The following is a 57,199-nucleotide window of genomic DNA, read 5'->3' on the forward strand; positions in this document are numbered from 1 at the left end:
GGTCGGCAATGACAAGCTGAAGGCCGAGTTCCTGCCCAAGATCCTGGACGCCTCGGTTGAATTCGCGGTGGGTTACTCCGAGCCCAGCGCCGGCTCGGACGCCGCTGCGATGCGCCTCAAGGCCGAACGCAAGGATGACGGCTGGCTGCTCAATGGGCAGAAAGTGTTCACCACCTCGGCGCACTTCGCCGACTGGTACTGGGTGGGCGCCCGCACCGACCCCAACGCACGCAAGCACAACGCCATTTCGCTCTTCCTGGTGCGCATGGACGACCCCGGCCTCACCATCCATCCGATGTACACGATGGGCAACGAGCGCACCAACGCAGTGTTTTTCGACAACGTCTTCGTGCATGACGACTATCGCGTCGGCGAGCTCAACAAGGGCTTTCAGTACATCGCCGAGGCGCTCGACATCGAACGCTTCACCATGTTCACCCTGTCGCCGATTCGTGGCCGCATGGAGCTGCTGTGCGATTACGTACGTGACACGGTGCGCGACGGCAAGCCGCTGCGCGAAGATCCCATCATCCGCCAGCGCATCGCCCAGCTCGCCACCGAATGCGAAGTGGCGCGCGTGCTCAGCATCAAGTTTGTGGACGCGGCGCTCAACAGCGACAAGACCCCAACCAACGAAGCCTCGCAGTACAAGCTCTATGCCACCGAGCTGTCGCGGCGCATCGCCGACGCCACCATGGACATCGTCGGACCGGGCGGGCAACTGGCGCTGGGCACCGAGGACGCACCGCTGCGCGGCCGTGGCGAGAGCTGCTACACCTACACCGTGATCGACACCATCGGCGGTGGCTCGTCCGAAGTGCAGAAGAACATCATCGCCAAGCGCAAGCTTGATCTGCCGAAGAACTTCTGAGCCAGGACGACGGACATGGCCGCCATGAAGGATCTCATCGTTCTCGACCTCGCCAGCGTCGGCCCGGCAGCGCGCGCCTCGCGCCTGCTGGCCGATTTCGGCATGCAGGTGATCAAGGTCGCCCCGGTTCGCGCCAAGGGCGCAAAGCAGGTCGATCCCGTCTTTCATGCCTACGGAGCGGGACGCGGCATGCGCCGCATGCGTGTCGATCTGAAGGCGCCGAACGGGCGCACGCTGATTCGTCACCTCGCCTCCTGCGCCGACGTCCTCATCGAAAGCTACCGCCCGGGCGTCGCCGCCCGGCTGGGAATCGGTCATGAGGAGCTGTGCGCGCTCAACCCACGCCTGGTGTATTGCTCGACCAGCGGCTACGGCCAGGACGGTCCCTACGCCGGCTGGGTGGGGCATGACATCAACTACCAGGCCGTCAGCGGCTACCTCGCCTGCACCGCACTCGATGCAGACGGGATTCCCGCACTGCCGGGGGCGACCATCGCCGACGGCGCCGGCGGCGGCATGCATGCGGCGCTGTCCATCCTCGCCGCGCTGCTCGAGCGCACGCACAGCGGGCAGGGCAAGTATCTCGACGTCTCGGTCACCGACGGCATGCTCAACCTCATGTCGCTCTACGTCGACCAGTTCCTCGCCACCGGAGAAGAAACTCATCCGGGCTCGGGCGTACTGACCGGCAAGTACGCCTGGTATGGCGTGTATGCGGCACGCGACGGCAAGTTCGTCTCGGTCGGTGCGATCGAAGGCCACTTCTTTCGCAACCTGTGCAAGCTGCTCGAGCTCGAGCAGTTCGCCGATCGGCAGTATGACGACAGCGCCCAGGGCGAGATGCGTGAGGCCTTCCGTACGCGCTTCCTCAGCCGTGATCGCGACCAATGGGTGGCGCTGCTGGCCGCGGCCGACACCTGCATCGCACCGGTGCTGTCGGTGGCCGAAGTGTGCAGCGACCCACACCTGCGTGCGCGGCAGAACTTCACCTCCGCGCTCCATCCGCAACGGGGTGAATTCGAGCAACTCGCCGCGCTCCTCGCCGGCAGCGCACGCGACACCCCCCAGCACGTCGTCGCTGCGCCCGAGCACACCGACACCAACGAGATCCTGCGCGCGGCAGCACTGAGCGAGGCCGAGATCACCCGCCTGCGCGACGAGGGCTGCATCGAATGAGCGCCGCCGTCCTTACTGCCAATCCACTCTGGAGCGAAGCCTGATGAGCGCAGCAGACACGCTGCCGGACGCCGTCCGGAACATGATCGACACGCCGCTGTACGAGGAGCGCACCGAGTTCCCGATCGAGATCGGCTACGTCTACAACACCTGCGCGGCGGTCGAAAACGGCAACCCGCTGTACTGGGACGAAGAGCTGGCGCGCACCCTCGTCGGCAAGCGCATCGCCCCACCCACCATGCTCTCGGTGTGGTTCAGACCGCACTACTGGGCGCCCGGCGCAAGCGGCGAGCGCAAGGCCTTGCAGGCGCACTTCGACCTCAAGGACTTGCTCGGCCTGCCCGAAGCAGTGGTCGCCAGCAACGAGGCCAGCTTCGGCGAACCGGTCGCCATGGGCGACGTGCTCACCACCTGCCAGATCGTGCGTTCGGTCGGCCCATTCAAGAAGACCCGGCTTGGCACCGGCCGCTTCTGGACGGTGGATGTGCGCACCACGAACCAGAACGGTGACTGGGTGGGCACCGAGAGCTACACCTTCCTCGGCTACGGGAGACCCGAACAATGAGCACCACCTGTACTCCGCAGCTGCTCTTCGGCGAACTGAAGGTCGGCGACCGCCTGCCCGCACTGCGCCATCAGGTGACGGCCACGACCGTGGTGCTGGGCGCGCTCGCCAGCCGCGACTGGCGGCCCATGCACCACGACAAGGAGTTCGCCGTCAATCGCAACGGCACGCCCGACATCTTCATCAACACGCCCAACAACGCTGCCTGGTTCGAACGCTACATCACCGACTGGACAGGCCCGCTCGGTCGTCTCGGGCGCCTCAGCTTCCAGATGAAGACGCCGGTTTTCCCCGGTGACGAGATGCTCTTCGGCGCCGAAATCAAGGCCCTCAGCACCGACGACGCCGGCTGCCACTGGGCCGACCTTGAACTCAGCATCAGTGTCGACGGCCAGCCCCGCACCGTCGGCAAGGCACGCGTCGCCATCCCCGGCGAACCCTCGGATAACCCCTGGAGCCGCAAGGGCGCACGCTGGAAACCCTGAACCGGCAACCCTGAACTGGCAATCCTGACTCGTCGGCCACCGCCAGACGAACCCATCACGAACATAGATAGAGGCCACCCATGGATCTGAAGTTTACCGACGAGCAAAACATGCTCCGCGACATGACCCGCGACCTGTGCAGCGACTACAGCGACGTCGCCGTGGTGCGCAAGATGGAAAACGACCCCATCGGCATCCCCACCGAGCTGTGGGCGCAGATGCAGGGCACCGGCTTGCTCGGCATGCGCATCCCCGAAGCACACGGCGGCATGGGTCTGAGCCTGCTCGACTGCGCCGTCATCTATGAGCAGCTGGGCCGCTTCCTGGCCCCCGGCCCTTACTTCGACAGCACCGCCATGAGCGCCGGTGCGCTGGTGCACTCGGGTGACGCAAACTGGCAGGCCAAGCTGCTGCCGGCCATCGCCACCGGCGACAGCATCGTCGTGCCGGCCTGGCTCGAGCCCGACAACGGCTTCGGCGCGATCGGTGTGCAGCTGCGTGCACGCCGCGACGGTGACGACTACGTGCTCGACGGCGTCAAGCGCCATGTGTTCTATGCCCGCGCCGCGCACAAGCTGCTGGTGCTGGCGCGCACCGGCGATGAGGACGAGTCCATCTCGCTCTTCATCGTCGATGCCGACAGCGCCGGGCTGAGCTACGAGCAGCAGCGCACGATGGCCTCCGACACCCAGTACAAGCTCACTTTCAAGCAGGTGCGCGTGCCGCAGTCGGCCCTCGTCGGCGCCGAGAACTCGGGCTGGAAGACCTGGACCACTGCGCTGCAGGAAAACTTGGTGCTGCTTGCGGCCTGGGCCGTCGGCGGCGCCGACCGTGCGCTCGAGATCACGGTCCAGTACTCGAAGGATCGCGAACAGTTCGACAAGCCGATCGGCGCCTTCCAGGCCCTGGCCCACTACATGGCCGATGCCAGCACGGTCGTCGAAGGCGCCAAGGTGCTGGTGCTCGAGGCGGCCTGGGCACACACCGAAGGCAAGTCCATCGCCCGCCTCGCGCCGATGGCCAAGCTGTTCGGCTGCAAGGCCTTCCGCGATGTCACCGCGATGGCCCAACAAGTCCATGGCGGCATCGGCTTCACCCTCGACTACGACATCCAGCTCTTCTACCGCCGCGCCAAGCAGCTGCAGATGAACTGGTGGGACTCGCGCTACCTCGAGGAGCTCATCGCCAGCGAGATTCTCGACGGCAGCGGTCGCAGCATCGACGACCCCTTCACGGTCTAAGCCGCTACGCGGACGCAGAACGGAGCGAACATCAACATGGCCAATCCCAACCCGCTTTACGGCACGGGCATCTTCCGCCGGCGCATCCACCTGCGTGCCGACGACAATGCCGTCGCCGTCGAACTCGAGGACGGCAACCATGGCTTTCGCATCGTGCTGCGCCACGACGGTGAGCAGGTAAGCGGCATCGACGTCGATGCCGTGCGCCACCCCTTCAACACCTGCCCCGAGGCCGCCGTCCCGCTGCAGCGCATCGTCGGCCAGCGCCTCGACATCAGCGCCCAGACCCTGCGCGACCGCCTCGTTCCGGGTGAGAACTGCACCCACATGTTCGACATGGCAGCCCTCGCCCTCAGTCACGCCCGGGGCAACGGCAGCGCGCTCGAATACGACATGGCGGTGGAGGATGAGGTGGACGGACGCGCATCCCGCGTGGAGATTTCGCGCGACGGCCGCAGCGTGCACGCCTGGCAAGTGCAGGCGCACCACATCGTGGCGCCGGCGGCGCTGGCCGGCCTGCCCATGATGCGCGGCTTTCACGCCTGGGCCTCACGCCAGTTCGAGGGTGCCGAGCTCGAAGCCGCGATTGCCCTGCAGCGTGCCTATTTCGTGGCGCAGAGCCGTCGCTTCAGCTTCGACCCTCCCGAAGCCAACCCTGGCATCGGCGATGGCATGCCGCAAGGCAGCTGCTACTCGTACAACCACGGCGCAGTGGAGCGCGCCCTGCGCAGCACCAACACCGTGCGCGACTTCACCCACACCCCCGAGAAACTGCTGCGTTTCGAACCCTGAGCAAGGAACACCGACATGACCAGCGGCACCGATTCAAGGAGCCCAGGCGCGCTCGCCGGCCTGCGCGTGATCGACTTTGGCCAGGGCGTCTCCGCCCCCCATTGCGCCCGTCTGTTCGCGGACTACGGCGCCGACGTGATCAAGGTCGAACCCCGCACGGGCGATGCCGCACGCCACAGCGGCCCCTACCCGGGCGACCTGCCCGACCAGGAACGCAGCGGTCTGTTCTTCTTCCACAACACCAACAAGCGCGGCGTCACCTGCCAGGTCGAGCACCCGGAGGGCCGCCGCCTGTTCCTCGATCTGGTGAGCAAGGCCGACGTGCTGATCGAGAACAACCTGCCCGCGCAGATGCGCGCCTGGAAACTGGACTACGCCACCCTGGCCGCGCACAACCCGCGCCTGGTGATGATCTCGATCACGCCTTTCGGCCAGACCGGTCCCTACAGCGAGTGGAACGGCTCCGACCTCAACGCCTACCACCTCTCCGGCGCCAGTGCGCGCTATTGCGGGCGCCCGCATGAGATGCCGCTCGAACACGGCACCTTCTCCGCCGACTACTTCGGCTCGGTCACCGGCGCGGCCTGGGGGCTTGGCGCCGTATTCGGACGCGATCTGGTGGGCGGCGGGCAGCACGTCGACGTCTCCAGCGCAGAAGCCATCGCCGCCGCCTTCGTCGGTGGGCAGAACATCGGCGGTCTTGCCCAGGATGGGCGCTCGGACTCGCGCACCGGCGTGGGCATGCCGCTGGGCGCACCCGCCACCATCCTGCCGTGCAAGGACGGCCACGTCTGGATGCTCGCCCTCGAGCCCGGCCAATGGAAGGGCTTGCGCAAGGTGATGGGCGACCCCGAGTGGGCCAACCTCGAGATGTTCAACGACATGTACACCCGGGCGCAGAACGCAGACCTGATCTACGAGCTCATGGCCGACTGGCTGATGGCCCACGGCAAGATGGAACTCATGGAGATGTGTCAGGCCGCGGGCTGCCCGGTGACCGCGGTGTTCACCATCGAAGAGGCCGCGCGCCACCCCCACCTGCAGGCACGCGACTACTTCGTCGACATCGAGCACCCCGCCCTGGGCCGCGTGCACAGTCTGGGCGCGCCCTTCAAGCTGCCCGCCAGCCCGGGCGGGCCGCACTCGCCCGCGCCCCTGCTGGGGCAGCACAACCAGGAAGTCTACGGCGGCCTGCTGGGCCTGTCGGCAGCCGAGATCGAACGCCTGCAGGCGCTCGGCGCCCTCTGAAAATGGAAACAGGATCACGGCCATGACCAATACGCTCCCCCTGAAAGGCATTCGCGTCATCAACTTCGGCTGGGTCTGGGCCGGGCCGGTGGTCGGTCAGACCCTCGGCTTTCTGGGCGCCGAAGTGCTCAAGATCGAGTCACGTGCGCGCATCGACATGACGCGCAACCTGCCGCCCTTCGCCGAAGGCATCCCCGGCCCTGACCGCAGCCTGTCCAACCATGCGTGCTGGGCCGGTAACGGTTCGGTGACGCTGGACCTCAAGCACGCCGAAGGCCTCGAGCTGGCGCTGCGGCTGATTGCCGAGTCCGACGTCGTGATCGAGAACTTCGGCCCCGGCGTGATGGAACGTCTGGGCATCGGCTACGAGTCGCTGCGCGCGGTCAAGCCCGACATCATCCTGTTTTCGATGCCGGCCGCCGGCCTCTACGGTCCACTCGAGCATGTACGCACCTACGGCCTCAGCCTGACCTCGCTCACCGGCCTGGATAGCCTGGTGGGCTACAAGGGTGAAACCCCGATCCCGGTCGAGAACGCCTATTCCGACCCCTTTGCCGGCATCTTCGGCAGCTTCGCCATCCTCACCGCGCTCACGCATCGGCGCAACAGCGGCGAAGGCCAGCACATCGACTTCTCGCAGCAGGAAGCGGTGATGCAGATGGTGGGGCCAGCCTATATGGACTACGCCCTCAACGGTCGCTCCGGCAAACCCAAGGGCAACGAGCATCCGACTGCGGCGGCCGCACCGCACGGCGTGTTTCCGTGCAGCGGCGACGACCGCTGGGTCGCCATCGCCATCGGCAGCGACGCCGAGTGGGCGGCGCTGGTGGCGGAGATGGGCGCACCGGCCTGGGCCACCGAGCCCGCCCTGGCCACCCTTGCCGGCCGCGTGCAGGCCATCGACCAGCTCCATGCGGAGATTGCGAAATGGACACGCAGCCACCATGACCGTGCCCTCACCGACCGCCTGCAGGCGGTGGGCATCGCCGCCACGCCGGTGCTGAAGGTGGCCGACCTGCTCGACGACCCCCACTACCGTGCGCGCGACACCTTCATCGAGGTGCGCCACCCGCTGGGCTTCGACGAAACCATCTACGGCGGCTACGTGAAGATGAGCCGCACGCCTGCGGTGGTGAAGCCCGGTCCGGTCATGGGCCAGGACAACGATCACGCCTTCCTCAACATCCTCGGCCTGGGCGAGGAGGAATATCAAAGGCTGAAGGAATCCCGGGTGATCTACTGAGCACCCAGCCGTAGCGGCGCAGACAGCCGCTGCCCCCTGTCGGACCGAGATCCATACGGAGACACCTGACCATGAAGTTCGCACTCGCAACACCCGCCCTCAACACCTACCCGGCCGCGATGGCGCCTTGGGAGCCGAAAGCCGGCGGGCCGGAAATCCTGCGCTATGCGCGCAAGGCAGACTCGCTGAGCTGGGACTGGCTCACCCTTCCCGAGCATCTGGTCATGCCCACCGAGATGGCCGAGCACATGGGTTCACGCTGGGCCGAGAGCATCACGGCCGCGGCGACGCTGATGGGCGCCACCGAGCGCATCCACATGCTCACCTACATCCTGCCACTGCCCTACCGCCACCCGCTGTTGCTGGCCAAGCAGATCGCGACCATGGAGTTTCTTGCCGGCGGGCGCTTCACCCTTGGCACCGCGGTCGGCCATCTCGAGAAAGAGTTCGAGGTGCTGGGCGTACCCTTCAACAAGCGCGGCGCGATGACCGACGAATACCTTGCGGCGATCAAGGTCGCATGGACATCGGACAAGCCCGAGTTCGAGGGTGAGTTCGTGCGCTTCAAGGACATCACCATCGAGCCCAAGCCGATCCAGAAGCCGCACCCGCCCATCTTCATCGGCGGCAACTCCAAGGCTGCCATGAAGCGCGCCGCCGAGCACGGCGACGGCTGGATTCCATGGCTGGTCACGAGTGAAGAGCTGCCTGACTGCATCGCCTACATGAAGAGCCTGCCCGCCTACGCCGCCAAGGCCGACCGCTTCGAGATCCTCGTCACCACCACCGCCTATCAGGTCGAGGACTACTCGCACGCTGAAAGCGGCGCCACCCAGATCGCCGGCGACCGCGACAGCGTGCTGCGTGAGATCGAGTCGCTGCGCAAGGCCGGTGCAACTTCGGTGCAAGTCATGCCGCCGCGTGTCGAGACGCTCGAGGAGAGCCTGGACTGGATCGAGTGGTACGACCAGGAAATCATCCCCCAATTCCGCTGAAAACAGCCTGGGCGCTGCGTCCGAACGCGGTGCCCGACCCCATGTGCACGAGGACTTTCGCATGACCGAAGAACTGCGTTACATCCAATTCCGCATCGAAGACAACGTCGGCATCATCACCCTGAACCGCCCCGAGAAACTCAACGCCCTGAGCTGGGAGCTGGTCGAGGAGCTCGCCGCGCTCTTGCGCCGTCTGCGCTATGTGGACGAGGTCCGCGCCATCCTGCTGCATGGCGCCGGGCGCTCGTTCTGTGCCGGCGGCGACGTGGACTGGATCGCGGGCGAGAGCGATCGCCCGATGCCCGGTACCTCGGACGCCTCGATTCCGATCCCGCGCTCGCAGCGCATGACCCCGGGCGGCCCCTTCATGGACGTAACCCGCCAGATGGTGGCGGTGGACAAGCCCATCATCGCCGCCCTTCACGGCCATGCGGTCGGTGCCGGCCTGGCCTACGCCATCGTCTGTGACCGCCGCTTCGGTGACAGCACGACCAAGATGTCGGCCATCTTCACCAGCGTCGGCGTGGCGCCGGACTGCGGCCTGTCCTGGTATCTGCCGCGCGTGGTCGGCCTGCCCACTGCACTGATGATGGTGGAGACCGGCAAGATGTTCAAAGCCGAAGAATGCAAGGCGCTGGGCCTCATCGACGAGCTCGTGCCCGAGGGCAAGAGTTTCGAGGCCGCCTTCGACTACGCCCGCAACCTGGCCAGCCGTGCCAGCGTCGCAGTGTCGATGGCACGGCGCATGGTGCTGATGGGACAGACCGCGACCCTCGAGCAGATCCTGGATTACGAGGGCATCGCCGGCGTCATCGTGGCCTCGACCTTCGACGCCCGCGAAGGCACGCAGTCCTTCCTCGAGAATCGCAAACCGACCTACCGCGGCATCTAAGCAAGGAAGCCCACCATGAAATCCCTCTCGCTACGCGCCGGAGCCGTGCTCGCCAGTTGCTGCGCCCTCCTGTTCACCGCGCCGCCGGCCCTTGCCGACAGCGACGCTGCCACCCTCGCCGAGCTGCAGCAGCAGGTGCGCGAGCTGCGCGACATCGAAGCGATCAAGCGCGTCAAGCACGCCTATTTCCGCGCCATCGACAGCGCAGACCTGAAGCTGCTGGCCAGTCTGGTCACCGACGACGTGGAGGTGCGTTTCATCGGTGGCGGTTACGACTGGAAACTGAAAGGGCGCGACGAATACGTCGAGGCCGTGGCCCGCAACTTCAACTCCTCGAGCATCGCCGAACACAACGGCAACCATCCCGAGATCAACATCCTCAGCGCGACCGAGGCCGAAGGCATCTGGTACCTGCACGACAACTTCTACAGCTTGAGCAAGAAGATCTTCACCACCGGCAGCGCCTTCTATCACGACCGTTATCGCAAGGTGGACGGCCAGTGGCGCATCGCCAGAACCGAGTACAAACGCCACTACGAGATCGTCACACCCTTCGACAAGATGCCCAACGTCACCGTACACTACCTCGGCACCCACGGTCGCGTGGTCGACCGCGACTGCAGTACCGACGCGTTGTGCCGTGACTCCGAGTAAGACTGCGCTGCGGCCGCAAGCACTGCGCCGCTGACCGAGGGTTCACACGTACGGGTGATGCGCGCTCAGCACATCACCCGTATCGTCGACCAACGATGTCGAACCGCCTGCTAGCCCAAGGATGAAGCGATGAAACCGGCCCCCTTCGATTACCACGCACCCGCGACGCTCGACGAGGCAGTCGCCCTTCTGACCCGGCTTGAGGACGAAGGCTGCGACATGAAGATCATCGCCGGCGGCCAGAGCCTGATGCCCATGCTCGCGCTGCGCGTTGCCCGCCCCGAGGCGCTTGTCGACCTGCGTCGCCTCGACACCCTCAACTACATCCGTGACGACGCCGGCACCCTGGCCATCGGCGCCATGACGAGCAAGCAGGCCGCGGCCGACTCCGCCCTGGTGAAGCGCGCCCAGCCCTTGTTCCACGCCGCCACCGAACTCGTCGGCCACCGCCAGATCCGTAACCGTGGCAGCGTCGGCGGCTCCTTCGCCCACGCGGACCCGGCATCCGAATACCCGGCGGTCGCCCTCGTGCTCGACACCGAGTTCGAGGCTGTCGGCCCGGACGGCGCACGCACGATCCCGGCAGACGAGTTCTTCGTCACCTACATGACCACCAGTCTGGAAACGACCGAGGTCCTCACCGCGGTGCGCTTCGCCCCCTTCGCGCCGCAGCGGCGCTGGGCAATTCAGGAATTCGCCCGCCGCAATGGTGATCTCGCCCTCGCCGGTGTCGCCCTGACGCTCAACGTCGACGGCGGACTGTGCCGCGACGTGCGCATCGCCGCCTTCGGCGTCGAGGCCACCGCCGTGCGCCTGACTGCAGCCGAGCAGCTGCTCGAAGGCCAGCCCGCGCAGGCCGCCCAGTTCGAGCAGGCCGGCAAGGCCGGGGCCGCGCAACTTGACGATCCGATGAGCTGCATCCACGCCTCGTCCGCCTACCGCCGTCACCTGATCGGCGTCCTCACCACGCGCGCGCTCGGTGAAGCCGCTGCGCGCACGCACTGACCAACCACCCGAGGAAGCATTCATGTCGAGCAAACAGCGCATTGAAGTCCGGGTCAATGGCACCCGCTACGTCCGCGAGGTGGAAGCCCGCCTCACCCTGGCCGATTTCCTGCGCCACGAGCTGAGCCTGGGCGGCACCCACGTCGGCTGCGAACACGGCATCTGCGGCGCGTGCACCGTGCTCATCAACGATCAAAGCGCGCGCTCCTGCCTGACCCTGGCGGTACAGGCCGACGACTGTGACATCACCACCGTCGAGAACCTGCGCAACCCCGAAACCGGCGCGCTGCACCCGATCCAGCAGTCCTTCGTGGACGCGCACGGCCTGCAGTGCGGCTTCTGCACCCCGGGCTTCATGATGACCACGCTTGAGCTCCTGCGTGAGAACCCCGACCCCAGCGACGAGCAGATCAAGGAAGCACTGGGCGGCAACCTGTGCCGTTGCACCGGCTACCAGTCGATCATGGATTCGGTGCGGCTGGCCGCGCAACGAATGAAATCCAGCACCTTGGGCTAAAGCTCAGATTCGGTCTGAAGCTCTGATTCAGCCTGAAACTCAGCTCCTGCACGACCGCGAACACCAGCGAGGCAACACCACCATGGCGATCGAGATCCACACCCTGCCCGAGCACATGCCCAACGACGCCCTGCGCTACGTCGGCAAGCCGGTCAACCGCGTCGAAGACCCGGCCCTCGTGTCGGGCACCGTCCAGTTCATCGACAACCTGTCCCTGCCCGGCATGTTGCACTGCGCCATCCTGCGCAGCCCGCACCCGCACGCCCGCATCGTGTCGGTGGACGTCAGCGCCGCGCTGGCCGCCGAAGGCGTGGTAGCGGTGATCAGCGGCGAAGACGTCAAGCGCTGGTGCGTGCCCGGCTTCACCGCACCCGAAGGCTGGGGCAATTACTGCATGGCGGTGGACAAGGTACGCTTCGTCGGCGAACCGGTCGCCGCCGTCGCCGCCACCAGCCGCTACCTGGCCGAGGACGCGCTCGAGCTGCTGCACATCGAGTACGAAACCCTGACCCCAGTGTGCAACCCGGAACAGGCCATGGCACCCGACGCCCCGGTGGTGTTCGAGGAGCGCGGCACCAACGTCATGCTCCACCGCGACTACACCTGGGGCGAGGTCGATCGCGTGTTCGCCGAGGCCGACCACATCATCAGCCGCCGCTTTCGCTGGAACCGCGTCGGCGCCAACCCGACCGAAACCTTCGGCTGCATCTGCCAGTGGGACCTCGCCGACAACAGCCTGACCTGTCACGGCGCCTATCAGACGCCGCGCTTCATGGCCATCGGCCGCGCCGCCTCGCTCCAACTGCCGGCCAACCGCGTGCGCATCGTCACCCATCCGCAAGGCGGTGGCTTCGGTGGCAAGGGCGGTCCGCGTGGCACGGACATCGCCGCCTTGCTCTCGCGCAAGTCGAACGGGCGGCCGGTGAAGTACATCGAAGACCGCATGGAATACCTCCTCGCCGGAGGTGGGCAGTCCTGGGACCGCTATTACGATGCCGCGCTGGCGGTGAAGGCGGACGGCACCGTGACCGGCTTTCGTGTCCATCTGGTCGATGACCAGGGCGCGGGCGCCGAGGGCTACGGCACCATCTCCGCGGCCAAGCCGCTGGCTGCCTTCACTGGCAACTACCGCATCGAGGCGGCGTCCTACGACCTCACTCTGGTCGCCACCAACCGTGCGCCCACCTATCCCTACCGTGGCTATGGCCCCCCACCGCACAACTTGGTGCTCGAGTCGCTGATGGACTGCACCGCGCGCGAGCTGGGTATGGACCCGGCCGAGTTGCGCCGCCAAAACTTCATCCGCCCCGAGCAGTTCCCCTACACCGTGCCCAGCGGCAATGAATACGACAGCGGCAACTACGAAGCCGTGCTCGACCGCGTGCTCGAGATTGCCGACTACCCCGCCCTGCGCGCACGCCAGGCCGCGGCGCGCGCCGAAGGCCGGCTGGTCGGCATCGGCGTGGTCGGCACGGTGGAGCCGGGTGTGTTCGACTGGAACGCCTACGCCACCGTCGGCGTGCCCGGCGTCGGTGTGCCCGAAGGTGTCAAGGTCGGGCTCGACGTGTTCGGCAATGTCAGCGTGGCGGTGGGCTTCAGCCTGCAAGGCCAGGGCCAGTTCACCGTCGCCGCACAGGTGGTGGCCGACTACCTCGGCGTCGACATGGCCCAGGTCAAGATCAGCACCGCCTCATCCGACGTCGCCCTGCCGCACTTCGGCCAGGGCGGCAGCCGCCTCGGGGTAGCCGTCACCGGCGCCATCCTGGGTGCCTGCGAGAAGCTCAACGCCATGTTCTGCAAGGTGGTCGCGCACGTCATGCAGGCACCGGAAGAGAGCATCGTGCTGCGCAACGGCCGCTTGTACCGCGTCGACGCCCCCGAGCACGGCATGTCGCTGGCCGAGATCGCCGGTCTCATGCTGTCGCGCAGCGATCTGCTGCCCCCGGGCGTGGAGCCCTGCCCCGAAGCCACCTATGTGTGGACCTCCCCCAACCGCAACGCACCCGACGATCAGGGGCGCTGCCGCAGCTACCTGACCGCGGCCAATGCCACCCACGTGGCTCTGGTGGAGATCGACCGCGACACCGGGCGCACCCACATCCTCGACTACTGCATCGTCGATGACTGCGGCACACGCCTGAATCCGGCCAACGTCGAAGGCCAGTTGCAAGGCGGCGTGGCCCAGGGCGTGGGCGCCGCGCTGTACGAGGAATACGTCTACAACGACGAGTGTCAGCCCCTGGTGAGCACCTTCGTCGATTACCTCATGCCCACCATCCACGAGGTGCCGATGACGCGCAAGGACCACATCGTCACGCCCTCTCCGGTGTCGCCGCTGGGTGCCAAGGGTTGCGGTGAAGGCGCCATGCACACCACACCGGCAACCATCCTGTGTGCGATCAACGATGCGCTCGCGCCCCTGGGCAAGGAAATGCTGGAGACGCCCGCGTCGCCGCATCGCTTGTGGAAGCTGCTGCACGAGGACCAGGCCACGAGCGCCTGAGCCGCCCTGCGCCACGCCCCACCCACTGACTGAAAGCAGCGGGCGAACGCGGCCGCCGCGCATCCTGAATGCGAGGCCCTTGCAGTTCGCCCGTCAATGAGGAGCACGAACTTGAATCCGACCGACCTGTCTGCCGGCCCGCTTGCCGGCCTGCGCGTACTTGACCTGTCCACCATGCTGGCAGGCCCCTACGGCGCCACCATTCTGGGCGACATGGGCGCCGATGTGATCAAGGTGGAGTCGCCCTACGGCGACGAAAGCCGCCACCTCGGCCCCAAGCGCGGCGAGGAGCGCGGCCCCTACCTGAGCCTGAACCGCAGCAAGCGCGACATGGTGCTCGACCTGCAGCAGCCCGACGCGCAGGCCGTGTTCCAACGCCTGGCCGAAACCACCGACATCCTCATCACCAACATCCGCGAGCCGGCGCTGAGCAAGCTCGGTCTGGATTACGAGCAGGTGCGCAAGCACAAGCCCGACATCATCTGGATCCGCGTCACCGCCTTCGGCGCCGACGGCCCCTACGCCGGCCGCCCCGGCATCGACTTTCTCGCCCAGGGCTACACCGGGGTGCTGATGCTCAATGGCACGCCCGATGGCGAACCGGTACGCACCGGCTTTCCCGCGGTCGACGTCATGACCTCGCTGCTGGTGAGCAACGCCGCACTCGCCGCCCTGCGCGCCCGCGAACTCACCGGTGAAGGTCAGCGCATCGAAGTGTCGCTGCTCGATGCCCTCATGCATGCACAGGCCAGCTCGATCGGCACCTATCTGGCCACCGGCGACCGCCCGCAGCGCACCGGCAATCGCAGCCTGTACTTCGCCCCTTCGGGCGTGTATCCGACGCGCGACGGCAAGCATGTGGTCATCACCACGCCGGGCGAAAAATTCTTCGCCAAGGTCTGCCGCGCACTCGACAGCGACTGGGACACCGACCCGCGCTTCCACGACATCAATGCCCGCCTCACCAACCAGGACGAGCTCGATCGTGTGATGAGCGAGGCCACGCGCCGCTTCGACCGCGAGGAGCTGGTGGCCAAGCTGGTCGCCGCTGATGTGCTCACCGCGCCGATCAATGACGTCGAAGAAGTGGTGAAAGACCCGCAGATCCTGCACAACCGCATGATCGTCCCGGTCGAACACCCCGAGCTGGGCCGTATCGACGTCACCGGCATCCCGATCCGCTTCTACGGTACCCCGGTCGAAGTGCGCAAGCACCCGCCCATGCAGGGCGAGCACACGCGCGAAGTGCTGGCCGAACTGGGCTACGGCGCTGCCGAGATCGAGACCCTGATTGGCGCAGGACTGGTCGCCGACCATATCGAACTCAGGCGCCAGCGCGCCGAGCGCCGCGCCAAGCGCGCGGCGGCAGCCGACCCCAGCTGAGTACAAGCTCCCTGGAATACGCGGGGCCGGGCGCACATGCGCCGCCGGCCCCGCTTTCACGTTCACGCCGGGCGCAGCCATCTCCGCGTACGGGGACAGCTGCGCCCACGCGCGGGTCACAAGGTGAGGGCGGAATGCAGGCGAAACCGGAAAGGATGCGGCTGAGGTCTCTCAACGCGCCTGGCTCTTGCAGAATTCAGCGCGGTGCGCGCCGCGCCATGCGCCGCGCCAGCAGCCACGCGATCACCATCGCCAGCACGGTGACGACGATCGCCATGTCACCCACACGCTCGAAGCCACTCACCCGCCCGGACTCATCGAACGCGATCATCGCCCCCGCAGCGAGTGCGCCCACGCCCATGCTGAGCTGGGTGACGACGCCGTTGACCATCATGAAGCCGCCGCGCTGGCTGGCTGAAGGCCATTCGGAGAGCAGCGCGAGCGCCGGAATCCAGCGTCCATAGACGATGACGAAGAAGCCTGCGCCCAGCACCACTGCGAGCCACAGCGGCAAGGGTCCACTGCGGCTCATGAAGGCGATGATGGGCAAGGACAGCAGCGCCGCGCCGGTAAACACCTGCAGCCGGCCCCAACGGTCGGCGAGGCGGCCGATACGGGGTGAGGTGAACAGACTGAGCGCACCGGAGGCGAGAAAGACGAAGGGCAGTTCGGCCTCGCTGACGCCGACGTTGCCCACCCAGTAGGGGGCGAAATAGGAACCCAGGGCGTAGGCCGATGCGCTCACCGCGAAGGTGAGCGCGAACGCGGGCGACAAGGCCGCGAGCCCGCGCAATCTCGTGCTCAGGCCGCTGGCTGCGCCGGCTGCCTCGGGCGCGTGCGCCGCCGGCGCCACCCCCGGCACATGGCGGGCGATGGCGATCATCAGCGGCACCACCAGCACCAGCACGAGCGCGAACGAGGCCCGCCAGCTGGACGCCGAAGCCACTGCCAGCCCAAGGGGCACGCCGATCACCGAGGCCAGGGCGTGGCCGGTCATCACCGTACCGAGCGCGGCGGCGCGACGCTCGAGCGGCACGTAGTCGGCCACCGTGGCCTGCACCAGCGAGGACAACACCCCGCCGCAGGCGCCGGCGATGACGCGCGCGAGCAAGAGCGCGCCAAAGCCGCTCGCGGTCACGGTGAGCAGCAGCGACACGGCAAAGCCGGCATACACGCCGAGCAGTAGCCGGCGTCGGGAAAAACGATGGAGCGTGGCGCCCAGCGCCAAGCCCGCAACACCCGCGCTCACGGTGTAGGCAAAGATGAGCTGCCCGAGCGCGGTGAGCGGCATGTCGAAGGTCCGCAGCAGTTGCGGACCCAGCGGCATGAAGATCATGAAGTCCACCAGATGGGTCATGTGCACCCATCTCAGGACATTGGTCAGGCGCTGTGCAGCGCCTGCCTCGTCCGCCGTGACTTCAGGCTGCCTCACTGACCGGCATCATCGACACGTCGTCCGGCGCCCAGTACGCGCGCATGCGGGTGACCTTCAGCGTGGGGTCGAACTCGAGCACCTCGACCACCGCAATGCACATCTCCCCCTGCGGGGTATTGACGTGAACGTTGAAGGCCATCGCCGCAGCGAGGCCGTGCGAAGCGCGGATCGGCGTCACCAGCTCGATGCGGGCACCCATCGCCACCGCGCGCTCGTAAAACTCCGTGATAGCCGTGCGCCCGCGCACCGGCTCGGTGCCGACGGGGTCCTCCACCGTGGCATCCTCGGCGTAATGGCCGACGATGCGCTTGACATCGCCCGCCGCGAGGGCATCGATGATGTCCTGCACGATGCGACGCATCTTCTGTGGTGTGTCCTGCGCTGCAGCTGTATCCATGTCTCTCTCCTGATCTCGCCGCCGTCCTCGCTCAGGCCGGCGCCTTGAGCACATACTGGCTGGTCTGCACGACGTCGATCGTGCGGTAGTCAATGAAACGTTCGCAGCTCTCGCGCATCAGCTGCTGATTGCGTGCGCTCTTGTCGAGGTCACCCGCAGCATCGAAAAAGGCATCGGTGTTGCCGAAGGCCGCAGGCGGGAAGCCCTCCTCGACGATCGCATCGTAGGCCGGGGCGTCAAAGCCGAGCGGGCGGGCGACGATGTTCTGCACGTAGAGAAAGGTGTCCTGGGTGTCGATCGCGAGCTGGGTGTGCGACTCCAGCCAGATCTCTAGCCAGGCCCGGTAGTCGAGCTGCGCAGGCCGACGAAACAGCGCGACCTGGGCAAACCCCGGCGTGCGCTCGCCGCTGGCGACCACAAAGCGGGTGTTGTGCATCGGCCGCGACTCGCCGACAACATAGCCCGCCACCCGCCCACCGAGACTGCCAAGCTGCTTGTCGAAGGGTTTGCGCCATGCGCCATTGGCCGAATCGATCCAGATCGAGACGAAAGCCTCCATCTGCGGGCGGCAGGCGCCAAAGCTCGGCGCCGCACCCCGGGCATCGGCGTCGGCGACATTCACCTGCACGCCGTGCGCACCGAGCTCGACCAGACCCGCCCCGACCTCCTCGCGGACACGGCGACAGAAAGTCGCCGAGTCCATCCGGGGGTCGCGCCACAAGGCATAGACGAGCTTTTGCATCAGGCTTTCTTGGGCACGCGCTTGGTCGGCTCGATGCCGGTCAGACGCGCGAGGTTGAGGCCGAGGATGTTGGCCTTGTCCTGCTCGGTGAGCTGGGCGTAACCCCAGTTTTCCTGCAGCTCTTCGGGCATGTCGAAGTAGCGGATGTAATCGGTGACGCGGTTGAGGTCGTCGAACGGCAGGTCGAAACCGAGCACGATCTTGTCCGAATTCATCCACTGCAGCGCGGTGCCGATGGCGTGGTAGCCACGATACGGCGCACGCTGATACCAGCCGATGATGCCGGAGATGCTCATGTACAGATTCTTGTGCTTGCCGCACAGACCGATCAGCTCCTCGGTGTCGGGCCAGCCCGCGTGGTAGGCGATGATCTTGAGATCGGGGAAGTCGAGCAGCACGTCGTCGAGCTGGCCCACGGCGCAGTGGTTGCTGGGCTGCGGGCAGACATAGCTCATGCCGGTGTGAATGGTGAGCGGCACGCCGAGCTCGGAGGCCTTCTCGTAGAACGGCCACAGGCGACGATCATTGATCGCGCCGTCATCTTCGGGCGTGTACAGCTTGCACAGGCGCGCATCGCGCTCCTTGACCAGGTACTCCAGCTCCCAGTTGGCGTGCTTGATGCCGCGCTTGATCACCGGGCCGACGTTGGCCTCGAGATACATGCGCTCGGGATAGGGCTCGATCTGCTGCAACATGAAGCCGTTGGTGGACATCGACACCGTGCCGCCGGTGATGTCCATCATCGGCTCGCGCAGGCAGAAGGCCACGTCCACGTTGGCCGAATCCATATGCCCGATCAGCGAACTCGCGATCGGCGACGGCCACTCGCTGTCCAGATCGCGACCGGCCCAGGCCTTGAGCACGCCATTGACGCTGTCGTGGAAGTGCTGCATGCCGGGGTAATAGCCGATTTCACTCATGGTCTGCAGGTTCATGAAGTGGAATTCGGTCATCGCGACGAAATAGTCTTGGTCTGCCATGTTCGCTTCTCCTTTGGTGAAAGTGAGGCCGGGTTTCTCAGCGCCCGGTATATACAGGCTTGCGCTTCTCGGCAAAGGCACGTGGGCCTTCCTGCGCATCATCGGACGCGAACACGCGGGCCGACATGGTTTTCTCGAGCACGAAGGCGGGCTCGTTGTTGAGCGCGCGCACGGCGATTTCCTTGGCGGTGCGCACCGCCAGCGGGCCGTTCTCGCAGATGCGCTGGGCATAGGCGAGGGCTTCGTCCATGAGCTTGTCGGCGGGCACGACCTTGTTGATGAGGCCGACTTCGTAGGCACGTTTGGCGTCGATGGTGTTGCCGGTCAGCAGCATCTCCATCGCGATTGCCCATGGCACCTGCTGCGGCAGACGAATGTGCGAGCCCCCCGCCGGCACCACCGCCCAGCGCACTTCGGCGAGGCCGAACTTGGCGTGCTCGGCGGCAATGCGGATGTCGGTGCCGAGCATGAACTCCAGCCCGCCGGCCACGCACACGCCGTTAACGGCGGTGATGATGGGCTTGAAATTGCGCTGGAATGGCCGCTTGGCGGGGTCTTCGTAGCCCATTGCGTCGCCGTCATTGAGCGCCGGCAGGGCGACCTTGAGGTCGAGACCGGTGCAGAACGCACGCTCGCCGGCACCGGTGAAGATGGCCACGTGCAGCGCAGGGTCGGCCTCGAAGTCATCGAAGGCGGCCTCCAGGCCGATGAGCATCTCCTTGGTGAGCGAGTTCATCGCTTCGGAGCGATTCATGGTGATGATCGCGATCGGGCCACGTTTTTCGTAGACCACGCTTTCGGGCAGATTCAGTTCCATCATTTCTCCTGTCGTCAGTGCTTGCTGGTCGCCTTCGCGGCAAGCGCCGCGACCGCCACCCACGTTCAATCCTTGCTGCGTCTGAAGTAAGGCAACCACACCTGGTCGCTGACCTGGGTCAGCACCAACTCGACCGCCATCCCGATCGCCAGCTCACCCGCTGCGCAATCGACCACCCTGCTCAGCATGCGCACGCCTTCGTCGAGCTCGACGATCACCGGCGCGTAAGGGGCATCTTCGGCGAAAGCCGGATGCAGCGGGCGCACCACATCGGTCCACGAAAACACCATGCCACGTCCACTGGAGCGTGCCCACACCCATTTGGATGAGGCGCAGTGCGCGCACAGCTCGCGCGGCACGTGGCGGTGGCGCCCGCAGTCCTCACAGCGCTGGAAGCGCAGCTCGCCTTGTGCGCACCAACGATAGAATTCACCCGCCAGCCCCGTCAGCGCGGGCAAGGGTTTGGCGTGATCGGCGCGTGCTGCATTCATGTCCGGTTCCTTCTTCACTGCAGGCTCAGCGCCGCAGGATGGCGATGCTGCCATCACCAAAATCGCCCCAGCCGGTGACCACGCCGATCTCGGCATTCGTCACCTGGCGCGCATCGGCCTGGCCGCGCAACTGGCGCACGGCCTCGACCACATGGCTGATGCCCAGCACATGGGCCTGCGACAACAGGCCGCCGTGGGTGTTGACGGGCAGGCGCCCGCCGAGCTCGATGCCGCCATTCTCGACGAAGGCGCCGCCTTCGCCGCGCGCGCAGAAACCGGCCTCCTCGAGCTGCTGGATGACCTCGAAGGTGAAGCAGTCGTAGATCTGCGCGAAATCGACGTCCTCGGGCTTGACCCCGGCCATGCGAAAGGCCTCGGGTGCGGCGGTGGAGAGGCCGATGCGATGAAAGTCGGGACGGCCGCAGATCTCGTCTGCCGGATAGGGCTGACTGGCGGCCGCGCCCATGATGAACACCGGGTCCTGGCGCAGGTCGCGCGCGCGCTCGGCGCTGGTGACCACGAAGGCCGCGCCACCGTCGGTCTCCAGGCTGCAATCGAACAGGCGGTAGGGCGAGGAGATCATCGGCGAGGCGAGATATTGCTCCATCGTCAGCGGCTTGCCATACATGAGCGCGGCCGGGTTGAGCTGGGCATGACGGCGCATCGCGATCGCCACCGCGCCGAGTTGCTCCTCGGTGGTGCCGAATTCATGCATGTGGCGCCGTGCCATGAGCGCATACCACTGCGGCGGCGCGGTGAGGCCGAAAGGCAGGTAGAAGTCGCGCGCAATGGCGCCACCGGGGATGGAATTGAGGTCGTTGGCCGCAGTTTCGCGCACGCGCGCGCCGGAATAACCATTCCAGCCCCCGGGCACCAGCACGTAATCCGCCACGCCGCTCGCCACCGCCATCGCCGCTGCGCGCAGCGAAGCCACCGGTGCTGCGCCGCCCATGTGCACGGTGGCGGCAAAGCGCAGATTGCTGCAACCCAGCTCGGCGGCAAAGGCCTCGGATTTGCCGACGTTGGGAAAGGGCAGGATGCCGTCGATCTGGGCCGGCTTGAGGCCGGCGTCCTCGATCGCGGCCAAGGCCGCCTGGAGCTGGATGCCCATCTCCGACAGGCCGGAACCTGGCTTGCGGCAGAACGGGGTTTCACCGATGCCGACGATGCAGGCCTTGTCGCGCAACATCGTCTCAGCTCTCCTCGTCCTGCGGCTTGCTTTCGGCCTGATAGGCGTCGAGCAGCGCCTGGCGCGCGTCGGCCTCGCGTTCGCGCAGGCGCCAGAACTCGGGCTTGCGCTTGGCGAGGAAGGCAGCGCCGCCCTCCTTGCCTTCGGGCATGTCGAACCAGTCCGGATACATGGCGGCCGAGGTCACGCAGGATTCGCGATAGCCGTCCATCTCCTGGTCAAAGGAAGCCTTCAGCACTTCCAGGCAGCCCGGGCTCTTCTCGAGCAGTTCGGCGCACCAGCGTTCGACTTCGGCCTCGAGCTCGTCGAGCGGCACGACGGTATTGACCAGCCCCATCGCCAGCGCCTGCTCGGCCTTGTACTTGCGGCACAGCATCCACATTTCGCGCGCCTTCTTGGCGCCGACCACCTTGGTGAGGTAGGGCACGAAGAAGCCATCGGCGGGCGAGGACACGCGCGGCCCGGCCTGGCCGAACACCGCGTTGTCGGCGGCGATGGTGAAATCGCAGCAATACGCCATGTGGTTGTGACCGGCGATGCAGTAGCCCTGCACCTGCGCGATCACCGGCTTGCGTGACAGACGAATGAGGCGGTTGTGCGGGTAGCGGTTGTAGAAGGCCTCGCGCAGACCCCAGCGCTCCCACTCGACGTCGCCGCCCGCACCAAAGTGCTTGCCCTTGCCGGCGACGATGATGACACCCACCATCGGGTCGTGATTGGCGTCGTAGAAGGCGCGGAACATCTCATCCACGGTTGCCAGCGTGAGCGTGTTCATGCGCTCGGGCTTGTTGAGCGAGACACGGGCGATGCTGCCGCCCGAGAGCAGATGCTGCCGCTTCTCGTAGAGGATCTCCACGAAGTCATCCAGCCCCTCGCCCGCTACTTGTACCCACTCGCCCCACTCAGCCATGTCACCATCCTCGGTCTTGGTCATCACATCTGCTTCCATTCGTTTGATTTCAGCCGCGCCTTGCGCACGCACGGCGCCGGCCGATCAGGGGATCGCGCCCTTCGCCTTCAGCGCCTCGATCTCGTCCCACTCGTAGCCGAGCAACTCCATCATCACCAGCTCGGTGTCCTGGCCGAGCTGCGGCCCCAGGCTACGGATCTCACCCGGCGTCTTCGACAAGCTGATGGGCAGGCCGCGCACCTCGACCTCGCGCTGAACTTCCTCGCAGAAGGTCTTCATGAAATAGTTATTGCGCCAGGCCTGCTCGTCGCGGATCACATCGGCGAGATTGTTCACCGGGCTCGCCACCAGGCCTTCGCGCTCGAAAGCCGCCATCAGGCCGGTGTGATCGTGGCGCAGGCAGTGGGCCTCGATCACCTCGATCAAGGCCTCGTTGTGCTGGCGCCGTCCGGCGGCATCGGCAAAGCGCGCATCAGCGGCCAGCTGCGTATCGCCAAAGGCGCGGCACAGCGCCGCCCAGCGTGCGTCCTCATTGGGTTCGCACAGATAGACCCACTTCCCGGTGGTGGGGTAGAGATTCCACAGCGGATTGTCGACCTGCTTGCGCGATTGCTGCAGCGCAGCCGAGCTATCGCCGGCGAGGTAGGACTGCAGGAAGGGCGCGGCCAGAAAGAGCTGGGCACCGTACAGCGAGGCATCCAGGCACTGACCACGTCCGGTGCGCTTGCGCTGATAGAGCGCGAGCGCGATGCCGAGCGCAGACATGATGCCGCCATAGGCGTCGCCCGAGCCCATGCCCAGATAGATCGGCGGTTCGCCCGGCTCGCCCAGGCGCGCCATGATGCCGGTCAGCGCCTGCACCGTCATGTCGAAGGACGGCTTGGTCACGCCGCCCAGACGACCGTAGCCGGTGTTGGTGGCGTAGATGATGTCGGGCTTGATCTCCTTGAGCTTGTCGTAGGACAAGCCCCAGGCATCGAGCATCGCCGGTGCGAGGTTGGACAGGAAGACGTCCGACTCGGCCACCAGGCGATACATGATCTCGCGCCCACCCTCGGTCTTGAGGTCGAGCGCCATGCTTTTCTTGTTGCGGTTGATGACCAGGAAGTACTGGTTCCAGTCGCCGATCTCGAGCGACTTGATCGAGCGCACACCGCGCGCCTGATCGCCGCCCTGGGGTCGTTCGACCTTGATCACGTCGGCGCCGAAGTCCGCCAGGTACTGGGCCGCGACCGGCCCCTGGAACCAGACCGTCAGATCGATGACGCGGATGCCGTCCAATGCTCTTGTCACGTCAATCTCCTTTCGCTGCGTTCAGGCCACCACGCCGGCGCTGCGGCAGGCGTGGATGTCATCTTCCGAATAGCCCAGCAGGTCGCGCATGATCTGCGACGTGTGCTGGCCGCTGCACGGCGCCAGCGCATCCAGACGCGCCGTGCCCTCGCTCATGAAGATCGGGAAGCCCAGGCTCTTCACCGCGCCAAAGCTGGGATGTTCCAGTTCGACGATGTAGCGATTGATGAGCGCCTGCGGGTCGCTGGCGGGATAGTCGAAACGTTCGATGATGTCGGCCGACATGCCTTTTTCAGAGAACACCTGACGCCAGTGCTTGCCGGGCTGGGTGACGAAGGCCGCTTCGAGCGCGTGGATGAGCTCGAGGCGGTGGGTCTCGGTGCGCTTGTCGTGGGTGTCGAAGCGCGGATCGTCTTCGGCAATGCCCACCGCCGCCGAGAACATCGGCCACCAGCGGTCGGTGTCGGGCATGGTCAGCGTCACCCAGCGCCCGTCCGCGCTCGGATAGAGCGCACCCGACATCGGGTTCGACACATCCAGACGCGAGATCGGGTTGAGCAGCCGGTCGCCCTTGCCGATGGCGAGGAAGGCCTGCAGGTCGAGCGCCGCGCCATACATGTTGGCGCCGAACAGCGATACATCCACCGCCTGACCTTCGCCGCTGACAGCGCGATGCAACAAGGCCGTCACCACGCCAAAGGCCAGCATCACGCTCGAGTGCATGGCGCCGGCGCCGGTGTACACCGGTGGCTGTCCGGGCTGGGGCAGGATGGGCATCATGCCGGTGCGGGCGGCAGCGAGCTCGTCGATTGGCGGCAGCTCGCTGTCCGGGCCCAGCGGTCCGAAGCCGGACAGACGGCCGAAGACGATGTCAGGGCGCAGCACGCTCGCCGCCGGGTAGTCGATGCCCAGCGCCTCGAGCTCGGGCGCGGTCCAGTCGGTCAGCACCACGTCTGCCTTGGCCACCAGCGCATGCAGCAGCGCCCGGCCCTGCTCGGATTGAACATCGAGGGCGATGCTCTCCTTGTTGCGGTGGATCAGGTCAGCGTCGTGGTTCCAGACCCCCTCCCCGCCGCCTTCGCGCGGCGCCAGCGGCAAGGGCTCAAGACGCAACACGCGCGCGCCGAAATCGGCCAGAAAGGTCGCCCCCAGCGAGGCGCAGAACAGTCGCGTCAGGTCGATCACGACTACGTCATCAAGAGGACGGCTCATCTCGTTTTCCTCGTTCGATTCGGAACATGCATCCCTTCATTGCGTAGCCGCAGCACATCCGCGGCGCAGCGCAATGTTCGACCTGAGTTTAATGATCGGTCGCCGTCGCAAGGCCTTGCGATTGCCTCAAATACGGCCGTTGGAAGATCAATAACGGACGCCGCGAAAGACCATCCAAATTGATGATGACGCCGCCACTTTCAGTTGAGAGTCTGTGCCGCAGGCGCCCCCCTGTCGGCGCCTCTTCACACAACGAAAAAGGGAAAGAAGATGCCCACGATTCAAAGGAAGCGGAGACACGGGTCAACGACAGTAATGGCCTTGTCGCCCCTGGCGCTGGCCATTGGGCTGGCGGTTGCTCCCGCCGTCCATGCCGGCCCCACCATACAGCTTGGCGAGGACACCAGCCTGGCCTATTCCCTGACGCTGTCGCACACGCTGTCGAGCCGCATCAAGAAAGCGGACAAGGCCTATCTCGCAGATCCCAACTCAGACGATGGCACGCGCAACTTCGATCGTGGCAGCCTTTTCACCAACCGTACCAATGCCCTCGGCGAGCTGCGCCTGCGCCACGACAATCTGGGCGCCATGCTGCGCGCCTCGACCTTCTACGACGCCGCCTACCGCAACTCGAACGACAACAATTCGCCCGCAACCGTCAACAAGATCGGCCCGCACGATGAGTTCACCGCCATCACGCGGCGCGACAGCGGGCGCAATTCGCGCATCCTCGACGCCTACGTTTACGGCAACTTCGCCATCGGCGAGGAGCAATACCTGTCGCTCAAGGCCGGTCGCCACGTGCTGGCCTGGGGCGAGAGCCTGTTCTGGCCCAACATCAGCCAGGGCCAGTCGCCGGCCGATGCGCCGGTGTTCAACGTCCCCGGCACCGAAGCGAAGGAAGGCTACATGCCGGTCGGCCAGCTGTCGGGCACCTTCACCTTCAACGACAAGCTGAGTGTGACCGGCTTCTACCAGTACAAGTGGGAAAAGACCCGCCTCAATGCAGTGGGTGACTATTTCGGTTCCGATTTCTTCGGCCCAGGTGCGCAGTTCTATCGGCTGGCACCAGGCGTGATCAGTTCGCTGCCGGACTCTACCTTCACTGCAGTCAACTTCGGCGGCGAAATCGAGCCGGGCGACTCCGGACAGTGGGGTGTGGGTGGTCGCTATCAGGTCAGCGACGCGACCGAGATCGGTCTCTATCACTATCGCTACCACGATCGCGTGGGCGCGATGTTCTTCGACTTCAGTCTCAATGGCGACACCACCTATTCGTCCTTTGCCCGCTTCGGCAGCCAGGCCTCGCCCGGCAGCGCGCCCTACTTCAAGCTGGCCTACTTCGACGACATCAAGCTGACCGGCATCAGTTTCAGCTCCAAGGTCGGCGACGCCGTGCAGTACGCCGCTGAACTGAGTTACCGCGACAATGCGCCGGTATATGTAAACACCCCGCTCGGTCCCGCACCTGCGCGCGGCAGCTATTTCCAGGGCAACGTCAACTTCCTGTACACCCTGGGACCCAACCCGCTCGCGCACCAGACCACCCTGATGGGCGAACTCGTGCACCAGCGCATCCACAAGGTCGATGACCTCACGATCACCAGCGGCGGCTTCAACCTGGGCAGTTTCAACGACTACACCTACGACATTGCCAGCGGAGCGCAGACGCGTGGCTCCTCGTTGCTCGGCGTGGGCGGCATTTTCGACTATCCCAGCGTCTTTCCGGGCTGGGACCTGACGACCAAGGCGATCTGGTCGCAGAACATCGCCGGCAGCGCCTACCAGGGCCTGGGTCGCGACGAGAAGCGCCTGACCCTGGGTGCCGACTTCAAGTATCTGGGCAACTTCAGCGTCGGTCTCACCTACGTCGACTACCTCGGCTCGGCCAGCGTCAAGAATGGCCGCAACTTGGCCGACCGCGACTATGTTTCGCTGAACGCCAAGTACACCTTCTAAGCCCACGGCACCGAACAAGGAAATCAACATGAAACCAAGACTCATCGGCATGGCCCTCGCAGCAGCGTTCGCGATGCCATTTGCCACGGGCATCGCCCACGCCAAGGCCACGCCCGAAGAGATCGCGCGCCTCAACAAGGATCTGAACTGCATCGGCGCCGAGAAAGCCGGCAACGCCGACGGCTCGATCCCCGAATGGAGTGGAAAGTGGCTCGGAGTGCCGCCCCACGTCGACTTCAAGGGCACGGGCAATCACCCCATCGACCCCTACGCCGGCGAAAAGCCGCTGTTCGAGATCACTGCGGCCAACTTCGCCCAATACGCCGACAAGCTCACCGCAGGCCAGCAGGCGCTGTTCGCGAAGTATCCGCAAACCTACCGCATGCTGATCTACCCGACTCACCGCGACTTCCGCTACCCGGACGCCGTCTGTGAATCGACCAAGCGCAACGCCCAGGAAGCCGAGCTGCGCGACGAGGGCATGGGCGTGCATTCCTTCACCAACGGCGTGATGTTCCCCTTCCCCAAGAGCGGCCTCGAGCTGTTGTGGAACATCACCGTGCCCTATCGTGCGTACACTGAGCAGTTGACCTCGGACAACGCCTACGTGATCGGCGACGGCAGCATCAACTGGGGGCGGGTGAGGTCGCGCAACATGGGGCCCAGCCACAAGCCCGGAATGATCGAAGCCACCGACGAGCTGGCCGCGTCCTACTACCTGAACGAGACCCTGCTGCCCGAACGTGACCGCGGCGAAGTCAATACCGGTGTCGAGTTCTACAACTACAAGACCAAGCCGCGCCAGAGCTGGCGCTATGACCCGGGCACGCGCCGGGTGCGGCAGTCGCCGGGCTACGGCTTCGACATGTCCTTCCCGGGCAGCGGCGGCTCGATCACGGTTGATGAGGTGCGGGTGTGGAACGGCTCGCCCGAACGCTACGACTGGAACATCATCGGCAAGCGCGAGATCTACATTCCCTTTCACGCCTACCGCGTGCATTCGCCGGACATCAAGTACGCTGATCTGCTGATGAAGAGTCACGCCAACCCGGAGTACATGCGTTACGAACTGCGCCGGGTATGGGTGCTCGAGGGCAAGTTGAAGGGGGATTTCCGCCACCTCTACAGCAAGCGCGACATGTACATCGACGCCGACACCATGTTCCCGATCATGGCCGACAACTACGATACACGTGGCCAGCTGTGGCGGACTTCGATGATCAACCACTTCTATGCCTACGAGATGAACACCTGGCAGGCAGGCGCGGGTTTCTACTACGACCTCAACGCTGGCACCTACCTGGGCTTCAACCTGGTGAACGAGCAACCAAGCGCCTACCGGCTCAACGACAGCAACATCTCGGAGCGCGATTTCGGCCCCGAGGCCGCGCGTCGCGTCGGGCAGTAAGCCAAGTTGAGCCTGCGGCACGGCGCCGCGGGTTCAATGTCTCTCTCTTCTGACCTGCAGCCACGGGGGATTCAACTCCGCGGCGCAGGTCTTTTTTTGCTTCTGGATGCAGCGCTCCGGGGCTTGATTTCGGGGTGGGATCGACAAGGCCTTGCCGAGGCCGAACGCGTATGCTGCAGCGGCGCCGGCGCTACAAGCCGATACACGCTGGGTACAGGCTGTGGCGCACAATGGGCAGCGTAGGGTCATGCACACGAAGATGCGCGGACTCATTTCGATGGAGTTAACCATGAAGAACATCAAGCTCGCCCTCGCCCTCATCCTCGCCACGCTCAGCCTGTTGTGGTGGCTGGCCGATCCGCTGCTGATCGAAGGCAACACCTTCTTCGCAATACGCGCACTCGCAGTCCATTACAGCGGTGTGCTTGCAATCGGGGCAATGAGCGTGGCAATGATCCTCGCCTTGCGCCCGACCGCGGTCGAGCCCCTGCTTGGCGGCATGGACAAGACCTACCGACTGCACAAATGGCTGGGCATCGCCGGGCTGTCGGTCGCGACAGTGCATTGGCTTTGGGCCAAGGGCACGAAGTGGGCCGTGGGCTGGGGCTGGCTGGAGCGCCCGCATCGCGGCCCGCGTCCGGAACAGACGGTGGAGCTGTTCCGCTTCTTTCAGGAACAACGCGGCCTGGCCGAGACGATCGGTGAGTGGGCGTTTTACGCCTTCGCCGTGGTGGCCGCCATCGCGCTCATCAAGCGCTTTCCCTATCGTCGTTTCGTGCAGACTCACCGCTTGATGGCAGCGCTCTATCTGGCGCTGGTGGTGCACAGCGTCGTGCTGCTGCCCTTCACCTACTGGAGCACGCCGCTCGGGCTGGTGATGGGCGTGCTGATGGCCGCCGGCAGCTACGCCGCGCTGCAGTCCCTTCGCGGACGCATCGGTCGCGGACGCCGCGCACACGGCATTGTGGAGCGCATCGTCCAGTACCCGGACAACCAGGTGCTCGAAGTCAGTCTGCGCCTCGCAACACCCTGGCCCGGGCACCAGGCCGGCCAGTTCGCTTTCGTCACTTTCGACGAGGACGAAGGCCCACACCCCTTCACCATCTCCTCGGCATGGACGGACGACGGCCGCATGCGCTTCATGATCAAGCCGCTCGGCGACTACACACGGCGTCTGCCGGAAAGCCTGAAGACGGGTGACCCGGTGCGCATCGAAGGTCCCTACGGCCGCTTCGACTTCGGTGGCCAGGAACACCAGATATGGGTGGCAGGCGGCATCGGCATCACCCCCTTCGTCGCGCGCATGCAGGCGCGTTTGCACGAGGGTGAAGACGCGCCCGTCGACCTCTTCTACAGCACTCGCGCACCGGACGAGGGCTTCATCAAGCAGCTACGCGAGCTCGCGGCTCAGGCGCAGGTGAAGCTGCACGTACTCATTTCAGGGCGCAATGCCCGCCTCGACGCCGACGGCATCTGCCAGGCAGTGCCCAACTGGAAGAGCGCCGGAATATGGTTCTGCGGCCCGGCGGCTTTTGGCGACACGCTGCGCGCCACCCTCGGCGCCCGCGGGTTGGATTCGAGACGCTTCCATCAGGAGCTGTTCGACATGCGCTGACGCCCTCCGGCATGCGGTGCCCCAGGGAGCCGGCTGCCGAAAGCGAAAGGCCAGAGGCGAGCGACCGTGACCGTCGCTCGCCTCTGGCCTTTTTCTACTCCGGCAAGCCTCACCGGCAGCGCCGTAGCCTTACACCAGCATGCCCACGTTGGCGCCGTGGCGGGTGGCTTCGGCCAGACGACGCGGCACCCAGGCCGAACCGGCAAGCCAGACCTTGGGAATGCTGCCGTCTTCCTGCAGGCGGTAATACAGATCGGGTTGCTGCACCGAGCCATACACCAGCACCACGCTATCGAAGCCTTGCTCGACATAGCGCTGATCACCCCAGGACGAGACGAACTCGAGCCCGTCCGGCCGCACCGCCTTGAGGATGAGGTTGGGATGCACCTTGACCCCGCACTGCTCCATGCGCTTGAGCACCATGCCGATCGAGTAGCGCGCAACTTCGGTCGCCAGATGCACCGACTTGTGGAAGATCTCGACTTCCTTGCCCTGCGCGGCGAGGTATTCGGCCACGCACGGGGTCTGGTAATAGTCTTCCTGCGACACCAGCGCGACACGCTTGCCGGTGCTCACCTTGCCCAGCATCACGTCCCAGCCCTGCACCACACTGGGCTGGTCGATGCCTTCCACCTCATCGGGCAGTCGCGGCAGCGCGCCGGTGGCGATGACGACCGCATCGGGCTGGAGCGACTTGATGAAGTCCACATCGGCGTGCGTCTGCAGACGCACATCGACGCCCAGGCGTTCGAGCGCGTTCTCCTCGAAATACACCTGGTCCTCGAAGGAATCGCGCCCGGGCGCACGCGCCGCGATCAGCAACTGTCCACCGAGGCGCTTGCCCTGCTCCAGCAGCGTCACCTTGTGCCCGCGCATGGCGGCCACGCGCGCCGCTTCGCAGCCGGCGGCACCACCGCCCACGACGACCACATGACCGGGCTTGTCTGCGGGGCGGAAGTTCGCCTCCCAGTCCAGCTCGTTGCCGATCTGCGGGTTGATCGAGCACACCGGCGCATAAGGCAGCGTGAGCGGCTCGGAAGCTTCGTCGATGCAGCGCGTACAGGCGATGCAGCGGCGGATTTCGCCCAGCCGGCCTTCGCGTGCCTTGTTGGCAAATTCGGGGTCGGCGATACCGGCCCTGACCATGCCCACAAGGTCGCAGAAACCGCCCTTGAGCAGTTCTTCGGCCAGCACCGGATCGTTGATGCGACCGGTAAACAGCACCGCGATCTTGCGCTCCAGGTCGGCCACATCGGAACGTGCAGCCTTGCCGAACTCGCGGTATTCGGCGTGCGGATGATAGGACGAAGGCACGTAGGACGGCGCGCCCCAGCAGTGCCCGACGTCGACGTCGAGGAAGTCGAGCAGACCGGTCTCGGCGATGTAGTACACCATCTCGCGCAATTCCATGTTGTCGTAGCCGCCCTCGCGCGACTCCTGCCCATTGACACGGATGCCGAGCGCGAGCTTGTCACCGACCCGGGCACGGACGTGCTTCAAGGCCTCGATGACAAAGCGCACGCGCTCCTTCGGCCCGCCGCCCCACTGGTCGGTGCGACGGTTGGTCACCGGCGACAGGAAGCTGTAGCCGATGGTTTCGTGCGCGCAATGGATTTCCACGCCATCGGCACCGCTCTTGAGCGCGGCCTCGGCGGCGTCGGCGTAACCATCGAACAGGAACTGGATTTCACGTTCACCCAGCACATGGGGCGTGTAGTCCTGCGCGCCCACCACCGGCACGGCCGACGGCGACCACAGCGCGTTGAGGTGGGTGAGCTGGACCACGACCACCGCGCCACTGGCGTGCATTTCATCGACGAAGCGCGTCCAGCCGGCGATGAATTCGGGGTTCTGATAGGCGGCAAAATGGCAGCCGAAGCCGCCGCGCATGGAGACCTCATCGGGCGCGCCGTCCGGGAAAGGCAGGTTCAGCAACCAGGTCTCGCTGCCGATCCAGCCCGTGCCGCCCTTGGCCTTGGCACCGTGGTGCGCGATGAAGTGTTCGTCGATGAGGCCAGGCGCACGCGACGAATTGATGGTGTTGGTTGTTTCGCAGATACGGTTGGGCACCCGCATCGGACCCACCTGAAGCGGCGAGAACAGGTGCTCGAACTTCACGTTACTCATGTATGTCTCCTCCAGTTTCTCGGGCGCAGGCCCGGACAATCCCGATTGCAGCCGGGGCTGCGCACCCGCCAGGGCTCAGGCGCCGCGTCAGGCGGACGCGGTCGGCGTCAGGATGACGATGCCGAAGGGGCGGTCGGTTTGAGACTGGAAGTAACCCCAGGTGGGGAACATGGCCACCAGGCGCGGCCACAGCGTTGCGCGCTCCTCGGGGCTGGCGTCGCGCGCGATCGCAGGCATGCGCTTGTGATCGCATTGCACCCAGCACTCGGGAGTCGCCATCACATTGAGATACCAGGCGGGGGCAGCGTCGTAACCTGCCAGCGAGGCGACGACCACCATGTTGTCACCGTCCTGCAGGAACACCAGGGGCGTGGTGTGCTCCTTGCCTGACTTGCGCCCGACCATGGTCAACAGCAGCGTGGGCAGCCCCGAGGGCGAGCCCTTGCCGGTGGACCAGCCTTCCGGATTGGCCAGATAACGCGCGACGTCGGCCTTGGCATCGCCGCGGATACGCTCGAGCGAGGCCGTGGCGCCCTTCAGGCCTTCCCAATCTTCTTCGGACATGAAGTCCGGCTTCACCATCTGTTCGCGATCGTTTGTTGCCATGATTTCCCTAGCTCCAGCCAGTTTGAAGAAATGACCCAGCTCACAGTCTAGTGTTGGCCACTGCAAGCCTCAGCCACCAAACATTTCCAATCCGGCCTTTGGCATTCCAATTCGGGACATGGGTGGCACTAAGCCATGGCGCTCTCGCCGCGCGCATCGGAGAGCGTCTTCCCGGTCCAACCCTTGAACGCACGGCGGAAGTTGCTGACGCTGCTGTAGCCGAGCAGAAAGCCGATCTCCTTCGGGGTCAGCGCAGTGTGCTTGAGATATTGGACGGCAAGATCCTTGCGCGTCTGGTCGAGGATCTGCTGGTAGCTCATGTCTTCCTCGACCAGGCGCCGGCGCAGGGTGCGTGCGCCCATCTTCAGGTTGCTCGCCATCTCCTCCAGGGTCGGGAAGCTGCCCGGATTGTTCATGAGGAAATTGGAGATGGTGTCGGTCAGTTCACTGCGCTCGCGGTTCTTTGACGCGAGCAGCTCGCAGTTGCGCGCGCACAGCTTGAAGACCTCTTCATTGGCCAGGCTGATCGGGTCCTGCAGCCGATTGATGTCGAAGACGACGATGTTGCGCGGCTGATTGAAGTAGACCGGACAGTTGAAGCGCCGGTTGTAGCGCGAGAGGTCGGCTGGCTGCGCATAGGTGACGTGCAGCTCGAGCACCGGAAAAGGCCGGTTGGTGAGCGCGGAGGCGAGCTCTATGGTCTGGCTGACGAACTCCTCGATGCCGAAACGCAGCACGTCGCCAAGAAGATGAACATCCTGGATCTCGGAAAACCAGCGTCCATTGGCAATGTAGTTGCGCGACAGAAAAACGTGCTGCTCGTGGAGGTCGCGGTAGCGGTCGTAGAGCTCGCGCGAAGCCTTCAGCGTCGGCGCGCTGAGCGTGGCATAACCGAGAATGCCGAGATCGCTGATCTTGAATTCCTGGCCCAGGCTGATGCCAAGGTAGGGGTCGCGCGTGAGCTCCATCATGTTGAGGATGATCTGGCGATACTGCGGCGGGCGTGGGCGCCCATGCGGATCGTCCAGGCGGTCTGCATGGAGACCGGTTCCCTGCAACACCTGAGCGGGCGTGAAGCCGCGTTGCAGCATGCGTTCAAGATAGAATTCGATCTTGCTCTTGGGCTTTAGGTCACGCATGGAATCCTCCGTCGCCGGGCCGGAAGTCGACATCCAGCCCTTGTCGTTCACCTGTCCACATTTGATCAAAATAATTCGGACAATGCATCATCCGATCGAATTATATGATGCCTCCACAAGCGCAATTGTGTCCGTTGATCAGCAATCGCGCACGCGCGGCGCGCTTAGTGCTTTGAGGTGATGCAGGCGCAGGCGCGAGGTGCAATAGTCCTGCCATCAATGCGAATGTCGGCGATGGCTTGAGCGCCCGGGCTTGAACACCCGCGCTTGACGACCAGGACTTGACGACGACATGCGAGGCGAACGGGGAGTGCAAGCATGAATGAGCTGCAGCAGATCACTGAGGCTTTCAAGGCTGCGCAAGAACGCGGCGAGGCCGTCGCGCTCGCCAGCGTGGTCGCGGTGAGTGGCTCGGCCTATCGTCGGCCGGGGGCACGCATGCTGATCTCGGACACGGGTGTGCGCGTGGGCACGGTCAGTGGCGGCTGCCTCGAACGCGACGTGATGCGTCATGCCGGGCGCAGCATCAGCAGTGCAAAAACCGTGCTGCGCCTCTACGACTCGCTCGACGAGGACTTGTCCGAAGGCTTCGCCCTGGGGTGCAACGGCGCCGTGCTGGTGATGATCGAGCCCGCCGATGCGAAGGTCGAGCATCACATGCAGTTCCAGGCCGACTGTCTGCGGCAGCGTCGCCGTGGTGTCATCGCCACCGTCCATGGAGTGCCCGGTACCGACGCCAATGCCGACTGCGCCCCACCGTCCAGCGTCGAGCTCGGTGCACGCGTGTCGCTGATCGAAGGCGGTACGCTGCGCGTCACGGGCATCGCCCCGGGGGCGCTGCGCGAGGCGCTGTGCGCCGCCGTGGCCGACGCCCTGGTGCAGGGTCGCGGCGGCAGCTGGTCGCGTACGACCGAGACCGGCACCGTCTCGGTGTTGATCGAGCTCCTCACTCCGCCACTGCGGGTGATGGTGTTCGGCGCGGGCCAGGACGTCGAGCCGCTGGTGAGCTTCGGGCACAGCCTGGGTTGGAGCATGCAGGTGGTGGCCAACAACGGTGGCTTCGGCACGCGCGCGCGCTTTCCCCGTGCCGACGTCGTGCATCTGGGCTCACCCGCGGACGCGGTGGCCACGCTCAAACCCGATGGCGACACCGTGGTGCTGTTGATGAGCCACAACTTTCCGCTCGACGTCGCCGCCCTGTGCGCGCTCGCGCCGCTGCAACCGCGCTACATCGGGCTGCTCGGACCACGCCACCGCGCGCAGCGCCTGCTCGACGAGGTGAGCGCACGCGGGGTGAGCGTCGACGACGCCTTGCGCGCGCGCATCCATGGCCCGGTCGGGCTCGACATCGGCGCAGAGACGCCGGCCGAAGTCGCGCTCTCCATCGTCGCCGAGATCAATGCCGTCCTGCGTCAGCGCGCGGGCGGTTGCGCACGCCTGCGCGAAGGGCCGCTGCATCTGGCTGCAGGCCCCGACCGCCATCTGCGCGCCAGCCATACGCCAGCGCAAGATGTGGTGTGCGGCCTGAGCGCCCACGCCTGAAAAAACAGGGTTGGCGCCGCGCACCTCAGGCGTAGCGCCCACCCTTGAACATGCTGCCGCCCCAGGCCCCGCATGCAGGGCTTGGGGTTTCAATCTCCGGGCTTCAATCCCCGAGTGTCAGTCCATCAGTGCGATGACTTCGTCGCCGAAACGGCGCACGGCATCGAGCTGGGAAGCGAGGTCCTGGGGGTCCACCTTGGAACTCCACGGCACCAGACCGGCATGGGTGAGGCCGATGTCACGCAAGCGGCGGAAATCATCGAGCGTGCGGGCACTGAAGTCGATGCCGTGGATTTCGTAGTCCTCACGATCCAGCGTACCGAAGTCGGCGCGGAAGGCGTTGAGCTGTTCGATCAGGGCCTTCAGCGTCTCGAAATCGGTGTTTGCCGACGCCCAGCCGTCACCCACGCGCGCGGCGCGACGCAAGGCCGGCTTGCTGTGGCCACCGACCAGGATGGGCACAGGTTCGCTCGGCACCGGCTGCATGCGCAGCGGGCCAAAATCGAAGTGCTTGCCATGAAACTCGAAGAACTCCCCGCTCAGGGCGCCGCGCACGATCTCGATGCACTCGTCCATGATCTCGCCACGCTTGTCGAAATCAACGCCGTTGTAGATGAAGTCTTCCTTCCACGGGCTCAGGCCTGCGCCCAGGCTGATGCGCCCGCCCGACATCACCGCGACCGAGCTCAGCGCCTTGGCCAGAATCAAGGGCTGGCGCACCGGCACCTTGAGCACACCGGGGTAAAAGCGCAGCCGGGTGGTCACCGCCGCCATTGACGCCATGGCGACGAAGGGCTCGATGAATTCGGATTGCTCGAGATAGCCCCGAATGGCGTCGGTATCGGCATACGGATAGTCCGACTCGGTCGCACGCGGGAAGAACAGGCTGTCGGGCATGGACAGGCTGTCCCAGCCGCAGCGCTCTGCCTCGCGCGCCAGGTTCATGTAATTGGTGTAGTGGGTAAAGCCGAGCTGAAGTACGAACTTCATGAGTGTGCTCCCGGTTGCAGGACTGGAATCAGCGCGGCGGGGGTGCACATGCGCGCTGTTGGGGTAAGAGGGTTTCAGGCGCTGGCGGCACGTTCAGCGGCAAGGGCGGCGGCGCGGTCGGCGGCGCCAAAGAAGGCGAGCAGCTCGGTCGCCACGCCGTGCGCGCAATCGTGTTGCACATTGTGGCCGGAAGCGGGCAGTTCGGCGACGCGCAAATCGGCAAAGCATGCCAGGCGGCGCAGATAATTCGCATCGTCCGCGCCGAACTGTTCTCGCACATGGCCTTGGTCGGCAATCAGCAACAGGGTCGGCGCACGCACGCGCCGCCAGTTGGCCATCCACTCATCGACGCTGTAGAGCAGCGGCGAAGGCAATCGGTGCCAGGGATCGCAGGCCATCACCACCCCGCCGCCGGCAAATTCGAGGGTGAGCTCACGCGCCAGGAAGAGCGCACGTTCGGCATCGAGGCGGGGGTTGGCCTTGCGCAAGCGCTCGGCAAAGGCGGCGGCGTCACGATAAGGTTTGGGCTGCGGCGGGTGAGCACAGGCATCGAGCCAGCACCGTAGCTGGGCCGATGCATCAGCCGTAGGTGATGCGAGGCCAAGGAAGTCGAGTAGCGCGAGGCGGGCAATACGCTCGGGGCGTGCCGCCGCGTAATTCAACGCGATGTTCGCCCCCATGCTGTGTGCAGCCACCCACACCGGCGCATCGCCAGCGTAGTGCGTGAGCACAGCCTCGAGATCGGCGTAGTAGTCGGCAAACGCGTAAGCTCGCCCCAGCCACTCACTCTGTCCGTAGCCGCGCCAGTCCGGCGCGATGACGTGGAACGCGTCACCCAGCGCATCGACGACGAACTGGAAGGTGATCGAGCTATCCATCCAGCCGTGCAGCATGAACAGTTTGGGCGCATCAGCCGGCCCCCAGTGACGCACGTTGTACTCGAGCTCGCGCACACGGATGCGCTCGCAACGTGAAGGGCTAAAGTTCGTTGAAGAGGCAGGTTTCATGGGAACCGATGCTAGCGTCGAAATCCGATCCAGCCCTCATCCATGTGAGTGATGTGGTTCTCATTCATGTGAGTGATGCGCCCCAGGACTCACCCTGTTAACGTTAGTCAAGCAGTCAAACCAGGACAAGGGGAGCCGAAGATGGCCCTGGATATCAAGGAAAGTTTCGAAGTAGGTGCACCCATCGACGCAGTGTGGGCGTTCCTCAACGACCCGCAGAACGTCGTCGCCTGCATGCCGGGCGCAAGCCTCAACGAGATCGTCGACGACAAGCAGTTCATCGGTTCGGTGAAGCTCAAGATCGGCGCGGTCAGCGCCCAATATCAGGGCACGATCACCTACACCGAGCGCGACACCAGCAACTACATCGTCAAGATGCTGGCCGCGGGCAACGAGCGCGGCGGCGGCACCGTCAGCGGCACCATCGTCACTCAGCTCGAGTCCCTGGCGGGCGGCAGCGCGACTCGCGTGGTGTGCGAATCGAGCATAGACCTCACCGGCAAGATCATCCAGGTCGGGCGCGGCATGATCGAGGGTGTTTCGGCGCAGATCATCAAGAAGTACGTCGGCAACGTGCGCAAGCTGCTGGAAGCGCCGGCCGCGCAGGCCACCGCAGATGCTGCGCTTGCGGCTGAAGCCAGCGCCAACGGCACAAGCACCGACGCCGGCACGACCAGCGCCCCACCGCCGCGCCCGCCCATGCCGGAGAAGGAAGACTCCATCAATGTTCTCGCCGTCGTCTTCAAGGTCATTTCCGATCGCATCAAGGCCTTCTTTCGCCGCCTCTTCGGACGTGCCTGAACAACAGCCAGGGGCCCTGCCCTGCACGCAGGCAGGATCACGCAGATGAACCCCGACACTCAGCCCGCCCGCACCGAGGCGCTGACCCAGGATAGCCTGGCCGGACATGCCCTAGAATCAGCCTATTCGAGCCTGCGCTCGCCCTTCGATGCGCAGCCCTACCTGCTCATCGATCTCGATGCCGGCACCACCTGCGCGCCTGCGCAGCTGAGACTGCTGGCGCGCTGGCTCGAAGCCCAGGCCTGTCCGGTGATCGGCATCGGCAGCCGGACAAGAGGCATAGGCGAGGCCTGCGACCTCGTCCTCAGTGACGACGCTGGTCTGGGCGGCGTGATCGACAACATCGTGCGCGCGCCCCTTGCCGCGATGACCCTGGTGCAGGTGCTGCGCGCGACCACGCGCATGGCACTGGCGCGCGCGCTGAGCGTCGAGTCGCTGGCCTACTCGACGCTGCAGGCGGGTCCGGAGTTTCAACGCTGGTCCGCCGCCAACCCCCCTGCCCCCGAGAGCATCGCCAGCGACGACGGCCCCGCCGTGCTCATCGAACGCAGCGAGGACAGGCTGCAATTGCGCCTGAACCGCCCATCCAGCCGCAACGCCATGAGCGTCGAGATGCGTGATGCGCTGGTCGAGGCCTTCGAGCTCGCGGCGATGGACAACAGCATCGCCCACGTCGATGTGAGCGCGCTGGGGGCCTGCTTTTCAGCCGGCGGGGCACTGCAGGAGTTCGGCACCGCGGGCGATGCCGCCAGCTCACACGCGGTGCGCAGCCTGCGCCTGCCCGCCGCCACCTTGCTGCGCTGCGAGGCGATCGTTAACGTGCACGTGCACGGCGCCTGCATCGGCTCGGGCATCGAATTGCCAGCCTTCGCCGACCGCCTCACGGCCAGCCCGGCAAGCTTCTTTCAGCTCCCCGAGATCCGCTTCGGCCTCATCCCCGGCGCCGGCGGCTGCATCAGCATCCCGCGCCGGATCGGCCGCCAGCGCACCGCCTATCTGGCCCTGTCGGCACGCCGCATCAACGCCGCCACCGCACTCGATTGGGGCCTGGTCGACGAGATCGTGACCACGGCCGACTGAGCCAGCGCTCAGAGCCAGCTCTTTTTCCCCGCTTGCGTTTGAACCCAGCGCGCTTGAAGCAGACGCACCCCGCCGCACTAGGCCGCGTGCAGCACCCGGCCACGGCCCAGGGTGAGGCGTACGCGCACCGCAGCGAGATCCTCGAGCACGGCGTCCCATGAGCGGTCGAGCACACACAGGTCGGCCGTCGCACCCACCTGCAGCTGACGGCATTCGCCCCCCGGGTCTTGCGCGCTGGAGCCATACAGACGCAGCAAGGCCGCCGTCGCATCGAGACACTCACCGGCGCCCAGCCTGCGTCCGCCCCGAGTCAGGCGCTGCTGCGCGGCCGCCATCGAGCGCCATGGATCGGCGTCGCCATAGGGCGCATCCGAGCCGGCGCCGAGCGCCACCCCGGCACTGACGAAGCTGCGCGCCCGATAAAGCCCCGCAAGCTCGTCTGTGGCCAGCGCCGACAGGTAGGCGTCACCGCGTTCGAAGACAAAATGAGGCTGGGTGACGACGGCCAGCCCGGCATCGCGCACCAGGGCCACGGCCTCGGGCGTGCTCAGTGCGGCATGTTCCAGGCGGTCTCCCGCACGCACACCCGCGGCCTGCAAGGCCCCCAGCGCAAACATCAGCTCGGCCAGCGTCACGCAGTGCACCGCCACCGGTCGACCCGTCCGATGGCTATGCACGATGCGCGCGCAAGTCGCATCAAAGTCGGGCAGATCGGACTCGCGCAGGTGGATCTTGGTCGCGCCCACCGCGAGCCCGGGTTGACGCCATGCGGGGTCGAGCGCCGCGCTGCCCATCATCAGCACCTCCTGGCGCAGCGCGCCGCGCGCCGCTTCGGCGGCGAAATGAAGAAATTCGTCGCGCGCGTTGCTCGGGCTGGCGTCAGTGACGCCGGTAATGCCAAAGCCCGCCAGCCGCCGGCTGACCTCGTCCAGCGCCGGCATGCGCCCGCCCAGGCGCTCACGCAGCCAGGCGTCGCCGGCGTAAAGCCGGCCGCTGGCCACGCCCGCATGACGCTCGAACGGGTCATCACCCGTCACCCCGTCCCGAACGCCCAGCTGTCGCAGCCCGGCAGAATTGAAGATCCACAATTGCCCGCTGCGGTGCTGGATGCGCAGCGGGCGCTCGGGCACGGCGCAGTCTAGCCAGGCACGGTCGATATCGCCTGCAACCGATTCATGGTAGCCGACACCACGCATCCAGCCAGTGCCTGCGCCATGCCTGGCGAGGGTGTTGAAAAGCGCTGCCGCATCGCTGAGCTGAGGCGGGCCACAGGGCACGGATTCGAGCGCCGCGGCATACGCCAGCAGATGGATGTGGTGATCGTGCAGGCCGGGCAGCACCGCAGCAGCGGCGGCATCGAAGACCTCCTCGCCCGCGCGTGGGCGCAGGCCGGGCGCCAGCTCGACGATGCGCTCGCCCTCGACGCGCAGCGCCACGCAGGCCTGGCCGGCGTACAGGCGTGCGTTGATGATCAGCATGCCAGCAGCGCGTCGAGCGCGGCATTGTCCGCACCCTGCGGCCGCGCCGGCGGCGCAGCAGGGGGGAGCTGGGGCCGGCAATCGCCCAGCCCTGCGTGCACGGCCTGCGCGTGCCAGCGCTGGGCACGCGCACGCAGCGCCACGTCGAGTTCGGAGTGTTCTTCGCTACCGTGTCCGGCGCTCAGTGCGGGGCGTTCCCAGCTCGCGCAGTGGGCAACGACATCGCGCATCGCCAGCGCCACCACACAGCCACCTCCGGCCAGGTGGGTGCTCCAGGCCGCGAGCGCGGCATGCAGGCCGGTGAGCGGATCCGCGATGGCGTCACCGCAAAAAGCATAGTCACCGCCGCTGCGCGCGAGCAGCGCCGACAGACCACCGGCCACACCGGCATCGTCGCCGAAAGCCACCCAGTTGGCCGCGGGCTCATCGCGGCCGTAACCGGTGATGCTGATCCAGCTCAGGCCGGGCTGTGTGCCGACAAGTTCGTCGGCGTCGATGCCGAGCTGGCGCAGCGCGCGCGGGCGCGAGGCGTCGATGACGATGTCCGCCCAGCGGATCAGCCGGCGCAGGCGCTCAATGCCCGCCGCGCTGGCAAAGTCCACCGCAACGCAGTGCTTGCCCGCATTGAGCACATTGAAGAAGGCCGCATTGCCGGCGCGTGCGCCATCGGCGCGGCGAGTGCTCTCGACCTTGATCACCTGCGCGCCAAGCTGATGCAGGAGCTGCCCGCACAAGGGACCGGCCCACAGGGAAGACAGATCAAGCACGCGTGGCGCCCGTGCCGCGCGCGCAGCATTTGCGCGCACGCCGTGGCGACGAATGCGACACCAGGGTGGCGAAAAATGAGTAAAGCCGGGTTCGGGAAAGTCCGCTGCGGCAACCGGCAGGCCGATCAGGCGCGCGCGCTCAAGCACGGCATCCACCGACTGGCCTTGCAGCGCCTCGGCAAGGCTGTCCCAGTCGCTCACTGCGCGCCCTTCTAGCCAGGCCGGCAGCAGCGTCCAGTCCTCGCTGCGCGCCAGGTTCACCGCCAGCATGCCGTCGGCGGCGGGCAGCAGACGACAGCTGCCGCCTGCCGCTACCCGCCCCTGGCGGCGCAGGCCAAGCAGTGCCGCGCGTTGCGCAAGCACATCCGCGCCCCGCCGCCAGGGCGGGGGCAAGCGCACGCCGTAGGCTTCGATCGCCTGCAGCACGCCATTGGCACACGCCGCCAGCGGTGCCGGCAGCATGCGTCCCGGCGCATGCGCAGCGCCGGTCAGCCACATCAAGCCGCTGCCCGCCCAGGCGATGGCCGGGTGCGTGTCTTCAGGTCCGTCCTCGACCTTCACCCCTGCGCCCAGCGCCGACAGCAGCGCCGCCGCATAGCGGCTGGCACTGCCCTCCCCGGCAAGCACCAGACGGCGCCCGTTTACAAGACTGCACCCCCGCAGGGGCGCGTCGCCAAAGGTGGACGGCGCCACACTGACGCTCGCGGCGGGTGCTGCCTTGTTCACGGCGGCGGGCACCCGGCTGCGCGGAGCAAGTGCCCCAGCTCCGCAGAGAAGGGTGCCCACGCCCGCGCCATGTCGAATCAGAGCGCGGCCGACAGCTCGTCGCGCAACACGCGGCGCAGGATCTTGCCCATCTCGTTATAGGGCAGCTGCTCGCGGAAGCTGATCACCGCCGGCACGCGTGAGGAACGCAGGCGCTCGCGCACCCAGGTCTGCAGCTCGGCGCGCAGCGCGGCCTCGTCGATCTTCACCCCCGGCTGGGTCACCACCGCGGCGCCCACGCACTCACCCCATTCTTCGTCGGGGAGGGCCACCACCGCGACATCGACCACCGCCGGGTGCTGGCGCAGCACGTCCTCGATCTCGCCCGGGGAGATGTTCTCGCCACCGCGAACGATGACATCGTCGGCACGACCGTCGAGGTAGAGGAAGCCGTATTTGTCCTGGTAACCGCGGTCACGGGTGGGGAACCAGCCGTTTGCGTCCAGCAGGCTGCCGATGCCCAGGTATTCACCCGCCACCTGGCCTCCGCGCACGTAGACATCGCCCACGGCATCGACGGGCAGGGGCTTGCCGTCCTCGTCGCGGATCTCGATCTCCACCGCGTCGATCGGACGGCCCACCGAATGCAGGCGCTTGCGCACCTCGGGGTCGGTGCTGTTGAAGCCTTCACGGTGACCCTCGGGGTCGAGCAGCGCGATCGTGGAGCTGGTTTCGGTGAGGCCGTAGGCGTTGGTGAAGTCCACCGCAGGCCACAGCTGCATCGCCCGCTCGATCACCGGCGCCGGCATCTTGCCGCCGCCATAGGCCAGCGCGCGCAGCGCCGGCAGGCTGGCATCAGCACCCGACGCATCGATGTACTCGATCACGCGTGACAACATCGTCGGCACCACGAAGGCGTTGCTCACCTTCTCGCGCTGGCAGGTCTCGAGCCAGCTCTGGCCATCGAAGTTGGGCAGCTGGACCATGCGCCGGCAGGCGTAGGTCGAGCTCAGCACCGCGGAGATACCGGCAATGTGGTAGGGCGGCACGGCGACGAGGACGGCATCGTGCTCGTCGGCAGCGCCGAACTCCACCGTGCCGAGGATGTAGCTCATCAGGTTTTCATGGCGCAACACGGCGGCCTTGGGCGCACCGGTGGTGCCGCTGGTGAACAGCTGCACCGCCACCGTGCTGGGCTCAGCCTGCACGGCCTCCGGGTCGGCACCCACGCCATCGAGCGCATCCTGCAGGAACTGATCGCGATCCACCACCGTGAACCCGGCCGGCACCTCCACGCCTTCGAGCAGCTGCGGGTCGGCGATGAGCCAGGCCGGGGCGATGCGCTCGAGCAGGGCCTGGATTTCGGGCTTGGTGAGACGGTAGTTCATGGGCACATAGGACAGCCCGGCGCAGGCCGCCGCATACAGCGCAACCGGTGCCGCCAGACTGTTGATGTCGAGCAGCCCGACGTGGCGGCAGCCGCTGGCGCGAATCTGCGCGCCAGCGTGTCGCGCCGCCCTGAGCATCTCGGCGTAGCTGATCGAGCGCTCGCCACAGGCCGCGGCGATGCGATCAGGATGGCATTCCGCTGCCATCTCAAGCGTCATCAGAACATTCATGAGATCAATCCGATGAAGGCAATGCCTTGGCCTGCTTGACGACCAGCAGCACGCCATCGATCGCCAGGCTGCCCTTGCCGCCCTTGGTGCACAGGAACTCGAAGCGCTCATCGGCATCGGTGTAGCGCTTGCCCACCAGGGTGCCTTGCGCGAAGGCCTCGTGCGCCGCCGCGCCTGCCGGCTTTTCGCTGGCCAGCGCCAGCATGACCGCGCCGCCGCATTCCAGGCTCACATCATCCGCGGTGGCACGCACCACCATCACCTCGGTGTCGCACACCGCACTCTTCAGTCGCGATCCCGCCTTCAATGTCGTCATTTCTGCATCCTCGAATGGTCAAGCGTTAATTGGAACTGCTGCGGCAACCAACGCGCAGAGGCTTCGTCGGCGGCACCCATGAGCGAATTCTGGTCGATGCAAGTCCATGGTTTCAACGGCTATCGCGGCACTGACCTGAATTGCGCTCGAATAGGCCGGATCAGACCTTTGCCATCCTCCCGGGGCAGCGCGTTTTTTTTTATCTTGACCTCGGAGCCTTGCGTCGCTGAGGGTCGGCATGCGCTCCGGATGCGTACCCGCGCGCCGTCACAGCCCCTCTCATAGCCACCGTTGCCACTCCCGGAAACGAGACAAGACATGACGAATCAGACACTTCCTCCGCTCTCCAGCCTGCGCGTGATCGAGAGCTCCATCCTCGGCCCCGCAGCGATCACCACCGCCCTGGGTGACCTGGGTGCCGACATCATCAAGGTTGAAGCGCCCTCTGGCGACTACATCCGCGAAATGACCTGGCCGATCATCGAGGGCGTCTCCTTGATGCACTACCACCTCAACCGCGGCAAGAAGAGCATCACCCTCGACCTCAAGAATGAGGCGGCGCGCGAGATCTACCGCGAACTGGTGCGCGGCGCCGACGTCGTCATCGAGGCTTCGAAGCCGGGCGCCCTGGCGCGCTATGGCCTGGGCTACGAGGACCTGCGCAAGATCAACCCGAAGATCGTGTTCTGCACCGTTTCGGGCTACGGCATGACCGGCCCCTACAAGGACATGCCCTCACACGGCATCGCCTATGACACCTGGTGCGGCGTGGTCAAGCCGGCCTACGACGACGAAGGCTTCTGCTACATCCCCGAGCACGTGGGCATCGGTATCAACGCCGCGCCGCTGTTCGGCGGGCTGGCGGTGCTGGCCGGCGTCATCCGCGCCCGTGAAACCGGCGAGGGCTGCTTCATGGAGCTGGCACAGAGCGACGCGGCCGCGGCATTCGACTGGTACCGCAGCGAGAGCCACATGGCCTATGCACGCCCGGAAGACGTCGTCACCGGCAACAAGGCGGACGGCTACGTGCGCCGCCCCGTGGCCACCGCCGGCATGAAGGAAGGCGTGCGTTACCAGCTCTACGACAGCGCTGACGGCCACGTGCTGTTCATGGCCTCGGAGCAGGCGTTCTGGAAGAACTTCTGCGCGGGCCTCGACCGCATCGACCTGTTCGACAAGTGGCCGGGGTCGAAATATGCCGACCACGCGCGCGGCAACCGCGAGCTGCAGGCCATCCTGCGCGACATCTTCCGCTCGCGCAAGACACAGGAATGGATAGACTTCGGCGTCAAGTTCAACACCCCGATCGCGCCGGTCAATACGCCAGCCAACATCGTGGACGACCCCCAGTTCAAGGACCGCTTCAAGGTCTTGCCGCATGACAAGCACGGCGCCGACATGCTCGGCTTTCCGGTCAAGTTCATCGGCGAGCCCGAGGCCGATCCAAGCCGTGCGCCGACCGTGGGAGAGCACACCGATGCGGTGCTGGAGCAGGTCCTTGGCTACGACGCGGCCCGCATCGCCGCGGTGCGCGCACAGGGTGCGCTGGGCTGAACCTGAGCGCCGCCTGCGGTGTTCGGCAGGCAATGAAACACGAGCGGCCGGATCGGATACTGCGCGGCAGCAGCGCATCCGATCCGGCCACCTAAAATCGAAGACGTAATGGCGGCGGGCTCCTGGCCCTCATGCCGAACCGAAGAACCCAGACGCCGGAGGCATCGACCCATGAACAGTCCCCTTCACACCCCGCTCTGCGACAAGCTCGGCATCGAGTATCCGGTCGTGGCCTTCACCCACTGCAAGGACGTCGCCGTCGCGGTGATCAACTCCGGCGGCTTTGCCGTGCTCGGCGAAGCCCTGCACACGCCCGACGAGATCGCCGCCGACATCAAGTGGATCCGCGAGCGCATCGGCGGCAAGCCCTTCGGCATCGACCTCGTCCTGCCCTCATCCGTGCCGGCCGAGAAGAGCGTGGCCGAACTGCTGGCGATGATCCCGCAGGAACAGCGCGACTTCGAGCAGCACATCAAGCAAAAGTACAACGTGCCTGACCCCAAGATCGCCCCCAACATCCACGTCTGGGGCGGGCTGGACCAGAAACGTGCGATGGACCAACTCGAGGTGGTCTTCGACGAGCGCGTGCCGGTGTTCGCCTCCGGTCTGGGCTCACCCGCCTTTCTTCTGAAGCGCGCACATGAACTCGGCATCCAGGTCTGGGGCTTGGTGGGCAAACCGCGTCAGGCCAAGCGCCAGATCGAGGCCGGCACCGATGTCATCATCGCCCAGGGCTTCGATGCGGCGGGCCATACCGGCAACATCGGCACTTTCTCCATCGTCCCGCAGGTGGTCGATGCCGCGCGCGGCACGGGTGTGCCGGTGATCGCAGCCGGGGGCGTGACCACCGGTCGCCATCTGGCCGCTGCCCTCGCCCTGGGCGCCGATGGCGTATGGACCGGCTCGCTGTGGCTGACCTCGCGCGAATCCGACCTCAACATGCCGCTCAAGGAGCGCCTGCTCGAGGCCGAAACCGAAGACACGATGTATTCCGATTGCATTTCCGGCTACACCATGCGCACCACGCGCAGCCCGTGGCACGACGAGTGGATGAGCGATGCCGCACCCGAAGTGCTCAAGCCGCCACTGCAGATGATCCTGTCGTCCAACTACATCCAAGGTTCGCTGGACTATCAGCGCAAGGACCTGATGACCGAAGCCGCCGGCCAGGGCATTCACTACATCAAGGAAATGAAGCCGGCACGTCAGATCCTGTCCGACATTGTCGAGGAGGCACTCGATGTCTTCGACCGCTTCGCTGGGTGACGCGCCTTTGGGTCAAGCCCCCTTTCGCAGCGGCTTCGACGCCGCCCTCACCGGGCTCGAAGCCGAATGCGACGGCGGCGGGCCGCTCGAGGGCACGCACTTTGCCGGGCGACAGTATTTCACCGGCCGGCTGACCGGACACTACCGTGACTTTGGCCCCTACCCGTGGCGCTGGTATCTGCTGGATTCGCTCACCCGCAAACCCGACGGATTCACCCACGACTCGGTGTGGTGCGATGGCGAAAGCCTGTACCCCGTGTCCGACCCGGCCAAGTCGATCGAACAATATTGCAAAACGGAGTAAGCCATGCGAATCGTGGTGTGTGTGAAGGAAGTACTGGACCCGGCCGCAGTCAATAACTACGCGCTGTCCGGCGGACTCGCGATGAGCGCGGACGGCCGCCATCCCGAGGTCGCCGCCATCCCGCGCCTGATCAACGGTTACGACGAACAAGCGCTCGAAGCCGCACTGCGCCTGCGTGACGCCGGCCTGGACTGCCGCATCGTGGTGGTCACCATCGCCACCGAGGCGGCGAGCATGCTCAAGCAGTGCGCGGCACTGGGCGCGGACGAAATCGTCGCCATCGACCCCGGCAGTCGCGAGCTCGACGCGCCCGGCATCGCCACTGTGCTCGCCGCCTGGGTGCGCAGCAGCGGCGGTGCGGATCTGATCCTGTGTGGCCGTCAGGCCTCGGACGACGACCAGGGCGTGGTGCCGCTGCTGCTGGCCGAAAACCTGGGCCACGCCGTGACCACCCTGGCACGCGAAGTGAGCCTTGCCGACGGCGCCCTCAGCGTGACGCGTGCAACGCCCGAGGGCGACGAAGTGGTGCGGGGCAAGCTGCCGGCAGTGGTGACGGTCAGCAATGAGCTCGGCGCGCCGCGCTTTCCGACCGCAAAAGCCAAGATGGCAGCGCGCAAGATGAGCGCCGAAGTGGTGGCTATCGACAGCCTAGGCATCGACGCCGCCGCGCTCACGCCCAGCATCACCCTTCAACGTCAGTTCGTGCCGCAGATCCAGGGCAACTGCGAGTTCCTGAGCGGCTCACCGGCAGAAATCGCCAAGGCCTTGATGGAGCGCATCCGCGCCGCCTGAGTGCCATCTTGGCGCCGCCTGAGCGCGCCTGCGCCAGACAAGCAAGTGGGGAAGTCGCAGTGACTGCGACTTCCCCACTTTTTCGTCCACTGCGCCCTGATACGCTCAGGCCAGCGGCGCCACCCCGTTGAGCAGCAGGCGCATGAGTTCGGTCTGGCGCGTGACGCCAGTCTTGGCAAAGATGCCGCGCAACTGGCAGCGCACCGTGTTGCGGCTGATGTGCAGCTGCGCCGAGGCCTCATCCACGGTCAGGCCTTCGAGCAGCTTCAACACCAGGGCCGATTCGGCCGGCGTCAGACCATACAGGCGCTTGAGAATGCTCTGCGAAGCCTGCAGCTTTTGCTCGACGTCGCGAATGATGACGATCACCGCCGGACGCTCGGGGGACTCGGACCACTCGGTGAGCGGTGCGGTGCGGACCACGATGCCCAGATTCGGCCGACCCGAGGTGCGGGTCACCGACATGCCCGACGCCAGCTGCGGCCTGAGCGAGGCTTCGCCCTTGATCGCGCCATCAATGAGGCCGTGCAGCTCTCTGTTCTCGGTGCTGAACACCGCCTGTAGAAAGCCATTGACCGCACTGAGGCCGTCGCGCTCGGCGAGGATCGCCTCTGCGGCATGGTTGGTGCGCAGAATCTTGCCCTTCTTGTCGAGGATGACCGCGCCCACCGCCAGGCGTTCGAGCGTGCCCGCGTAGAGGGAACGCTCCGCCTCGGCGACGTCGATGAGACTGCGCAGCTTCACCGCGCTGGTGATGTGGGGCAGCATCAGCTGGCACAGCGCACGCTCGCGCTTGCCGAAGTTGCCGGCCTGCGCCTTGCGGCTGACGCGAAAGCGGCAACTCGGCTGATCACCATCACCGATGTCGGCGCCCAGGTAATAGCGCACCGACAGGGGCGACAGGAACTCCTGATAGATCCCGCTGCGTAGCCAGTCCTCTTCCTTGACCACCTCCTCCACCGTCATCACCCGGTTCATCGGCAGATTGACGAAGGGATCAACGGCATAGAAGAAGGTGTTGTAGGTCTCAGCGATCTCGGGCTGGGCTTCGCCGGAAAACGTGACCTGCCACGAATGCTCGGACGAGGGCTGGCGCAGGATCATGGTGACGTAGTTGGCGTCCAGCTTTTCGCGCAACTTGCCGAGAAAAGCCTTCCACGGTGTGGGCTCGCCGGTGCCGTCGTAGATCGAATGCACAAGCTCGTCGTACTCACCCATGCCCAGAGCGGACACACGCAACAAGGTTTCGAAATCAGCGTCGATCATGGCTACGCTCCGCGCTCATGGTTGGCTTGCTCGACCACGGACTGCCAAGCGGATCCGGTCGCGTGGACAGCTTTGACGACAGGCTCCTCCTCGGACCAAGCCCGCACCGTAAGCGCTCGGCTCCCGGGACACCTTGATCTGAGGCAAAAGTTGGATGGTGCAGCGCCCACGGTCTGCTGCGGCGATATCCTGCACCCTCCGTCCGGCTAGCGCGCCGGCTCCCTCACAGGAAGCTCATGCCGCCATTGACCGCCATGTTCTGCCCGGTAATGTAGGCTGCATCATCACTCGCGAGGAAGGTCGCGAGGCGGGCGATGTCCTCCGGCTCGCCGACACGACCCAGCGGAATCGCCTGGATCATGGCCTGCATCCACTGCTCCGGGATTCCCGCCAGCATCGGCGTATTGGTGGCGCCGGGGACGATCGTGTTGATGCGGATGCCGCTCGCTGCCACCTCGCGCGCAATGCTGCGGGTCAGCCCAATGACGCCGGCCTTGGTGGCAATGTAGGGCACAGGCCCTTCACCTGTGAACGCACCGGTGCTGGAGACGTTGATCAGGGCGCCCTTGATGCCATGCTTCTGCATCAGCCGCACGCCCTCGCGACAGCACAGAAAAGTGCCGGTCAGGTTCACACCGATCACCCGCGTCCAGTTATCGTCGGAAATATCGGGAAACCCGGACGCCGCGCCGATGCCTGCCGAATTGACCACCACGTCAACGCCACCGAAGCGCGCCTCCACCTCTGCAAACGCCTGCCTGACCGCTTCGGCATCAGCGACGTTGCAAGCCAGCGCGAGCCCGCGCTCGCCCAGATCGGCAATCGTTTCTGCGGCGGCTTCAAGCTTGATGTCAACCGCCACCACCTTTGCACCGAATTCGCCAAAGCGGCGGCAGATCGCCCTGCCCATGCCTTGCGCCGCCCCGGTGACGAACACCACCTTGTTTTCGAAATTCATTGTCGTCTCCTCATTTTCGTCTCCATCTCCTCTTGCTGCAGCGTTCTGCAAAGCCTACTGAGCCGCACTCGACACTGTGCCAAATGCGGCTGCGCGCGGGCACCACCAGCGCGCTCGGTGACAGGCAAGGCATGCCTTTTGGCCGTGATTGCTATCGAACTCTGCACGCGCACCGAGGTCTGTCCACCGAACCCGGCGATCGAGAGGAACCGGCACGCGCCCTTGGCCACATTTGACTTCGCTTTATCACCCAATCGAGGGATGCCGCTTTCTGCATGCAGGCATAACGTGTCCTCAAGGGCGGAGGCAGGACCACATACGACAGCCGCCGCCATCTCACCTGGATCTACAGAGCGGAGCACATACATCATGAAACAAACCATCGCTGTCGTCGGCGGCACAGGTAATCTTGGCGCAGCCCTCGCCCGTCGCTGGGCAAAGGCCGGCAGGGACGTGATCATCGGCTCGCGCACTGCGGACAAGGCGCGTGAGGCGGCGGACCGCCTCGGCGGCGAACTCGGCATCCACATCCGCGCCGCATCCAATCTGGAAGCTGCACAGGCCGCCGACATCGTCGTCATCACCGTCCCCTTCGCCTCCCAGCGTGGTGTACTGGAGGACATCCGCCCCGCGCTGGCGGGCAAGATCGTGATCGACACCACCGTGCCACTGATGCCGCCCAAGGTGGCGCGCGTGCAGCTGCCAGCCGAAGGCAGCGCCGCGCAATGCGCGCACAACCTGCTGGGCGAGGACGTGCGTCTGGTGTCCGCGTTTCATAACGTGGCGGCGCACAAACTCGCAACCGACCAGGTCGTCGAGTGTGACGTACTGGTGTTTGGCGATGACAAGCAGGCCCGCGCCGTTGCGGTGGAGTTGGCGGACTGCGCCGGCCTGCGTGGCCTGCATGCAGGCGTGCTGGGAAATGCCGCCGCCGCCGAGGCACTGACGTCGATCCTGATCTTCATCAACAAGAACTACAAGGTCGACGGCGCCGGCATCCGCATCACCGGCGCACTCGACTTCAGCGCTGCGGCGGACTGAAGATGTTCTCCCCGGTCAGGCTCAGCGCGCTGCCGGGGTTTTGCATTCGCGCTGCGAACGTCCCCACCTCGGGAGGCTGATCGTGACCTGCTGGGCACTGCTTGCTGTCAAACCCCCGCACCTGGGCAAGAGCCGGCTGGCCAGCGTCTTGTCGGGCGCACAGCGTGAGCGCTTGATTCGCGTGATGCTCGCGCGCGTGCTCGATGCACTCGATGCGGCCGAAGAGATCGACCAGATCGCGGTGGTGACACCGGCGACCGAGCTGCTGCCGCGTGGCGTCATTGCCCTCGACGACCCTGGTGGCGGCCTCAACCACGCGCTCGGCGCGGGGCGTCGCGCGCTGATTGCACGGGGCGCCGACGAGGTGCTCGTCCTCCATGCCGACCTGCCCAGCCTGAGCGCGAGCGAAATCGACAGCTTCGTGCGTCAGGGCCGGCACACCGGTCTGGCGCTCGCGCCAGACCGCCACGGTCATGGCACCAACGCGGTGTTCCTCGCTGGAGACGGTGACTTCAGCTTTCGCTTCGGCACGTCGAGCTTCACGCGCCATATGGACGAGGCCGCGGCACGGGCGCGGGAAGCGACCGTCATCAATCTGCCCGGCTTTGCCATGGATATCGACGAACCAGCAGATCTACAGCATTTTCTCGGCACCGAGGGCAGCCTGCTTGAGTCGGCTCTTGGCACCGAGGGCAGCTTGCTTGAGTCGCCCCTCACACCCAGGAGTAGCACGCGATGGACACCACGCCCACGGAACTTCTCGCTCTTGCACGCAGTGGAGCACGGCTGAGTGACGCGCAGCTGCGCGCGCTGGCGACAGCGAGCACGGCTGCACCCACACCGGCGCTGCTCGACTGCGCCCGCGCGCTGACCCTGGCCGGCCACGGACATCTGGTGGGCCATTCGCGCAAGGTGTTCATCCCCGTCACCCGCCTGTGTCGCAATGTGTGCGGCTACTGCAGCTTCGCGAGCTCGCCGCAGGCGCTGCCGCAAGCCTTCCTGAGCGTCGATGAGGTGCTGCAGATCGCGCACGCAGGCGCTGCCGCCGGTTGCCGCGAGGCCTTGTTCACGCTGGGCGAGAAGCCCGAACTGCGCTACCGCGCGGCACGCGAGGCCTTGCACGCGCTCGGCCACGAAACCACGGTGGACTACGTCGCCGCCCTCGCCGAGCGCGTATTCAGCGAAACCGGCCTGCTGCCGCACATCAACGCGGGCAACCTCACGGTAGCCGAGTTCGCCCATCTGCGCCCGCATGCGGCATCGATGGGCATCATGCTCGAGAGCGCGGCCAGCCGTCTGAGCGAGCGCGGGCAGGCGCACTGGAACTGCCCCGACAAGGAGCCCGCCGCACGCCTGGCGACGCTGGCCGCCGCAGGACAGGCCGGCGTCGCCATGACCAGCGGCATCCTGATCGGCATTGGCGAGACGCCCGCAGAGCGCGTGGAGGCTTTGCTCGCCCTGCGCGCCATCCACGAGCGCCACGGCAACCTGCAGGAAGTGATCGTGCAGAACTTTCGCGCCAAGGCCCGCACCCCGATGGCCCATGCCAGCGAGCCCACCCTGGCCGAGCACGCGTGGACGATCGCGATGGCGCGCCTGGTGTTTGGCGCCAGCATGTCCATCCAGGCGCCGCCCAATCTGCGCGCGGGTGAGCTGCAGACCCTGATCGACGCTGGCGTGAACGATTGGGGCGGCATCTCGCCCGTCACCATAGACCACGTCAACCCCGAAGCTGCCTGGCCCGAACTCGAGCAACTGGCGAACGAAACCCGCGCCTGCGGGGGTGAGCTGGTCGAACGCCTGGCACTGGCGCCCGCCTTTGCACGCGAGGCCGGACGCTGGACCGAGGGCGAGATGCGCAAGGCTGTGCTGCGCAGCTGCGATGCTGCGGGCTGGGCGCGCGAAGACAGCTGGCTGGCTGGTGCAGACATGAAGCCCGCGCCAGCACAGGCGCAGTGGGTGCTCAGCGCCACGCACCCTGCACCCAGCGCCGGGATAGCCGACATCCTCGCCCGCGCTGCCGGCGGTGAGGTGCTGGACGAACACGCGATTGCAGCCCTGTTCACCGCGCGCGCTGCGGACTTCGCCGCGGTCGTGCATGCCGCCGACCGCCTGCGTGTACGCCTTGTCGGCGACAGCGTGTCCTATGTGCGCAACTGCAACATCAACTACACCAACATCTGCACGCATCGCTGTGGCTTCTGCGCCTTTGCCAAGAGCCACGCCGCCAGCACCTTGCGCGGCCCTGCCTACGTGCTCGATGCCGACGCCGTGGCCGAGCGCGCGCACGAGGCCTGGCAGCGCGGCGCACGCGAAGTGTGCATGCAGGGCGGCATCCACCCGCACTACGACGGCAACACCTATCTGGGGCTGACGCGCGCAGTGAAGGCGATTGCACCGGACATGCACATCCACGCCTTCTCGCCGCTCGAAGTGCTGCATGGCGCGCGCACCCTGGGCCTGTCGATCGACGACTATGTGCTGCGCCTGCGCGAGGCGGGCCTGGGCACGCTGCCCGGCACCGCCGCCGAGATCCTCGACGACGAGGTGCGCGCGCTGATCTGCGCGGACAAGCTCAACACCCAGGAGTGGCTCGAGGTGATGCGCGCCGCTCACCGCGCCGGCATCCGCAGCACGGCGACCATCATGTTCGGCCATGTCGACACGCCCCTGCACTGGGCTCGGCACCTGCTGCACGTACGCGCGCTGCAGGCGGAGACGGGTGGCTTCACCGAGTTCGTGCCGCTGCCATTCGTGCATATGGAGTCGCCGCTGTGGCACAAGGGCCTGGCGCGCTCGGGGCCGACGCTGCGTGAATCCATCCTTATGCATGCGGTGGCGCGCATCGTGTTTGGCGAGCTGATCCCCAACATCCAGACCTCGTGGGTGAAGATGGGCCGCGAAGGCGCGGCATTGTGTCTGCGTGCCGGCGCCAACGATCTGGGCGGCACGCTGATGTATGAGTCGATCACCCGCGCCGCGGGCGGCAGCCATGGCGGGCTGATGGACGACGACGACATGCGCGCCATTGCCGCCAGCGCCGGTCGCCCCTTGCGCCGGCGCACCACGACCTATGCCTACCTGAGCGATGATCAGCCGCGCGCTGCAAACCCGGCCCCGGCGCTGCTCGCAAGCTGAGCGGGAACCAGGGTGAAGTACGTGCGCTCACCCTCTCTACCGGCAGCGTCCTGATGAGCGCGGACACCCTGGCCCCGGACACCACGACCCCGAGCGCGATCATCCTCGCCGCCGGTGAAGGTCGCCGGCTGGGTGGCCGCGCGAAGGCGAGCCTGCGCATTGACGGCTCCAGCCTGCTGCAGCGACTCGGCAGCGCCTTGCGCGGCGCCGGCATCCACGAGCTCGGCGTCGTCATCGGCCCCTACCGCGATCAGCTCCTGCCCCTGGCACGCACGTGCGGTGCCCAGGTTCTCCAACACCCGCGGGCGGGTGCCACACTGATCGACTCACAGCGCCTCGCGCTCGACCATCACCTGGCTCAACAAGGCGAAACCGACCTCTTGCTGGTGCTGGCCGACCTGCCCTTTCTCACCGCGGCGCACATCCAGGCGCTGCTCGAACGCTGGCGCCAGCGTGCCCCCAGCGTGGATGCGCAGATGCCCGTGGTCGCAGGCGTTCGCGGCCACCCCTTGATCCTGTCACGGCGCGCGGCCGAGGCCATTGCGGCGACGCCGCGCGAGCTGGGCATTCGCGACTGGCTTGCACGCCACCCGGAGCGCGTGCTGGCGGTGAATGCCTCGCAGCCGGCCTATGTGAGCGACATTGACACCGAGGCCGATGTCGAGGCCCTGAGGGCAGCGCTGGCGCCGCACATCGTGAGCTGGCCATAGCTCCAGGCCCGGCACCTCGTCCTGAGCCCTGATGCACACGCTGGTGCTCAAGGCCGGGGGCAGGACATGACATCAGCGTGAAACCCGTTCGCCGTCAAGGCATTGGCGGAATTCGCAGGATTTATGGCCTAAGCGACACTGTGCTTGAAGCCCCGGCTTGGCTACGATGGCTTACCTTACATTGCGAGGACCGTCATGAAAGCCTTCCAGGACTACTACCCCGAGAACGTGGCGCATTGCTACGGCTGCGGCGCACTCAATGAACTGGGTCATCAGATCAAGACCTACTGGGACGGCGACGATACGCTGACGAAATACAATCCGCGTGCGGAGCACACCGCGATTCCCGGCTTCGTCTACGGTGGCCTGATCGCGTCACTGATCGACTGCCACTGCACCGGCACCGCTGCCGCGGCAATGTACCGCTCGGAAAACCGCCCCATGGACAGCGAGCCGCCGTTCCGCTTCGTCACCGGCTCCCTGCATGTGGATTACCTGAAGCCGACGCCGATGGGCGTGGAACTCGAGATCCGCGGCCGGGTGAAGGAAATCCGTGGCCGCAAGGTCATCGTTGAAGCCGAAGTGTCGGCCAATGGCGTGATCACCGCGCGCGGCGAGCTGGTGGCGGTGCAGATGCCGGACACGTTCAAGGCCTGAACGGCCAATACTGTTCAGCGCCTGATCACAGGCCGCAGCTCCACGCCTTCCTGCGAGAGGCTACTCGGGCAGGGCGGAAATCGGCACAATCGGCCATTTCCAGCCCTGCGCGCCGCGCACACAGGCGCTCAGACTCCCAGTCTGGCGCCTACTCGCGGTGACGGAAAATTGCGCACTAAGGAGCTCGCATGCTGAATTTCACCTACTACAATCCGACCCGAATCGTCTTTGGCGCGGGCAGTATCGCGCGCCTGGACGTGCTCGTCCCCGCCGACGCGCGCATCCTCATCCTCTACGGCGGCGGCAGTGCTGAGCGCAACGGCACGCTGGCCGAGGTCGAAGCAGCGCTGGGCGCACGCACGGTGCAGCGTTTTGGCGGTATCGAACCCAACCCGAGCTACGAAACCTTGATGAAGGCGGTGGAGCTCGTGCGTCGCGAGAAGCTGGATTTTCTGCTCGCGGTGGGCGGCGGCTCGGTGATCGATGGCAGCAAGTTCGTCGCCGCAGCGGTCGACTACGACGGCGAGCCCTGGCACATCCTGGAAACCTACGGCAAGCACATCACCCGCGCCGTGGCGCTGGGCTGTGTGCTCACCCTGCCCGCCACCGGCTCGGAAGCGAATTGCGCCGGTGTGGTCACGCGCAAATCGATCAAGGCCAAGCTCGGCTTTGGCAGCAGCCACGTATATCCCCGCTTCGCGGTGCTTGATCCGGAAAAGACTTACTCCCTGCCGCCACGTCAGATTGCCAACGGCGTGGTCGACGCCTTCGTGCATGTCATGGAGCAGTACGTGACTTATCCGGTGCACGCCGCCGTGCAGGATCGCTACGCCGAGAGCCTGCTGCAGGTCCTGATCGAAGTCGGTCCACAGGCCCTGGCGACACCACAGGACTACGAGGTGCGCGCCAACCTGATGTGGGCCGCCACTCAGGCCTTGCACGGGGTCGTTGGCGCTGGCGTGCCGCAGGACTGGGCCACGCACAAGATCGGTCATGAGCTCACCGCCTTGCACGGCCTGGACCACGCCCAGACGCTCGCCATCGTGCTGCCCAACCTGCTGCAGCTGCGCCGCGACGTGAAGCACGACAAACTGCTGCAATACGCCAGCCGGGTGTGGAAGCTTGACAGCGGCACAGCAGAGGCACGCATCGACGCCGCAATCGCACGAACCCGCGCCTTCTTCGAGTCGCTCGGGGTGAGGACGCGCCTGAGCGACTACGGCATCGGCGCCGACGCCATCGACGAGGTCGTCACCCAGCTGGCGGCCCATGGCATGACTGCCATCGGAGAAGACAAAGGGATGGACCTTGAATTCAG

General features: G+C 66.0%; 52 protein-coding genes (2 of these 52 running past the window's edge). 31 read left to right on the top strand and 21 right to left on the bottom strand.

The annotated features are described in order from the left end of the window. The 15 genes from M622_RS28040 to M622_RS28105 form a co-directional block, all read left to right on the top strand. Positions 1-871: the 3' portion of an acyl-CoA dehydrogenase family protein gene (locus M622_RS28040; protein WP_021248941.1), read on the top strand. It extends 311 nt beyond the left edge of the window; 871 of the gene's 1,182 nt are visible here — the last part of the coding sequence; its start codon lies off the left edge, out of view; it ends in the stop codon at positions 869-871. Positions 872-886: 15 nt separating this feature from the next. Continuing rightward, positions 887-2,047, top strand: coding sequence for a CaiB/BaiF CoA transferase family protein (locus tag M622_RS28045; protein WP_021248942.1), 1,161 nt, complete (start codon positions 887-889; stop codon positions 2,045-2,047). Between the two features lie 43 nt (positions 2,048-2,090). Beyond that, entirely contained in the window at positions 2,091-2,612 is a 522-nt protein-coding gene (locus M622_RS28050) for an FAS1-like dehydratase domain-containing protein (protein ID WP_021248943.1), read from the top strand. Continuing rightward, entirely contained in the window at positions 2,609-3,097 is a 489-nt protein-coding gene (locus M622_RS28055) for a hotdog family protein (RefSeq protein WP_021248944.1), read from the top strand. The genes M622_RS28050 and M622_RS28055 overlap by 4 nt, the downstream gene beginning before the upstream one ends. 80 nt (positions 3,098-3,177) lie before the next feature. Continuing rightward, complete coding sequence (locus M622_RS28060) at positions 3,178-4,338, top strand: acyl-CoA dehydrogenase family protein (RefSeq protein ID WP_021248945.1); 1,161 nt, start codon at positions 3,178-3,180, stop codon at positions 4,336-4,338. Positions 4,339-4,374: 36 nt separating this feature from the next. After that, positions 4,375-5,130, top strand: coding sequence for a DUF2889 domain-containing protein (locus M622_RS28065; protein WP_021248946.1), 756 nt, complete (start codon positions 4,375-4,377; stop codon positions 5,128-5,130). A gap of 15 nt (positions 5,131-5,145) precedes the next feature. Continuing rightward, positions 5,146-6,378 (top strand): CaiB/BaiF CoA transferase family protein, encoded by a 1,233-nt coding sequence (locus tag M622_RS28070; RefSeq protein WP_021248947.1) that lies wholly within the window; start codon positions 5,146-5,148, stop codon positions 6,376-6,378. 22 nt (positions 6,379-6,400) lie between these two features. Continuing rightward, complete coding sequence (locus M622_RS28075; RefSeq protein ID WP_021248948.1) at positions 6,401-7,621, top strand: CaiB/BaiF CoA transferase family protein; 1,221 nt, start codon at positions 6,401-6,403, stop codon at positions 7,619-7,621. A gap of 71 nt (positions 7,622-7,692) precedes the next feature. Continuing rightward, positions 7,693-8,616, top strand: coding sequence for a TIGR03619 family F420-dependent LLM class oxidoreductase (locus tag M622_RS28080; protein WP_021248949.1), 924 nt, complete (start codon positions 7,693-7,695; stop codon positions 8,614-8,616). 61 nt (positions 8,617-8,677) lie between these two features. Next, positions 8,678-9,508 carry an enoyl-CoA hydratase/isomerase family protein gene (locus tag M622_RS28085; protein WP_021248950.1) on the top strand — a complete coding sequence of 277 codons (831 nt, stop codon included), beginning with the start codon at positions 8,678-8,680 and terminating at the stop codon, positions 9,506-9,508. Between the two features lie 15 nt (positions 9,509-9,523). Next, positions 9,524-10,162 (top strand): nuclear transport factor 2 family protein, encoded by a 639-nt coding sequence (locus M622_RS0120125; RefSeq protein WP_021248951.1) that lies wholly within the window; start codon positions 9,524-9,526, stop codon positions 10,160-10,162. Between the two features lie 129 nt (positions 10,163-10,291). Next, complete coding sequence (locus tag M622_RS28090) at positions 10,292-11,167, top strand: FAD binding domain-containing protein (RefSeq protein ID WP_021248952.1); 876 nt, start codon at positions 10,292-10,294, stop codon at positions 11,165-11,167. Positions 11,168-11,189: 22 nt separating this feature from the next. Next, positions 11,190-11,684: a (2Fe-2S)-binding protein gene (locus M622_RS28095; protein ID WP_031346652.1), complete on the top strand. Its 495-nt coding sequence runs from the start codon at positions 11,190-11,192 to the stop codon at positions 11,682-11,684. An 82-nt stretch (positions 11,685-11,766) separates the two neighbouring features. Next, positions 11,767-14,187, top strand: coding sequence for a xanthine dehydrogenase family protein molybdopterin-binding subunit (locus M622_RS28100; protein WP_021248954.1), 2,421 nt, complete (start codon positions 11,767-11,769; stop codon positions 14,185-14,187). A 111-nt stretch (positions 14,188-14,298) separates the two neighbouring features. Then, positions 14,299-15,570, top strand: coding sequence for a CaiB/BaiF CoA transferase family protein (locus M622_RS28105; protein ID WP_021248955.1), 1,272 nt, complete (start codon positions 14,299-14,301; stop codon positions 15,568-15,570). Positions 15,571-15,766: 196 nt separating this feature from the next. On the opposite strand, the gene M622_RS28110 is transcribed toward M622_RS28105, so the two are convergent. The 10 genes from M622_RS28110 to M622_RS28150 all read right to left on the bottom strand — a co-directional run bounded on the left by M622_RS28110 (position 15,767) and on the right by M622_RS28150 (position 25,036). Continuing rightward, positions 15,767-17,002: an MFS transporter gene (locus M622_RS28110; protein ID WP_021248956.1), complete on the bottom strand. Its 1,236-nt coding sequence runs from the start codon at positions 17,000-17,002 to the stop codon at positions 15,767-15,769. Beyond that, positions 16,989-17,402, bottom strand: a complete 414-nt coding sequence (locus M622_RS28115) for a nuclear transport factor 2 family protein (RefSeq protein WP_021248957.1) — start codon at positions 17,400-17,402, stop codon at positions 16,989-16,991. The genes M622_RS28110 and M622_RS28115 overlap by 14 nt, the downstream gene beginning before the upstream one ends. A gap of 31 nt (positions 17,403-17,433) precedes the next feature. After that, positions 17,434-18,144, bottom strand: coding sequence for an EthD domain-containing protein (locus M622_RS28120; RefSeq protein WP_021248958.1), 711 nt, complete (start codon positions 18,142-18,144; stop codon positions 17,434-17,436). Continuing rightward, on the bottom strand, positions 18,144-19,124 hold the full coding sequence (locus tag M622_RS28125) for an amidohydrolase family protein (protein ID WP_021248959.1): 981 nt from the start codon (positions 19,122-19,124) through the stop codon (positions 18,144-18,146). Before M622_RS28125 ends, M622_RS28120 begins: the two co-directional genes overlap by 1 nt. A 37-nt stretch (positions 19,125-19,161) precedes the next feature. Beyond that, positions 19,162-19,941, bottom strand: coding sequence for an enoyl-CoA hydratase/isomerase family protein (locus tag M622_RS28130; protein ID WP_021248960.1), 780 nt, complete (start codon positions 19,939-19,941; stop codon positions 19,162-19,164). Positions 19,942-20,006: 65 nt separating this feature from the next. Next, the gene (locus tag M622_RS28135) at positions 20,007-20,432 is read right to left on the bottom strand and encodes a Zn-ribbon domain-containing OB-fold protein (protein WP_021248961.1); all 426 of its coding nucleotides are present in this window, start codon (positions 20,430-20,432) and stop codon (positions 20,007-20,009) included. Between the two features lie 25 nt (positions 20,433-20,457). Next, positions 20,458-21,621: a thiolase C-terminal domain-containing protein gene (locus M622_RS28140; RefSeq protein WP_021248962.1), complete on the bottom strand. Its 1,164-nt coding sequence runs from the start codon at positions 21,619-21,621 to the stop codon at positions 20,458-20,460. A gap of 4 nt (positions 21,622-21,625) precedes the next feature. Beyond that, the gene (locus M622_RS0120130; protein WP_217995303.1) at positions 21,626-22,555 is read right to left on the bottom strand and encodes an enoyl-CoA hydratase-related protein; all 930 of its coding nucleotides are present in this window, start codon (positions 22,553-22,555) and stop codon (positions 21,626-21,628) included. A gap of 60 nt (positions 22,556-22,615) precedes the next feature. Beyond that, positions 22,616-23,824 carry a CaiB/BaiF CoA transferase family protein gene (locus M622_RS28145; RefSeq protein WP_157281987.1) on the bottom strand — a complete coding sequence of 403 codons (1,209 nt, stop codon included), beginning with the start codon at positions 23,822-23,824 and terminating at the stop codon, positions 22,616-22,618. A 21-nt stretch (positions 23,825-23,845) separates the two neighbouring features. Next, positions 23,846-25,036, bottom strand: coding sequence for a CaiB/BaiF CoA transferase family protein (locus M622_RS28150; RefSeq protein WP_021248965.1), 1,191 nt, complete (start codon positions 25,034-25,036; stop codon positions 23,846-23,848). Positions 25,037-25,351: 315 nt separating this feature from the next. Between M622_RS28150 and M622_RS28155 the strand changes: the two genes are divergently transcribed. The 3 genes from M622_RS28155 (at position 25,352) to M622_RS28165 (ending at position 30,018) form a co-directional block, all read left to right on the top strand. Then, positions 25,352-26,995 carry a DUF1302 domain-containing protein gene (locus M622_RS28155; RefSeq protein ID WP_021248966.1) on the top strand — a complete coding sequence of 548 codons (1,644 nt, stop codon included), beginning with the start codon at positions 25,352-25,354 and terminating at the stop codon, positions 26,993-26,995. Positions 26,996-27,023: 28 nt separating this feature from the next. Beyond that, positions 27,024-28,403, top strand: a complete 1,380-nt coding sequence (locus M622_RS28160; protein WP_031346660.1) for a DUF1329 domain-containing protein — start codon at positions 27,024-27,026, stop codon at positions 28,401-28,403. Positions 28,404-28,692: 289 nt separating this feature from the next. Then, complete coding sequence (locus M622_RS28165; RefSeq protein ID WP_021248968.1) at positions 28,693-30,018, top strand: ferredoxin reductase family protein; 1,326 nt, start codon at positions 28,693-28,695, stop codon at positions 30,016-30,018. A 129-nt stretch (positions 30,019-30,147) separates the two neighbouring features. Here M622_RS28165 and M622_RS28170 read toward each other — a convergent pair whose 3' ends face one another. The 3 genes from M622_RS28170 to M622_RS28180 all read right to left on the bottom strand — a co-directional run bounded on the left by M622_RS28170 (position 30,148) and on the right by M622_RS28180 (position 33,890). After that, positions 30,148-32,145, bottom strand: a complete 1,998-nt coding sequence (locus M622_RS28170; RefSeq protein ID WP_021248969.1) for an oxidoreductase — start codon at positions 32,143-32,145, stop codon at positions 30,148-30,150. An 87-nt stretch (positions 32,146-32,232) separates the two neighbouring features. Further along, positions 32,233-32,751 (bottom strand): nitroreductase family deazaflavin-dependent oxidoreductase, encoded by a 519-nt coding sequence (locus M622_RS28175; protein WP_021248970.1) that lies wholly within the window; start codon positions 32,749-32,751, stop codon positions 32,233-32,235. 128 nt (positions 32,752-32,879) lie between these two features. Then, positions 32,880-33,890 (bottom strand): AraC family transcriptional regulator, encoded by a 1,011-nt coding sequence (locus tag M622_RS28180; RefSeq protein WP_021248971.1) that lies wholly within the window; start codon positions 33,888-33,890, stop codon positions 32,880-32,882. A gap of 318 nt (positions 33,891-34,208) precedes the next feature. Here M622_RS28180 and M622_RS28185 point away from each other — a divergent pair, with 318 nt between their 5' ends. Further along, positions 34,209-35,432, top strand: a complete 1,224-nt coding sequence (locus M622_RS28185) for an XdhC family protein (RefSeq protein WP_021248972.1) — start codon at positions 34,209-34,211, stop codon at positions 35,430-35,432. 117 nt (positions 35,433-35,549) lie between these two features. On the opposite strand, the gene M622_RS28190 is transcribed toward M622_RS28185, so the two are convergent. Together M622_RS28190 and M622_RS28195 are read right to left on the bottom strand one after the other, a co-directional pair. Further along, a complete protein-coding gene (locus M622_RS28190; RefSeq protein WP_021248973.1) occupies positions 35,550-36,422 on the bottom strand; it encodes a TIGR03619 family F420-dependent LLM class oxidoreductase in 873 nt (290 codons plus the stop codon). A 74-nt stretch (positions 36,423-36,496) separates the two neighbouring features. Further along, positions 36,497-37,429: an alpha/beta fold hydrolase gene (locus M622_RS28195; protein ID WP_052028695.1), complete on the bottom strand. Its 933-nt coding sequence runs from the start codon at positions 37,427-37,429 to the stop codon at positions 36,497-36,499. Positions 37,430-37,570: 141 nt separating this feature from the next. On the opposite strand from M622_RS28195, the gene M622_RS0120135 reads away from it, so the two are divergent. Both M622_RS0120135 and M622_RS28200 read left to right on the top strand, forming a co-directional pair. Further along, entirely contained in the window at positions 37,571-38,230 is a 660-nt protein-coding gene (locus M622_RS0120135) for an SRPBCC family protein (protein WP_021248975.1), read from the top strand. 45 nt (positions 38,231-38,275) lie between these two features. Beyond that, positions 38,276-39,310, top strand: coding sequence for an enoyl-CoA hydratase/isomerase family protein (locus M622_RS28200; protein WP_021248976.1), 1,035 nt, complete (start codon positions 38,276-38,278; stop codon positions 39,308-39,310). 77 nt (positions 39,311-39,387) lie between these two features. Here M622_RS28200 and M622_RS28205 read toward each other — a convergent pair whose 3' ends face one another. The 4 genes from M622_RS28205 to M622_RS28220 all read right to left on the bottom strand — a co-directional run bounded on the left by M622_RS28205 (position 39,388) and on the right by M622_RS28220 (position 44,195). After that, positions 39,388-40,788: an amidohydrolase family protein gene (locus M622_RS28205; protein ID WP_021248977.1), complete on the bottom strand. Its 1,401-nt coding sequence runs from the start codon at positions 40,786-40,788 to the stop codon at positions 39,388-39,390. After that, positions 40,782-42,281 carry a CoA transferase gene (locus M622_RS28210; protein ID WP_217995304.1) on the bottom strand — a complete coding sequence of 500 codons (1,500 nt, stop codon included), beginning with the start codon at positions 42,279-42,281 and terminating at the stop codon, positions 40,782-40,784. The genes M622_RS28205 and M622_RS28210 overlap by 7 nt, the downstream gene beginning before the upstream one ends. Positions 42,282-42,358: 77 nt before the next feature. Continuing rightward, the gene (locus M622_RS28215) at positions 42,359-43,879 is read right to left on the bottom strand and encodes a class I adenylate-forming enzyme family protein (protein ID WP_031346674.1); all 1,521 of its coding nucleotides are present in this window, start codon (positions 43,877-43,879) and stop codon (positions 42,359-42,361) included. Between the two features lie 4 nt (positions 43,880-43,883). After that, positions 43,884-44,195, bottom strand: coding sequence for a hypothetical protein (locus M622_RS28220; protein WP_031346676.1), 312 nt, complete (start codon positions 44,193-44,195; stop codon positions 43,884-43,886). Between the two features lie 318 nt (positions 44,196-44,513). Here M622_RS28220 and M622_RS28225 point away from each other — a divergent pair, with 318 nt between their 5' ends. The 4 genes from M622_RS28225 (at position 44,514) to M622_RS39325 (ending at position 48,111) form a co-directional block, all read left to right on the top strand. Continuing rightward, a complete protein-coding gene (locus M622_RS28225) occupies positions 44,514-45,749 on the top strand; it encodes a CaiB/BaiF CoA transferase family protein (protein ID WP_021248981.1) in 1,236 nt (411 codons plus the stop codon). 171 nt (positions 45,750-45,920) lie between these two features. Next, positions 45,921-47,015 (top strand): nitronate monooxygenase, encoded by a 1,095-nt coding sequence (locus tag M622_RS28230; RefSeq protein WP_021248982.1) that lies wholly within the window; start codon positions 45,921-45,923, stop codon positions 47,013-47,015. Further along, positions 46,990-47,319, top strand: a complete 330-nt coding sequence (locus M622_RS28235; RefSeq protein WP_021248983.1) for a hypothetical protein — start codon at positions 46,990-46,992, stop codon at positions 47,317-47,319. The genes M622_RS28230 and M622_RS28235 overlap by 26 nt, the downstream gene beginning before the upstream one ends. Positions 47,320-47,322: 3 nt before the next feature. Then, a complete protein-coding gene (locus M622_RS39325) occupies positions 47,323-48,111 on the top strand; it encodes an electron transfer flavoprotein subunit beta/FixA family protein (protein WP_021248984.1) in 789 nt (262 codons plus the stop codon). A 105-nt stretch (positions 48,112-48,216) separates the two neighbouring features. Here M622_RS39325 and M622_RS28240 read toward each other — a convergent pair whose 3' ends face one another. Both M622_RS28240 and M622_RS28245 read right to left on the bottom strand, forming a co-directional pair. Then, on the bottom strand, positions 48,217-49,377 hold the full coding sequence (locus M622_RS28240; protein ID WP_021248985.1) for a helix-turn-helix transcriptional regulator: 1,161 nt from the start codon (positions 49,375-49,377) through the stop codon (positions 48,217-48,219). Positions 49,378-49,600: 223 nt separating this feature from the next. Continuing rightward, the gene (locus M622_RS28245; protein WP_021248986.1) at positions 49,601-50,335 is read right to left on the bottom strand and encodes an SDR family NAD(P)-dependent oxidoreductase; all 735 of its coding nucleotides are present in this window, start codon (positions 50,333-50,335) and stop codon (positions 49,601-49,603) included. A 369-nt stretch (positions 50,336-50,704) separates the two neighbouring features. On the opposite strand from M622_RS28245, the gene npdG reads away from it, so the two are divergent. From npdG to M622_RS28270, 6 genes are all read left to right on the top strand, one after another. Then, entirely contained in the window at positions 50,705-51,376 is a 672-nt protein-coding gene (npdG, locus tag M622_RS28250) for an NADPH-dependent F420 reductase (RefSeq protein WP_021248987.1), read from the top strand. Between the two features lie 82 nt (positions 51,377-51,458). Next, positions 51,459-52,166 carry a 2-phospho-L-lactate guanylyltransferase gene (gene cofC / locus M622_RS0120145; protein WP_021248988.1) on the top strand — a complete coding sequence of 236 codons (708 nt, stop codon included), beginning with the start codon at positions 51,459-51,461 and terminating at the stop codon, positions 52,164-52,166. After that, complete coding sequence (cofH, locus tag M622_RS28255; protein WP_021248989.1) at positions 52,112-54,514, top strand: 5-amino-6-(D-ribitylamino)uracil--L-tyrosine 4-hydroxyphenyl transferase CofH; 2,403 nt, start codon at positions 52,112-52,114, stop codon at positions 54,512-54,514. Before cofC ends, cofH begins: the two co-directional genes overlap by 55 nt. Positions 54,515-54,567: 53 nt before the next feature. Continuing rightward, positions 54,568-55,224: a nucleotidyltransferase family protein gene (locus M622_RS39330; RefSeq protein ID WP_021248990.1), complete on the top strand. Its 657-nt coding sequence runs from the start codon at positions 54,568-54,570 to the stop codon at positions 55,222-55,224. Positions 55,225-55,419: 195 nt separating this feature from the next. Further along, positions 55,420-55,881 (top strand): PaaI family thioesterase, encoded by a 462-nt coding sequence (locus tag M622_RS28265; RefSeq protein ID WP_021248991.1) that lies wholly within the window; start codon positions 55,420-55,422, stop codon positions 55,879-55,881. A 188-nt stretch (positions 55,882-56,069) separates the two neighbouring features. Beyond that, positions 56,070-57,199, top strand: partial view of an iron-containing alcohol dehydrogenase gene (locus tag M622_RS28270; RefSeq protein ID WP_021248992.1) — the 5' portion only. Its footprint extends 28 nt past the window's final position; the window shows 1,130 of its 1,158 coding nt (coding positions 1-1,130); its start codon is at positions 56,070-56,072; the stop codon falls past the right edge of the window.

The sequence above is a fragment of the Thauera terpenica 58Eu genome (assembly GCF_000443165.1).
GTDB classification, from domain to species: domain Bacteria; phylum Pseudomonadota; class Gammaproteobacteria; order Burkholderiales; family Rhodocyclaceae; genus Thauera; species Thauera terpenica.

What these genes read in the sequence shown, in the direction of transcription:
- M622_RS28200 (WP_021248976.1), top strand. Translation starts at nt 38,276, where the DNA reads ATGAACCCCGACACTCAGCCCGCCCGCACCGAGGCGCTGACCCAGGAT.
- M622_RS39330 (WP_021248990.1), top strand. Translation starts at nt 54,568, where the DNA reads ATGAGCGCGGACACCCTGGCCCCGGACACCACGACCCCGAGCGCGATC.
- M622_RS28265 (WP_021248991.1), top strand. Translation starts at nt 55,420, where the DNA reads ATGAAAGCCTTCCAGGACTACTACCCCGAGAACGTGGCGCATTGCTAC.
- M622_RS28075 (WP_021248948.1), top strand. Translation starts at nt 6,401, where the DNA reads ATGACCAATACGCTCCCCCTGAAAGGCATTCGCGTCATCAACTTCGGC.
- M622_RS28085 (WP_021248950.1), top strand. Translation starts at nt 8,678, where the DNA reads ATGACCGAAGAACTGCGTTACATCCAATTCCGCATCGAAGACAACGTC.
- M622_RS28240 (WP_021248985.1), bottom strand. Translation starts at nt 49,377, where the DNA reads ATGATCGACGCTGATTTCGAAACCTTGTTGCGTGTGTCCGCTCTGGGC.
- M622_RS28125 (WP_021248959.1), bottom strand. Translation starts at nt 19,124, where the DNA reads ATGGCAGACCAAGACTATTTCGTCGCGATGACCGAATTCCACTTCATG.
- M622_RS28070 (WP_021248947.1), top strand. Translation starts at nt 5,146, where the DNA reads ATGACCAGCGGCACCGATTCAAGGAGCCCAGGCGCGCTCGCCGGCCTG.
- M622_RS28045 (WP_021248942.1), top strand. Translation starts at nt 887, where the DNA reads ATGGCCGCCATGAAGGATCTCATCGTTCTCGACCTCGCCAGCGTCGGC.
- M622_RS28180 (WP_021248971.1), bottom strand. Translation starts at nt 33,890, where the DNA reads ATGCGTGACCTAAAGCCCAAGAGCAAGATCGAATTCTATCTTGAACGC.
- M622_RS0120125 (WP_021248951.1), top strand. Translation starts at nt 9,524, where the DNA reads ATGAAATCCCTCTCGCTACGCGCCGGAGCCGTGCTCGCCAGTTGCTGC.
- M622_RS28115 (WP_021248957.1), bottom strand. Translation starts at nt 17,402, where the DNA reads ATGGATACAGCTGCAGCGCAGGACACACCACAGAAGATGCGTCGCATC.
- M622_RS28215 (WP_031346674.1), bottom strand. Translation starts at nt 43,879, where the DNA reads ATGAATGTTCTGATGACGCTTGAGATGGCAGCGGAATGCCATCCTGAT.
- M622_RS28135 (WP_021248961.1), bottom strand. Translation starts at nt 20,432, where the DNA reads ATGAATGCAGCACGCGCCGATCACGCCAAACCCTTGCCCGCGCTGACG.
- M622_RS28165 (WP_021248968.1), top strand. Translation starts at nt 28,693, where the DNA reads ATGAAGAACATCAAGCTCGCCCTCGCCCTCATCCTCGCCACGCTCAGC.
- M622_RS28220 (WP_031346676.1), bottom strand. Translation starts at nt 44,195, where the DNA reads ATGACGACATTGAAGGCGGGATCGCGACTGAAGAGTGCGGTGTGCGAC.
- M622_RS28050 (WP_021248943.1), top strand. Translation starts at nt 2,091, where the DNA reads ATGAGCGCAGCAGACACGCTGCCGGACGCCGTCCGGAACATGATCGAC.
- M622_RS28175 (WP_021248970.1), bottom strand. Translation starts at nt 32,751, where the DNA reads ATGGCAACAAACGATCGCGAACAGATGGTGAAGCCGGACTTCATGTCC.
- M622_RS28150 (WP_021248965.1), bottom strand. Translation starts at nt 25,036, where the DNA reads ATGAGCCGTCCTCTTGATGACGTAGTCGTGATCGACCTGACGCGACTG.
- M622_RS0120130 (WP_217995303.1), bottom strand. Translation starts at nt 22,555, where the DNA reads ATGACCAAGACCGAGGATGGTGACATGGCTGAGTGGGGCGAGTGGGTA.
- M622_RS28160 (WP_031346660.1), top strand. Translation starts at nt 27,024, where the DNA reads ATGAAACCAAGACTCATCGGCATGGCCCTCGCAGCAGCGTTCGCGATG.
- M622_RS28090 (WP_021248952.1), top strand. Translation starts at nt 10,292, where the DNA reads ATGAAACCGGCCCCCTTCGATTACCACGCACCCGCGACGCTCGACGAG.
- M622_RS28225 (WP_021248981.1), top strand. Translation starts at nt 44,514, where the DNA reads ATGACGAATCAGACACTTCCTCCGCTCTCCAGCCTGCGCGTGATCGAG.
- M622_RS28190 (WP_021248973.1), bottom strand. Translation starts at nt 36,422, where the DNA reads ATGAAGTTCGTACTTCAGCTCGGCTTTACCCACTACACCAATTACATG.
- M622_RS39325 (WP_021248984.1), top strand. Translation starts at nt 47,323, where the DNA reads ATGCGAATCGTGGTGTGTGTGAAGGAAGTACTGGACCCGGCCGCAGTC.
- M622_RS28230 (WP_021248982.1), top strand. Translation starts at nt 45,921, where the DNA reads ATGAACAGTCCCCTTCACACCCCGCTCTGCGACAAGCTCGGCATCGAG.
- M622_RS28080 (WP_021248949.1), top strand. Translation starts at nt 7,693, where the DNA reads ATGAAGTTCGCACTCGCAACACCCGCCCTCAACACCTACCCGGCCGCG.
- M622_RS28235 (WP_021248983.1), top strand. Translation starts at nt 46,990, where the DNA reads ATGTCTTCGACCGCTTCGCTGGGTGACGCGCCTTTGGGTCAAGCCCCC.
- M622_RS28095 (WP_031346652.1), top strand. Translation starts at nt 11,190, where the DNA reads ATGTCGAGCAAACAGCGCATTGAAGTCCGGGTCAATGGCACCCGCTAC.
- M622_RS28155 (WP_021248966.1), top strand. Translation starts at nt 25,352, where the DNA reads ATGGCCTTGTCGCCCCTGGCGCTGGCCATTGGGCTGGCGGTTGCTCCC.
- M622_RS28060 (WP_021248945.1), top strand. Translation starts at nt 3,178, where the DNA reads ATGGATCTGAAGTTTACCGACGAGCAAAACATGCTCCGCGACATGACC.
- M622_RS28185 (WP_021248972.1), top strand. Translation starts at nt 34,209, where the DNA reads ATGAATGAGCTGCAGCAGATCACTGAGGCTTTCAAGGCTGCGCAAGAA.
- M622_RS28195 (WP_052028695.1), bottom strand. Translation starts at nt 37,429, where the DNA reads ATGAAACCTGCCTCTTCAACGAACTTTAGCCCTTCACGTTGCGAGCGC.
- M622_RS28055 (WP_021248944.1), top strand. Translation starts at nt 2,609, where the DNA reads ATGAGCACCACCTGTACTCCGCAGCTGCTCTTCGGCGAACTGAAGGTC.
- M622_RS28100 (WP_021248954.1), top strand. Translation starts at nt 11,767, where the DNA reads ATGGCGATCGAGATCCACACCCTGCCCGAGCACATGCCCAACGACGCC.
- M622_RS0120135 (WP_021248975.1), top strand. Translation starts at nt 37,571, where the DNA reads ATGGCCCTGGATATCAAGGAAAGTTTCGAAGTAGGTGCACCCATCGAC.
- M622_RS28065 (WP_021248946.1), top strand. Translation starts at nt 4,375, where the DNA reads ATGGCCAATCCCAACCCGCTTTACGGCACGGGCATCTTCCGCCGGCGC.
- cofH (WP_021248989.1), top strand. Translation starts at nt 52,112, where the DNA reads ATGGACACCACGCCCACGGAACTTCTCGCTCTTGCACGCAGTGGAGCA.
- npdG (WP_021248987.1), top strand. Translation starts at nt 50,705, where the DNA reads ATGAAACAAACCATCGCTGTCGTCGGCGGCACAGGTAATCTTGGCGCA.
- M622_RS28130 (WP_021248960.1), bottom strand. Translation starts at nt 19,941, where the DNA reads ATGGAACTGAATCTGCCCGAAAGCGTGGTCTACGAAAAACGTGGCCCG.
- M622_RS28205 (WP_021248977.1), bottom strand. Translation starts at nt 40,788, where the DNA reads ATGCTGATCATCAACGCACGCCTGTACGCCGGCCAGGCCTGCGTGGCG.
- M622_RS28245 (WP_021248986.1), bottom strand. Translation starts at nt 50,335, where the DNA reads ATGAATTTCGAAAACAAGGTGGTGTTCGTCACCGGGGCGGCGCAAGGC.
- M622_RS28120 (WP_021248958.1), bottom strand. Translation starts at nt 18,144, where the DNA reads ATGCAAAAGCTCGTCTATGCCTTGTGGCGCGACCCCCGGATGGACTCG.
- M622_RS28140 (WP_021248962.1), bottom strand. Translation starts at nt 21,621, where the DNA reads ATGTTGCGCGACAAGGCCTGCATCGTCGGCATCGGTGAAACCCCGTTC.
- M622_RS28170 (WP_021248969.1), bottom strand. Translation starts at nt 32,145, where the DNA reads ATGAGTAACGTGAAGTTCGAGCACCTGTTCTCGCCGCTTCAGGTGGGT.